Annotated in this window: 53 protein-coding genes, 1 tRNA gene and 1 pseudogene (1 of these 55 running past the window's edge); 37 read left to right on the forward strand and 18 right to left on the reverse strand. The window is 69.2% G+C overall.

Going from position 1 to position 55,604, the window contains the following annotated elements:
• Positions 1-512, forward strand: partial view of a DUF3750 domain-containing protein gene (locus MSPGM_RS19935; protein WP_004446317.1) — the 3' portion only. Its footprint begins 334 nt before the window's first position; 512 of the gene's 846 nt are visible here — the last part of the coding sequence; the start codon falls outside the window, past its left edge; it ends in the stop codon at positions 510-512.
• 16 nt (positions 513-528) lie between these two features.
• Here the strand turns inward: MSPGM_RS19935 and MSPGM_RS19940 are convergent, their stop codons facing one another.
• The gene (locus tag MSPGM_RS19940; protein ID WP_015824121.1) at positions 529-1,038 is read right to left on the reverse strand and encodes a hypothetical protein; all 510 of its coding nucleotides are present in this window, start codon (positions 1,036-1,038) and stop codon (positions 529-531) included.
• Positions 1,039-1,388: 350 nt separating this feature from the next.
• Between MSPGM_RS19940 and MSPGM_RS19945 the strand changes: the two genes are divergently transcribed.
• From MSPGM_RS19945 to MSPGM_RS19960, 4 genes are all read left to right on the forward strand, one after another.
• A complete protein-coding gene (locus MSPGM_RS19945; protein WP_004446322.1) occupies positions 1,389-1,880 on the forward strand; it encodes a GNAT family N-acetyltransferase in 492 nt (163 codons plus the stop codon).
• A gap of 80 nt (positions 1,881-1,960) precedes the next feature.
• Positions 1,961-3,352 (forward strand): GntP family permease, encoded by a 1,392-nt coding sequence (locus tag MSPGM_RS19950; RefSeq protein ID WP_004446324.1) that lies wholly within the window; start codon positions 1,961-1,963, stop codon positions 3,350-3,352.
• A gap of 160 nt (positions 3,353-3,512) precedes the next feature.
• Entirely contained in the window at positions 3,513-4,829 is a 1,317-nt protein-coding gene (locus MSPGM_RS19955; RefSeq protein ID WP_004446327.1) for a dicarboxylate/amino acid:cation symporter, read from the forward strand.
• Between the two features lie 116 nt (positions 4,830-4,945).
• A complete protein-coding gene (locus MSPGM_RS19960; RefSeq protein WP_004446332.1) occupies positions 4,946-6,007 on the forward strand; it encodes an SDR family oxidoreductase in 1,062 nt (353 codons plus the stop codon).
• A gap of 26 nt (positions 6,008-6,033) precedes the next feature.
• On the opposite strand, the gene MSPGM_RS19965 is transcribed toward MSPGM_RS19960, so the two are convergent.
• Together MSPGM_RS19965 and MSPGM_RS19970 are read right to left on the reverse strand one after the other, a co-directional pair.
• On the reverse strand, positions 6,034-7,755 hold the full coding sequence (locus tag MSPGM_RS19965; RefSeq protein WP_004446334.1) for an aspartate ammonia-lyase: 1,722 nt from the start codon (positions 7,753-7,755) through the stop codon (positions 6,034-6,036).
• A gap of 179 nt (positions 7,756-7,934) precedes the next feature.
• Positions 7,935-9,476, reverse strand: coding sequence for an alginate export family protein (locus MSPGM_RS19970; RefSeq protein ID WP_004446336.1), 1,542 nt, complete (start codon positions 9,474-9,476; stop codon positions 7,935-7,937).
• Between the two features lie 717 nt (positions 9,477-10,193).
• On the opposite strand from MSPGM_RS19970, the pseudogene MSPGM_RS19975 reads away from it, so the two are divergent.
• The 5 genes and pseudogenes from MSPGM_RS19975 to MSPGM_RS19995 all read left to right on the forward strand — a co-directional run bounded on the left by MSPGM_RS19975 (position 10,194) and on the right by MSPGM_RS19995 (position 15,223).
• Positions 10,194-11,858 (forward strand): annotated as a pseudogene (locus tag MSPGM_RS19975) (porin).
• 201 nt (positions 11,859-12,059) lie between these two features.
• Positions 12,060-12,971 carry an amino acid ABC transporter substrate-binding protein gene (locus MSPGM_RS19980; protein WP_004446340.1) on the forward strand — a complete coding sequence of 304 codons (912 nt, stop codon included), beginning with the start codon at positions 12,060-12,062 and terminating at the stop codon, positions 12,969-12,971.
• A gap of 34 nt (positions 12,972-13,005) precedes the next feature.
• Positions 13,006-13,728, forward strand: a complete 723-nt coding sequence (locus MSPGM_RS19985; protein WP_004446342.1) for an amino acid ABC transporter permease — start codon at positions 13,006-13,008, stop codon at positions 13,726-13,728.
• A complete protein-coding gene (locus MSPGM_RS19990) occupies positions 13,728-14,420 on the forward strand; it encodes an amino acid ABC transporter permease (RefSeq protein ID WP_004446344.1) in 693 nt (230 codons plus the stop codon). The genes MSPGM_RS19985 and MSPGM_RS19990 overlap by 1 nt, the downstream gene beginning before the upstream one ends.
• A gap of 74 nt (positions 14,421-14,494) precedes the next feature.
• Positions 14,495-15,223, forward strand: coding sequence for an amino acid ABC transporter ATP-binding protein (locus MSPGM_RS19995; protein WP_042509255.1), 729 nt, complete (start codon positions 14,495-14,497; stop codon positions 15,221-15,223).
• Between the two features lie 89 nt (positions 15,224-15,312).
• Here MSPGM_RS19995 and MSPGM_RS20000 read toward each other — a convergent pair whose 3' ends face one another.
• On the reverse strand, positions 15,313-16,266 hold the full coding sequence (locus tag MSPGM_RS20000; RefSeq protein WP_004446346.1) for a DMT family transporter: 954 nt from the start codon (positions 16,264-16,266) through the stop codon (positions 15,313-15,315).
• A gap of 35 nt (positions 16,267-16,301) precedes the next feature.
• Positions 16,302-17,570 carry an arsenic transporter gene (locus MSPGM_RS20005; protein ID WP_004446347.1) on the reverse strand — a complete coding sequence of 423 codons (1,269 nt, stop codon included), beginning with the start codon at positions 17,568-17,570 and terminating at the stop codon, positions 16,302-16,304.
• 388 nt (positions 17,571-17,958) lie between these two features.
• Between MSPGM_RS20005 and MSPGM_RS20010 the strand changes: the two genes are divergently transcribed.
• On the forward strand, positions 17,959-18,234 hold the full coding sequence (locus tag MSPGM_RS20010) for a hypothetical protein (RefSeq protein ID WP_004446348.1): 276 nt from the start codon (positions 17,959-17,961) through the stop codon (positions 18,232-18,234).
• A gap of 329 nt (positions 18,235-18,563) precedes the next feature.
• Here MSPGM_RS20010 and MSPGM_RS20015 read toward each other — a convergent pair whose 3' ends face one another.
• A complete protein-coding gene (locus MSPGM_RS20015) occupies positions 18,564-19,181 on the reverse strand; it encodes a PepSY domain-containing protein (RefSeq protein WP_004446349.1) in 618 nt (205 codons plus the stop codon).
• 260 nt (positions 19,182-19,441) lie between these two features.
• On the opposite strand from MSPGM_RS20015, the gene MSPGM_RS20020 reads away from it, so the two are divergent.
• The 4 genes from MSPGM_RS20020 to MSPGM_RS20035 all read left to right on the forward strand — a co-directional run bounded on the left by MSPGM_RS20020 (position 19,442) and on the right by MSPGM_RS20035 (position 26,437).
• Positions 19,442-20,221 (forward strand): NUDIX hydrolase, encoded by a 780-nt coding sequence (locus tag MSPGM_RS20020; protein ID WP_004446350.1) that lies wholly within the window; start codon positions 19,442-19,444, stop codon positions 20,219-20,221.
• 1 nt (position 20,222) lies between these two features.
• Positions 20,223-21,203: an SPFH domain-containing protein gene (locus MSPGM_RS20025; RefSeq protein WP_004446351.1), complete on the forward strand. Its 981-nt coding sequence runs from the start codon at positions 20,223-20,225 to the stop codon at positions 21,201-21,203.
• An 11-nt stretch (positions 21,204-21,214) separates the two neighbouring features.
• Positions 21,215-22,108: an NAD(+)/NADH kinase gene (locus tag MSPGM_RS20030; protein WP_004446352.1), complete on the forward strand. Its 894-nt coding sequence runs from the start codon at positions 21,215-21,217 to the stop codon at positions 22,106-22,108.
• Between the two features lie 246 nt (positions 22,109-22,354).
• Entirely contained in the window at positions 22,355-26,437 is a 4,083-nt protein-coding gene (locus MSPGM_RS20035; RefSeq protein ID WP_004446354.1) for a Pls/PosA family non-ribosomal peptide synthetase, read from the forward strand.
• A 276-nt stretch (positions 26,438-26,713) separates the two neighbouring features.
• Here the strand turns inward: MSPGM_RS20035 and MSPGM_RS20040 are convergent, their stop codons facing one another.
• Positions 26,714-27,370 (reverse strand): alpha/beta hydrolase, encoded by a 657-nt coding sequence (locus MSPGM_RS20040; RefSeq protein ID WP_004446355.1) that lies wholly within the window; start codon positions 27,368-27,370, stop codon positions 26,714-26,716.
• Between the two features lie 260 nt (positions 27,371-27,630).
• On the opposite strand from MSPGM_RS20040, the gene MSPGM_RS20045 reads away from it, so the two are divergent.
• From MSPGM_RS20045 to MSPGM_RS20075, 7 genes are all read left to right on the forward strand, one after another.
• Positions 27,631-28,803: a cysteine desulfurase family protein gene (locus tag MSPGM_RS20045; RefSeq protein WP_004446357.1), complete on the forward strand. Its 1,173-nt coding sequence runs from the start codon at positions 27,631-27,633 to the stop codon at positions 28,801-28,803.
• 93 nt (positions 28,804-28,896) lie between these two features.
• A complete protein-coding gene (sufB, locus tag MSPGM_RS20050; protein ID WP_012255147.1) occupies positions 28,897-30,366 on the forward strand; it encodes a Fe-S cluster assembly protein SufB in 1,470 nt (489 codons plus the stop codon).
• Between the two features lie 17 nt (positions 30,367-30,383).
• The gene (locus MSPGM_RS20055; protein WP_015857347.1) at positions 30,384-30,623 is read left to right on the forward strand and encodes a hypothetical protein; all 240 of its coding nucleotides are present in this window, start codon (positions 30,384-30,386) and stop codon (positions 30,621-30,623) included.
• Between the two features lie 15 nt (positions 30,624-30,638).
• Positions 30,639-31,391: a Fe-S cluster assembly ATPase SufC gene (gene sufC, locus MSPGM_RS20060; RefSeq protein ID WP_004446364.1), complete on the forward strand. Its 753-nt coding sequence runs from the start codon at positions 30,639-30,641 to the stop codon at positions 31,389-31,391.
• Positions 31,391-32,713, forward strand: a complete 1,323-nt coding sequence (locus MSPGM_RS20065; protein WP_004446366.1) for a SufB/SufD family protein — start codon at positions 31,391-31,393, stop codon at positions 32,711-32,713. Before sufC ends, MSPGM_RS20065 begins: the two co-directional genes overlap by 1 nt.
• 255 nt (positions 32,714-32,968) lie before the next feature.
• Positions 32,969-34,225 (forward strand): cysteine desulfurase, encoded by a 1,257-nt coding sequence (locus MSPGM_RS20070; protein ID WP_004446367.1) that lies wholly within the window; start codon positions 32,969-32,971, stop codon positions 34,223-34,225.
• Positions 34,226-34,275: 50 nt separating this feature from the next.
• Positions 34,276-34,659: an SUF system Fe-S cluster assembly protein gene (locus MSPGM_RS20075; RefSeq protein ID WP_004446369.1), complete on the forward strand. Its 384-nt coding sequence runs from the start codon at positions 34,276-34,278 to the stop codon at positions 34,657-34,659.
• Between the two features lie 7 nt (positions 34,660-34,666).
• Here the strand turns inward: MSPGM_RS20075 and MSPGM_RS20080 are convergent, their stop codons facing one another.
• On the reverse strand, positions 34,667-34,798 hold the full coding sequence (locus MSPGM_RS20080) for a hypothetical protein (protein ID WP_004446371.1): 132 nt from the start codon (positions 34,796-34,798) through the stop codon (positions 34,667-34,669).
• A 131-nt stretch (positions 34,799-34,929) separates the two neighbouring features.
• On the opposite strand from MSPGM_RS20080, the gene MSPGM_RS20085 reads away from it, so the two are divergent.
• Entirely contained in the window at positions 34,930-35,310 is a 381-nt protein-coding gene (locus MSPGM_RS20085) for a HesB/IscA family protein (protein WP_004446373.1), read from the forward strand.
• Between the two features lie 96 nt (positions 35,311-35,406).
• Here the strand turns inward: MSPGM_RS20085 and MSPGM_RS20090 are convergent, their stop codons facing one another.
• The 3 genes from MSPGM_RS20090 to MSPGM_RS20100 form a co-directional block, all read right to left on the reverse strand.
• Positions 35,407-36,516, reverse strand: coding sequence for a GGDEF domain-containing protein (locus MSPGM_RS20090; protein WP_082222815.1), 1,110 nt, complete (start codon positions 36,514-36,516; stop codon positions 35,407-35,409).
• A 194-nt stretch (positions 36,517-36,710) separates the two neighbouring features.
• Positions 36,711-38,270 (reverse strand): DEAD/DEAH box helicase, encoded by a 1,560-nt coding sequence (locus tag MSPGM_RS20095; RefSeq protein ID WP_015857349.1) that lies wholly within the window; start codon positions 38,268-38,270, stop codon positions 36,711-36,713.
• A 304-nt stretch (positions 38,271-38,574) separates the two neighbouring features.
• Positions 38,575-38,814 (reverse strand): hypothetical protein, encoded by a 240-nt coding sequence (locus tag MSPGM_RS20100; RefSeq protein ID WP_003606598.1) that lies wholly within the window; start codon positions 38,812-38,814, stop codon positions 38,575-38,577.
• A gap of 353 nt (positions 38,815-39,167) precedes the next feature.
• Between MSPGM_RS20100 and MSPGM_RS20105 the strand changes: the two genes are divergently transcribed.
• From MSPGM_RS20105 to MSPGM_RS20135, 7 genes are all read left to right on the forward strand, one after another.
• Complete coding sequence (locus tag MSPGM_RS20105) at positions 39,168-40,034, forward strand: outer membrane protein (RefSeq protein ID WP_003606597.1); 867 nt, start codon at positions 39,168-39,170, stop codon at positions 40,032-40,034.
• A gap of 664 nt (positions 40,035-40,698) precedes the next feature.
• Positions 40,699-41,103, forward strand: coding sequence for a hypothetical protein (locus tag MSPGM_RS20110; protein ID WP_003605903.1), 405 nt, complete (start codon positions 40,699-40,701; stop codon positions 41,101-41,103).
• A gap of 157 nt (positions 41,104-41,260) precedes the next feature.
• Entirely contained in the window at positions 41,261-41,533 is a 273-nt protein-coding gene (locus tag MSPGM_RS20115) for a hypothetical protein (protein ID WP_003605901.1), read from the forward strand.
• A gap of 62 nt (positions 41,534-41,595) precedes the next feature.
• Complete coding sequence (locus MSPGM_RS20120; RefSeq protein ID WP_003605899.1) at positions 41,596-41,997, forward strand: DUF2934 domain-containing protein; 402 nt, start codon at positions 41,596-41,598, stop codon at positions 41,995-41,997.
• Between the two features lie 199 nt (positions 41,998-42,196).
• On the forward strand, positions 42,197-42,487 hold the full coding sequence (locus MSPGM_RS20125) for a hypothetical protein (protein WP_003605898.1): 291 nt from the start codon (positions 42,197-42,199) through the stop codon (positions 42,485-42,487).
• Between the two features lie 14 nt (positions 42,488-42,501).
• Entirely contained in the window at positions 42,502-43,173 is a 672-nt protein-coding gene (locus MSPGM_RS20130) for an HAD family hydrolase (RefSeq protein WP_003605895.1), read from the forward strand.
• 147 nt (positions 43,174-43,320) lie between these two features.
• Positions 43,321-43,518: a hypothetical protein gene (locus tag MSPGM_RS20135; protein WP_003605893.1), complete on the forward strand. Its 198-nt coding sequence runs from the start codon at positions 43,321-43,323 to the stop codon at positions 43,516-43,518.
• 122 nt (positions 43,519-43,640) lie between these two features.
• On the opposite strand, the gene MSPGM_RS20140 is transcribed toward MSPGM_RS20135, so the two are convergent.
• Positions 43,641-44,333 (reverse strand): ABC transporter ATP-binding protein, encoded by a 693-nt coding sequence (locus tag MSPGM_RS20140; RefSeq protein ID WP_003605891.1) that lies wholly within the window; start codon positions 44,331-44,333, stop codon positions 43,641-43,643.
• A 214-nt stretch (positions 44,334-44,547) separates the two neighbouring features.
• On the opposite strand from MSPGM_RS20140, the gene MSPGM_RS20145 reads away from it, so the two are divergent.
• From MSPGM_RS20145 to rplA, 7 genes are all read left to right on the forward strand, one after another.
• Complete coding sequence (locus MSPGM_RS20145) at positions 44,548-45,198, forward strand: arylesterase (protein ID WP_043767029.1); 651 nt, start codon at positions 44,548-44,550, stop codon at positions 45,196-45,198.
• Positions 45,199-45,204: 6 nt separating this feature from the next.
• Positions 45,205-45,771 (forward strand): RNA 2',3'-cyclic phosphodiesterase, encoded by a 567-nt coding sequence (gene thpR / locus MSPGM_RS20150; RefSeq protein WP_015857353.1) that lies wholly within the window; start codon positions 45,205-45,207, stop codon positions 45,769-45,771.
• 81 nt (positions 45,772-45,852) lie between these two features.
• Positions 45,853-45,929 (forward strand) — tRNA-Trp (locus MSPGM_RS20155).
• Between the two features lie 197 nt (positions 45,930-46,126).
• On the forward strand, positions 46,127-46,429 hold the full coding sequence (gene secE, locus MSPGM_RS20160) for a preprotein translocase subunit SecE (RefSeq protein WP_015824155.1): 303 nt from the start codon (positions 46,127-46,129) through the stop codon (positions 46,427-46,429).
• A gap of 43 nt (positions 46,430-46,472) precedes the next feature.
• Complete coding sequence (nusG, locus tag MSPGM_RS20165) at positions 46,473-47,006, forward strand: transcription termination/antitermination protein NusG (RefSeq protein ID WP_003597503.1); 534 nt, start codon at positions 46,473-46,475, stop codon at positions 47,004-47,006.
• Between the two features lie 232 nt (positions 47,007-47,238).
• Positions 47,239-47,688 carry a 50S ribosomal protein L11 gene (rplK, locus tag MSPGM_RS20170; RefSeq protein ID WP_003597508.1) on the forward strand — a complete coding sequence of 150 codons (450 nt, stop codon included), beginning with the start codon at positions 47,239-47,241 and terminating at the stop codon, positions 47,686-47,688.
• A gap of 11 nt (positions 47,689-47,699) precedes the next feature.
• Positions 47,700-48,398 (forward strand): 50S ribosomal protein L1, encoded by a 699-nt coding sequence (gene rplA / locus MSPGM_RS20175; RefSeq protein ID WP_003597509.1) that lies wholly within the window; start codon positions 47,700-47,702, stop codon positions 48,396-48,398.
• A 326-nt stretch (positions 48,399-48,724) separates the two neighbouring features.
• Here the strand turns inward: rplA and MSPGM_RS20180 are convergent, their stop codons facing one another.
• The 6 genes from MSPGM_RS20180 to aspS form a co-directional block, all read right to left on the reverse strand.
• Complete coding sequence (locus tag MSPGM_RS20180) at positions 48,725-49,963, reverse strand: cytochrome P450 (RefSeq protein WP_003597511.1); 1,239 nt, start codon at positions 49,961-49,963, stop codon at positions 48,725-48,727.
• Positions 49,964-49,967: 4 nt separating this feature from the next.
• The gene (locus MSPGM_RS20185) at positions 49,968-51,230 is read right to left on the reverse strand and encodes an NAD(P)/FAD-dependent oxidoreductase (protein ID WP_003597513.1); all 1,263 of its coding nucleotides are present in this window, start codon (positions 51,228-51,230) and stop codon (positions 49,968-49,970) included.
• Complete coding sequence (locus tag MSPGM_RS20190; protein ID WP_003597514.1) at positions 51,227-51,448, reverse strand: ferredoxin; 222 nt, start codon at positions 51,446-51,448, stop codon at positions 51,227-51,229. The genes MSPGM_RS20185 and MSPGM_RS20190 overlap by 4 nt, the downstream gene beginning before the upstream one ends.
• Before the next feature lie 154 nt (positions 51,449-51,602).
• Positions 51,603-52,688: an acyltransferase family protein gene (locus MSPGM_RS20195; RefSeq protein WP_003597516.1), complete on the reverse strand. Its 1,086-nt coding sequence runs from the start codon at positions 52,686-52,688 to the stop codon at positions 51,603-51,605.
• Positions 52,685-53,569 (reverse strand): glycosyltransferase family 2 protein, encoded by an 885-nt coding sequence (locus tag MSPGM_RS20200; RefSeq protein WP_003597518.1) that lies wholly within the window; start codon positions 53,567-53,569, stop codon positions 52,685-52,687. Before MSPGM_RS20200 ends, MSPGM_RS20195 begins: the two co-directional genes overlap by 4 nt.
• A gap of 148 nt (positions 53,570-53,717) precedes the next feature.
• Positions 53,718-55,532 (reverse strand): aspartate--tRNA ligase, encoded by a 1,815-nt coding sequence (gene aspS, locus MSPGM_RS20205; protein ID WP_003597520.1) that lies wholly within the window; start codon positions 55,530-55,532, stop codon positions 53,718-53,720.
• Positions 55,533-55,604: the final 72 nt, after the last annotated feature.

The following is a 55,604-nucleotide window of genomic DNA, read 5'->3' on the forward strand; positions in this document are numbered from 1 at the left end:
ACGCCTACGCGCCGGACGGGCGCTGGTTCGGCAACGAGCCGGAAATCGTGCTCGGGCTCGACGGCGAGGCGGCGGCGCGGGCGATCCCCGGCATCCGCGCGGCGGTGGCGGACTATCCCCACCGCAGCCAGGGCTCGTACCAGGCGTGGCCGGGGCCGAACTCGAACACCTTCGCCGCCCACGTCGTCGCGCGCATCCCCGACAACGACGTGCCGCTGCCGCCCACCGCGCTCGGCAAGGACTGGACGCCGCCGGGCCGCATCGCCGAAATCACCCCGAGCGGCACGGGCCTGCGCCTGACCTGGCGCGGCTATGTCGGCTTCACCATCGGCTGGGTCGACGGGCTGGAACTCAACCTGCTCGGCGCGGTGGCCGGCCTCGACTGGCGCCGCCCGGCCCTGAAGCTGCCGGGCTGGGGCCGGATCGCGCTGATCCCCGGCGGCGACGCGGACAAGGCGGTGCCGGCGACGGAACCGGAGCGCCGCCCGGCGACCGATTCCGTCTCGGGCTGAGGCGCCCCGTCGCGTTTCAGCGCTTCGACGAGGTTTGGCCCGGCAGCGTCACCTCGCCCTGCCACTGGCCGGCGAACTCGGTCTTCGACGTGTAGGCGAGGGAGAAGCTGCCCTTGCCCTTCGTGCCGGCGAACTCGCCGGTCGCCGCGCTGTCCTGATAGGTGCCCGTCGCCGTGACGCGGCCCTGAGCGTCGGTCGTGACCGTGCCCCGGTAGAGGCTCGAGGTCGAGCCGCCGGGCGTCGTGAAGGTGATAGTGCCCTGCACCGGCCCCTGGCCGTTCTTGAGCGTGAGGGTCTCCACCCACTGCACCCGGGCGCCGTCGAGCGGGGTGCCGGGGCCGGTATTGATCCCGGAGGCGGTCTGCTGGAGCTTGACCTCGTTCGGGCCCAGAACCTGCGGTGCCTGGCTCTCAACCCGGCCGGTGAAGCTTCCGCCCATCGGCATCGCGAGGGCGGCCGCCGGAAGGACCGGGGTCAGCGACAGTGCGGCGGCAAAGGCGGCTAGGATCGTCGATCTGCGATACATCGCGTTTGCTCCCTCTGACAGGTCGTCGGGCGGCCGCGCGGTGCGACCGCCTCGAAGTCTCAATCTGGAAAAATCCTGCCGTCAACGCCGGGCACGAGCCGGGCGAGAGGGCTGTTTTTCGAGGTTTCTCCGCGTCTTGAGAGACGTTTCGTCTCCGCGCGGGCAGAGGTTCGTCCGAAAGGGTCAGGCGTCTGCGCCGAAAGATCCCACCGCTCCCAGCCGGGAGCCCGGCGGCGGTCGATTCGTGTTACCAGCGCCGTGACCGTTGCCGGTGACCGGCATCGTTGTAACGGCTCCTGCACGGATTCTCTGCACGGCCCCCCCTGCACCGGACCCTTCCGCGGCCCCCGATGACCGACCTTCTGATCCGCCCGGCGCAAAGCCATGACCGCGACGCGATCTGGTCGATCCTGGAACCGATCCTGCGCGCCGGGGATGTCTACGCCCTGCCGCGGGACTGGGACGGGGAGCGGGCGCTCGCCTACTGGTTCTCCCCGGCCCACCATGTCTTCGTCGCGGAGAGCGCGGGCGCGGTGCTGGGCAGCTACTACGTCCGCGCCAACCAGCTCGGCCCCGGCGACCACGTCGCCAACGGCACCTACGCCACGCATCCCGAGGCGCGGGGGCGGGGCATCGCCCGCGCCATGGGCCTGCATTCCTTCGAGACGGCTCGGGCGCTGGGCTTTTCCGCGATGCAGTTCAATCTGGTCGTCGCCACCAACACCCACGCCGTCGCGCTCTGGACGAGCCTCGGCCTCAGGGAGGTCGGCCGCCTGCCCGGCGTGTTCCGCCATCCCACCCTCGGGCCGGTCGATGCGCTGGTGATGCACCGCCCCCTGTAACCCCGCCTCCATTGAACACGGCCGCGCTTGGGGCAGATTGAGCCTCGCGCACCGTGAGAGGTGCGGGGAGGGCGCGTGCCTTGAGCTTCCTGATCTGCCTCGCGGCGCTCTTCTTCCTGATGGGAATCGCCTATCGCGGCTTCTCGGTGATCCTGTTCGCGCCGGTCGCCGCGATGGGCGCGGTGCTGCTGACCGATCCGGCTGCCGTGCCGACCCTGTTCTCCGGGCTGTTCATGGAGAAGCTGGTCGGCTTCCTGAAGCTGTACTTCCCCGTCTTCCTGCTCGGCGCCGTGTTCGGCAAGCTCATCGAGATCTCAGGGTTCGCCCGCTCCATCGTCGGCGCCGTTACCGGGCTCCTCGGGGAGGGAAGGGCGATCGTCGCGATCGTGCTGGTGGGCGCGATCCTCACCTATGGCGGCGTCTCGCTGTTCGTGGCGGTGTTTGCGGTCTACCCCTTCGCCGCCGAGCTGTTTCGCCGCTCGAACATCCCCAAGCGCCTGATCCCCGGCACGATCGCGCTCGGCGCCTTCACCTTCACCATGGACACCCTGCCGGGCACGCCGCAGATCCAGAACATCATCCCGGCCTCCTTCTTCAAGACCGACGCCTACGCCGCCCCGTGGCTCGGCGTCATCGGCGCGCTCTTCGTGTTCGCGGTCGGCGTCGCCTATCTCGAATGGCGCCGCCGCTCCGCCGGGGACGAGGGCTACGGCGAGGGCCACACCAACGAGCCGCAGGCGGTCGAGGACAAGGTCGTCATCCATCCCGCCGTGGCGATCCTGCCGCTCCTCATCGTCGGGATCGGCAACAAGCTCCTGCTCGCCTGGATCACCGCCGCCTACGGCGAGCAGGCGAGCGCGGCGCTCACCCCGGAGATGGCGGCCCATCCCGTCACCGTACAGGTGAAGACCGTGGCGGCGATCTGGGCGGTGCAGGGCGCGCTGCTTCTCGGCATCCTCGCCACCGTGATCCTCGGCTACCGCAACCTCGCCGAACGGTTTTCCGAGGGCTCGAAGGCGGCCGTCGCCGGCTCGCTGCTCGCCGGCATGAACACCGCCACCGAGTACGGCTTCGGCGCCGTCATCGCCGCGCTCCCCGGCTTCAAGGTGATCTCGGACGCGCTCTCGGCGATCCCCAACCCGCTGATCAACGAGGCGGTGACGGTCAACGTGCTGGCCGGCGTCACCGGCTCGGCCTCGGGCGGGCTCTCGATCGCGCTCGGCGCCCTGTCGGGCCGCTTCGTCGAGGCGGCGCAGGCGGCCGGCATCCCCCTCGAAGTGATGCACCGGGTCGCCTCCATGGCGAGCGGCGGCATGGACACCCTGCCCCATAACGGCGCGGTCATCACGCTGCTGGCCGTGACCGGGCTGACCCACCGCCAGTCCTACGGCGACATCTTCGCCATCACGATCATCAAGACCGTGGCCGTATTTTTCGTGATCGGGGTCTACTACCTGACCGGATGGGTCTAAGGATATACCCGCCCACGTTGTGCGCGGGGCGGCTGTGGGGTGCTGCGCCGCCGCTTGCACCGCCCCTTGCGCCGAAATGCTTCCCGCCGACGTGCCTCTCGCCGAAGCGGAAGCCCGTTCGGCGGCGCGCAGGTCGAAAATGCTGCGAGGAGCCCGCCCGATGAGCCATGCCGCCACCCTGCCGACCGAGCGGGCGCCGCTCCACAAGTCCCTGTTCGTGCAGGTGATCGCCGGGCTTCTGGCCGGCATCCTCGTCGGCGCTCTGGCGCCCGGCTTCGCCGCAGAGCTGAAGATCCTGAGCGACGCCTTCCTCCGGCTGATCGCGATGATCGTGGCGCCGATCGTGTTCTGCGTCGTCGTGCACGGCATCGCCGGGGCGGGCGACCTCGGGAAGGTCGGGCGGGTCGGCGTGAAGGCGCTGATCTATTTCGAGGTGATGACGAGCCTGGCCCTCCTGCTCGGGCTCGGGCTCGCCTACCTCGTCGGGCCGGGCCACGGCATGAACATCGATGTGGCAAGCCTCGATGCCGGGGCCCTCGGCGGCTACGCCGATTCCGCGCAGAAGCTGCAGGGCGGCGGCATCGCGCATTTCCTCCTCGCCATCATCCCTAAGACCGCCTTCGACGCGTTCGCCCGCAACGACGTGCTGCAGGTGCTGTTCTTCGCCGTGCTGTTCGGGGTGAGCCTCGCCCTGGTCGGCGGCGAGAAGGCCAGGGCGGTCTCGGGCCTGATCGACGCCCTCTCCACGGTGCTGTTCAAGGCCATGGGGCTGATCGTACGGGTGGCCCCGCTCGGGGTGTTCGGCGCCGTCGCCTACACGGTCGGACGCTACGGCATCGGCTCGCTGGCGCAGCTCCTCTCGCTCGTGGCCCTGTTCTACCTCGCGGTGGCTTTGTTCGTGTTCATGATCCTCGGCGCGGTGATGCGGCTCGCGGGCCTCAGCCTCGTCAAGCTCCTGATCTATCTGCGCGAGGAGCTGACCATCGTGCTCGGCACCTCCTCCTCCGACGCGGTGCTGCCGCAGATCATGCGCAAGCTCGTGCATCTCGGGGTGAAGGATTCCACCGTCGGCCTCGTGGTGCCCACGGGCTACTCCTTCAACCTCGATGCCTTCTCGATCTATCTGACGCTTGCCGTCGTCTTCATCGCGCAGGCGACCAACACGCCGCTCTCCTTCAGCGACCTGATGCTGGTGCTCGGCGTCTCGCTGGTCACCTCGAAGGGCGCCCACGGCGTGCCCGGCTCGGCCATCGTGATCCTGGCCGCAACCCTGAACGCCGTCCCCTCGATTCCCGCGATCGGCCTCGTGCTGGTGCTCTCGGTCGATTGGTTCGTCGGCATCGCCCGGTCGCTGGGCAACCTGATCGGCAATTGCGTCGCCACCGTCGTCGTCGCCGCCTGGGAGGGCGACCTCGACCGGGAGCGTGCCGTGCGGGTGCTCGACGGCCGGGAGAGCCTGGAGCCCACCGCCGTTTAGGGCGAATGCCGGACGCGGGGTCGATACGGGATCGAACGGATCGCCCCGAGACCGGTTTCCGACCAGGAGGCGCCGCACCGGACGTGACGGGGCCGAGGACGGGACCGGAGTTGGGTATGGCGGGTACGGCATTGATCGCGGGCGTCGGCGGTATCGTCGGCAACAACCTCGCCCGGCACCTCGTGGCGCAGGGCTGGCGCGTCGAGGGGCTCGCCCGGCGCCCGCCGGAGATCGCCGGGGTCACGCCGATCGCCGCCGACCTGCTCGACCCGGCCGCACTCGCCCGGGCGCTGGAGGGGCACGCGCCGAGCCACGTCTTCCTCACCACCTGGCTGCGCCAGCCGACGGAAGCCGAGAACATCCGCGTCAACGCCGCGATGGTCGCCAACCTTCTCGACGCGCTCCGCCCGGCGGCCAGCCTGCGCCACGTGGCGCTGGTGACGGGGCTCAAGCACTATCTCGGGCCGTTCGAGTCCTACGGGAAGGGCAGCCTGCCGCCGACGCCGTTTCGCGAGGACCTGCCGCGCCTGCCCGTCGAGAACTTCTACTACGCGCAGGAGGATGCGGTGTTCGAGGCCGCCGCGCGCGACGGCTTCTCGTGGAGCGTGCACCGCCCGCACACGATCGTCGGCTACGCGCTCGGCAACGCCATGAACATGGGCGTGACGCTGGCCGTCTACGCCACGCTCTGCCGCGAGACCGGGCGGCCCTTCCGCTTCCCCGGCTCGGCGGCGCAGTGGAACGGGCTCACCGACGTGACCGACGCGCGGCTGCTCGCCCGCCACCTCGAATGGGCGGCGCTGACGGAGGCCGCGCATAACGAGGCCTTCAACGTCGTCAACGGCGACGTCTTCCGCTGGCAATGGATGTGGGGCCGGCTCGCCCAATGGTTCGGCATCGAGCCCGCGCCCTTCGACGGCGCGGTGAACCCGCTGGAAGCACAGATGGCGGGCGCCGCCCCGCTCTGGGCCGAGTTGGCCGAGCGCCACGGCCTGATCGAGCCCGACCTGAACCGCCTGGCCTCGGCGTGGCACACCGATGCCGATCTCGGCCGGCCGATCGAGGTCGTGACCGACATGAGCAAGAGCCGGCGCCTGGGCTTCCTCGATTACCAGCCCTCGGACGACGCGTTCTTCGACCTGTTCGCGCGGCTGCGGGCGGAGCGGGTCATCCCCTGACCGCCGCAAGGCTCACCCCCAGAGACTCACACGACCGTCCCGGCCTTCTGCCGCCGGGTCGGGTGGGTCATGGCTTCCAGTTCGAGCAGTCCGTTGAGCTGGGCCTCGGTGAGGAGGCCTTCCTCCAGCACCAGATCCGCCACCGCGCGGTTCTCCTTCAGCGCGCGGCGGGCGATGCGGGAACTGGCCTCGTAGCCGAGCGTCGGCGCGAGCGCCGTGACGAGGCCGATCGAGCCCTGGACGAGGCTGCGGCAGCGCTCGCGGTCGGCCTCGATGCCGTCGATGCAGCGCTTGGTCAGGGTGTCGATGGCGGCCGTCAGCATCCGTAAGGAGCTCAGCACGCAGTAGCCGATGGTCGGCTCGAAGGCATTGAGCTGGAGCTGGCCGCCCTCGGCGCAGAGCGTCACCGTGAGGTCGTGGCCGATCACCATGTAGGCGACTTGGTTGACCACTTCCGGGATCACCGGGTTGACCTTGCCCGGCATGATCGAGGAGCCCGCCTGCACCGCCGGAAGCCGGATCTCGCCAAAACCGGTGCGGGGACCGGACGAGAGCAGGCGCAGATCGTTGCAGATCTTGGACAGCTTGACCGCGACGCGCTTCAGGACGCCGGAGAACAGCACGAAGGCGCCGAGATCCGAGGTCGCCTCGATGAGGTTCGAGGCCAGCACCATCGGCTGGCCCGAGAGCCGCGACAGCTCCTCCACGGCCAGTGCGGCGTAGCGCGGGTCGGCGTTGATCCCGGTGCCGATCGCGGTGGCGCCGAGATTCACCTCGCGGAACAGGCCGACGATCTCGGTCAATCGCGCCACGTCCTCCTTGATCGTGGCGTGGAAGCCGTCGAACTCCTGGCCGAGCGTCATCGGCACCGCGTCCTGGAGCTGGGTGCGGCCCATCTTGAGCACGTCGGCGAACTCCACCGCCTTGCTCTTGAAGGCGTAGGCGAGGTCGTCGAGCGCCTTGACCAGCGGCTGGGTGGCGAAGATCACCGCGAGCCGCAGGGCCGTCGGGTAGGCGTCGTTGGTCGATTGCGCCATGTTGACGTCGTCGTTGGGATGCAGCGCGGCGTAGTCGCCCGGCGCCTTGCCCATCAGCCTCAGGCCGACATTGGCGATGACCTCGTTGGCGTTCATGTTGGTCGAGGTGCCGGCCCCGCCCTGGATCGCATCGACCACGAAGGATTCGGCGTAAGTCGGATCGGTCGCGACGAGGGTGCAGGCCTCCTCGATGATCTTCGCCTTCCCCTTCGGCAGGTAGCCGAGCCGGTGGTTGGACCGCGCCGCGGCCTGTTTCACCAGGGCGAGCGCCCGCACCAGCTCCGGATAATGGCCCACCGACACGCCGGTGATCGGGAAGTTCGCCACCGCCCGCTTGGTGTGGATGCCCCACAGCGCATCGGCCGGCACCTCGCCGTCCCCGAGCAGGTCGTGTTCCGAACGGGTCTTCGCCCCTTCCATCGCCACCTTGCGCACGGTGGCGACGGCGAGATCCTCCTCCTGGGGCGGATTCTCCGCGGTGGTCCTTGCCACCGTGGCACTTGCCGCCGTCCCGAGCACGTCCGGGCGGGCGGCCTTCTCGGCCGCCGCGATGGCCGCGGCCTTCATTTCGGCCTTGGCTGCCTTCTTTCCCGAGCCGCCTTTGCCGCCCGTGCCCTTGCTGCCCGTGCTCCTGCCGCCCGTGCCCTTGGCCTTCCCTGCCGCATCCTTGGCGGAGCGCTTGGCCTTGGTGTCGGATGCCGTCTTCGCCACGGAAGTCTCCCCCGATGCGTCGGACGATCCGGCCGAATCCACGATGTCAGCGGCCGGTGACCGTCGGGTCGGTGTTCAGGTCTCCGCGTGCCGGGCTGTCAACCGTTCGCTGTCTGGTTGACGTGTCAGCATCCCCGCATCGTCAGCTTATGCGCGGGTGCAGCGAGGCCGGCAGAGGATCAAAAGAACAGCGTCGTGTTGAGATAACCGTAGAAGGTGTCGCCGGTATCGGGCGCGTTGGGCGCGTTGCGTAGGAAGTCGCCCTTGGCGAGATAGGCGAGGCCGGTATCGAGGATCATCTCGTTGGGGATGATCCAGTAGCGCAGGCGCCCCTCGATCTGGTGGCCGGCGAAGGTGCCGGAGCGGCCGGTGCGGTCGCGGATCAGGGTCGCGGCGAAGGTGTCGGTGGCGCTCTCCAGCCAGAGCGGGCGGTAGGCGATGAAGGCGTCCCAGACCGGGCTCGGGGTGATCTCGGCGCGGATCGAGGGCGAGATCAGGTTGGCGCGCTGCACCGGGCCGTAAAGGCCGGTCGGGCCGTACTCGAAGCGCCGGGCACCGAACAGGGTGTCGAAGCGGCTGAACTTGCCGTCATTGGCCCGGTCGCCGCTGGCGTGATCGTAGTGCAGCGACAGCCTCGGTTTCCACTCGTGGTCGAGGGTGTAGCCGACCTCGGCGTGGACGAAATAGGCCGAGACGGTGAGGTCGCGCTGGTCGGCGGCCGCGGGGGTCTCGCGGGCGAGGCCGGTCTGGTAGATCCCCTCGAAATCGTAGTCGAATTCGCCGACCCGCGGCGCGCGGGCGAGCCGCAGGCCGGGGGTGAACAGGCGTCGGTCGCGGGTCTGGACCGAGCGCAGGCCGGTGCCCGAATCCTGCTCGTAGAGGCCGTAGCCGTAGAGCTCGAACGTGCCGCCGAAGATGTTGGCGAAGGTATAGGAGGCGCCGAAGAGCTGCAGGTTCAGGCTCTCGCGGTCGAACTCGATGCCGTTGTCGAGGATGCCGTTGACGTCGTCGGGCAGCCGCGTGTGCGGCATCACCCACAGCGCCGTGAACTTGTCCTTGCCCACGCCCTGCCAGTCGAAGCTCACGCCGGTATAGGCGTTGATGGTGTTGCGGAACTGCTGGCGCGAGACGAGGCGGCGCGAGCCGATGTTCTTGGTGAAGCGGCCCACCGTGAGGCTGCTCTTCGAGCCGTTGTCACCGAGATCGCCGGTGTCGAAGTTGAGATAGGCCTGGCCCGGTTCGAGGGCATTGATCTCCGTGGTGAAGGCGGAGGAGTTGCGCTGCTGGAAGTAGCCGCGGCTGTCGAACAGCTCGACGCCGACGCGCACCGGTCCCTTGATCCCGTACTCCACATGCAGGGTGGTGAGGTACGAGTTCAGGATGTCGTTGGCCGCGAAGGTCGGCACTGGGCGGAACTGGTTGGCGATGCCCTCCACCCGCGGCCGGAACGAGCCGCTGATGCGCCAGTTCTCCGGCTCGCCGAACCCCTTGTAGAGGAAGTTCGGCGGCTTGGACGGCTGGGCCGCGAAGTAGGGGCCGTCCTGCTTCTTGCGGGACGCGGCGATCCCCGCCTGCATCGTGGCGGTCGCGGCCTCCGTGGCCGTGACGGGCCGTGTTTCCAGGGGGGCGGCAAAGGGGCCGCTCTGGGCCAGCACCGGACCGATGAAGAGGGGAATAGAGGCGCCGGCAAGTAACGACGCGCAGAGAACCGACCGCTTCACCACACCGCTCCTGTTCTTTCGCAGAGTTCGCTCGGGGCCGGCTAGAGATCGCCTAGACTGGTATACCAGTGCAAGGACCCCCGCTTTGATCGATGCATTTTGTCGGCGGGGCCGTGAATCCGCCCCTCCCGCATCGACGGGTTTTCCACATGGCGGCACGGGGCCAAAACGGAGCGAAATCAGGGAGTTGAACTGCGTATTTCAATCGCTGGAATGCCTTCGTCCTTTGTCCCCCGCCTGCAACGGCCCGGACGAAACCTCGTGATGACCTGATTTTTTCGGGATTAAATCAAATATTCTTCTTCGCCCGTCCGGCAAGGCAGGCCTCTCAGCTCCTCCGTGCAGGGGCGCGTCTCGGCTGAGCCCGCGCGATCGCACGATCCGGCTCCCCCACGCCGGGCTGTCCCCTCGGCACGATCGGATCATCCGTTTCATCCCGACCGGCCGCGTCGAGGGGCGGGGTGCGGCTGAAAAGTCACAGGCAGGCGGCGATCCGCGGCAACGTGCGATTGTGCGTGACGGGTCAACTACAGGGTTTTAGTATTTCAGTATTGATCCCTGCTTATACAAGATCGCCTGAAGATGGGCCATGTCTGCGCAGTCTGCACAAACGTTATGCAAGTCGTGCCCTCGGCCGTCGTCATGTCTCCTCAGGGAGCGGCATGGCGGGCGACTCGGCGCCGTGAGGGGGCGGGGCTGATGGCGGAGGTCCGGTGGATGGGGCGGGCTGCAACCACAGGTCTGGCAGGAGCCGCGATCGCGGTCACGGCCGTGATGGCCGTCGACGCCGCCCGGGCGGCTGACCTGCCTGTCAGGAAGGCGCTCCCGATCGAGTTTGTCCGGGTCTGCAGCGCGAGCGGTGCAGGCTTCTTCTATATCCCCGGTACCGACACCTGCCTGCGCGTTTCGGGCCGCGCCCGCTTCGAGGCCGGGTACATCCCGGTCCAGAACCGCACCAACAGTGCGGGCGACCTGCCGCAGTACCGTGGGCTGATGCGCATGAACGTCGATGCGCGCACCCAGACCGGCTACGGGACCCTGCGCGCTTTCCTGCGCGTGGAGGCCGCGAGCCGTACCGGCGTGACCATGGCGTCGGGCACGCAGCAACGCATCGGCAACGCCTTTCCGGCGACTGGCCAGGACGCGCTCGGCCGGGTCCAGAACTATGTCGTGGCCGACAAGGCCTTCGTTCAATTCGCCGGGCTGACAGCGGGCCGCGCCTCCTCGTTCTTCGACTTCTACGCCCACGATTACGAGCTGATCGGCTCGACGGCGGGGTCGGACATGCCCTCCACCAACCTCCTGGCCTAAACGTCCAAGATGGGGGAGGGCTGGTCGGCGACGCTGTCGATGGAGGATCCGAACCTCCGCAAGAACCCGTTCTACGCCGCCTCGGCCGCCCCCACCGGGACCATCCCCGGCCAGAGCGGCGTGAACAACGTCTTCGTCACCGCGCCGAGCCCCGTCATCCTCGGCACCAATGCCAACGGTACCGCCAGCACGGCCGTCTTCGTCGACGCGGTGCAGCGCTCGCGCATGCCGGACTTCGTCGGGGCGCTGCGCTACGATGCGAGCTGGGGCTCGATCCAGCTCTCGGCCGCCGTCAAGGACGTCAATATCGGCGGCTTCATCGCCAATTCCGGCATCTCCACCCTGACCGCCGCGCCGGGTTCCGCGACGGGGCCGGTGGGCGCCGGCACCGCCGCAGCCCTGCTCGCCACCCGCGGCATCACATCGGGATCACAGACCGATCACGGTTGGGCGGTGCAGGGCGGCCTCAAGCTCAACCTGCCCTGGATCGCCACGGGTGACGGGCTCTACCTGCAGGGCGCCTACGGCGAGGGCGCGCTGATTTATACCGGCTTCTCGTACTTCACCGGCAACTATAGCGGCCAGCTCACCCCGGTGCAGGGCGGCCCCTTCGTACAGGCCCTGGCCGACGCGGTGATCAACCCGCTGACCGGCCGGATCGACCTGTCGAAGAGCTTCACGGCGACCGCCTCCCTCCTGCATTATTGGGCGCCCGAATGGCGCTCCGCCGTCTTCGGGAGCTATGGCGAGGTCGGGTTTCGGCGCGGCACCCGCGAGGCGTTCAGTCTCGTCAACAACCTCGTCGGCTCCTCCGCGCCGCCGACCGGCGCGGCCTTCGCATCCAACCCGATCCTGCGCGACAACTACCAGATCATCGCCGGCGCGAGCCTGATCTGGTCGCCGGTCAAGGATCTCGATATCGGCATCGAGGGAACCTATATCGGCACCGGCCTGCTCGGCGGGCGCGACGCCGACGCGACCCGCCCCGTCACCGTGAATGGCCTGCCGGCCTATACCGAGAAGCACTACGACACGACGCAGATCCGCATCCGTGTCCAGCGCGACTTCTGATGGTCCGCCCCGGACGCACCCGCCGGCGGGCCCTGGGGAGTGGCGCTTCGCACCGATGGTATGGGCTTTGCCTCAGCGAGCTTGTCCGGATCGGATGACAAGCGCTTCTCTCAGCATCACTATGCGTTTCAAATCGCGTGCCCGTCCCGCGGTTCGTCCCGGCTGCAACGAGGCGGTCGTCGTCAGAAAAAGGTCCGCCGTATGCACCTGAGTCATGCGCTTTTCCTCGCCGCCCTCGCGATTTCGGCGGCCACGGCACCGGTCGGCGCGCAGGAGTTGAGCGGAACCCTCAAGAAGGTGAAGGACACGGGCGCCATCACCATCGGCTATCGCGACGCCTCGGTGCCGTTCTCCTATCTCGACGGCAATCAGAAGCCGGTGGGCTACGCCTTCGAGATCTGTCTCAAGGTCGCCGACGCGGTCAAAGCGCATCTGAAGCTCGACACGCTGGAGGTGCGGCTCAACCCCGTCACCTCCGCGACCCGCATCCCGCTGATCGCCAACGGGACGATCGACCTCGAATGCGGCTCGACCACCAACAACGCCGACCGGCAGCGGCAGGCGGCCTTCACCAACACCCACTTCCTCACCGCGACGCGCTTCGTCGCCAAGCGGGACAAGGGGCTCGACAAGACCGACGACCTCAAGGGCCGCACCGTGGTCTCGACCTCGGGCACCACCAACATCCGCCAGATCAACGAGATCAACACCGCCCGTGGCCTCGGCATGCGGATCCTGCCGGCCAAGGACCATGCCGAGGCCTTCCTGATGGTCGAGACCGGCCGCGCCGACGCCTTCGTGATGGACGACGTGCTGCTCGCCGCCCTCGTCGCCGGATCGAAGACGCCCGACGCCTACGCGATCTCCTCGGAGGCGCAATCGCGCCCCGAGCCCTACGGCATCATGCTGCGCAAGGACGACCCGGCCTTCAAGGCCGTGGTCGATGCCGCCACCGCCGCGCTCTACAAGAGCCCGGAGGGGACGGCGCTCTACGAGAAGTGGTTCACGCAAGCCATCCCGCCGCGGGGCATCAACCTGAAGCTCCCGATGAGCGAGGCGATGCGGAAGGCCTTGGCCAACCCCAGCGACAGCTCTGACCCGGCGGCCTACTGACCGTGCCGGCGCGGATGCGGTTGGGCGAGCTGCGATGAACTACACCTGGAACTGGGGCATCTTCCTGGAGCCGTCCCCCGAGGGCGCCGGCACCTATGCCGACATGCTGCTCTCCGGGCTGGCCTGGACGGTGGTCACCGCCCTCTGCTCGTGGGCCATCGCCTTCACCCTCGGCTCGGTGGTCGGCGTGATGCGCACGCTGCCCTCGCGCACCGCCAACGCCATCGGCGCGGCCTATGTCGAGGGATTCCGCAACGTGCCGCTGCTGGTGCAGATGTTCCTCTGGTACTTCGTGCTGCCGGAACTCCTGCCCGCGCGTCTCAGCTCGGCCGTCAAGCAGATGCCGGATGCGCCGTTCTACACGGCGGTTCTGTGTCTGGGCTTCTTCACCGCCGCGCGGGTGGCCGAGCAGGTGCGGGCGGGCATCCGCGCCCTGCCGCGGGGGCAGGCGCAGGCGGGCCTCGCGCTGGGCCTCACCTGGGCGCAGACCTACCGCGCCGTGCTTCTGCCCAACGCCTACCGGATCATCCTGCCGCCGCTCACCTCGGAATTCCTGAACAACCTCAAGAACACCTCCGTCGCGCTGACCATCGGCCTGCTCGAACTCACGGCGCGGGCGCGCTCGATGCAGGAATTCTCGTTCCAGGTGTTCGAGGCCTTCACCGCGGCGACCCTGCTCTACGTCGCCCTCAACCTCGTGGTGATCGCGGGCGCGACCCTGCTGGAACGGCGCGTGGCCGTGCCGGGAGGGCGCTGATGTTCGGGCATTTCGACCTCTCCGTCGTCGCCAATTCGCTGCCCTACCTGTTCGGCGAGGGGATGGTGTTCACGCTGACGCTCACCGCGCTCGCGGCGAGCGGCGGCATCGTGCTCGGCACCGGGCTGGCGCTGCTGCGGCTCTCGGGCGTGCCGGGTCTGACGCATGCGGCCAAGTTCTATGTCGAGCTGATGCGGTCCCTGCCGCTCGTACTGGTGATCTTCTGGTTCTACTTCCTGGTGCCCTATCTCGGCGCCTGGGCGATCGGCGCGGACACGCCGATCCAGGTCGGGGCGTTTGCCAGCGCGCTCGTCACCTTCACCCTGTTCGAGGCGGCCTACTTCTCCGAGATCGTGCGGGCCGGCATCCAGTCGATCCCGAAGGGCCAGAGCGCGGCGGCCCGGGCGCTCGGCATGAGCTACGCGCAGGTCATGCGGCTCGTGGTGCTGCCGCAGGCGTTCCGCAACATGGTGCCGCTGCTGCTGACGCAGACGATCGTGCTCTTTCAGGACACTTCGCTCGTCTACGTGCTGTCGCTGACCGATTTCCTCGGCGCCGCCTCCAAGGTGGCGCAGCGCGACGGGCGGCTGGTGGAGATGTACCTGTTCGCGGCGCTGGTCTACTTCGCCGTGTGCTTCGCAGCCTCGCTGCTGGTGCGCCGGCTCCAGGCCCGCACGGCGATCGCCCGGTGAGGGATAATCAGGATGAGGGTGGGCCGATGACCGCGCCGCTGACATCGCCGCAGCCGCCCGCCGCGGGCGGGACGATGATCGCCATCGAGGCGGTGTCGAAGTGGTACGGCGAGGTCCGGGTCCTGTCCGGCTGTTCCACCGCGGTGACGCGCGGCGAGGTGGTGGTGGTGTGCGGCCCCTCGGGCTCGGGCAAGTCGACGCTGCTGAAATGCGTCAACGCCCTGGAGCCGTTCCAGGAGGGGCAGATCACCGTCGACGGCACGCGGGTGCGGGACAAGGCCACCAACCTGCCGCGGCTGCGCGCGCGGGTCGGCATGGTGTTCCAGCATTTCGAGCTGTTCCCGCATCTCAGCGTCCTCGACAACCTGACGCTCGCCCCGCGCAAGGTGCTCGGGCGCTCGAAGGCAGAGGCGACCCAGCGCGGCCTCGACCTGCTGGCCCGCGTCGGGCTCTCGGCGCATGCACACAAACATCCGGGCCAGCTCTCGGGCGGGCAGCAGCAGCGGGTGGCGATCGCCCGCGCGCTCGCCATGGACCCGGTGGTGATGCTGTTCGACGAGCCGACCTCGGCGCTCGATCCCGAGATGGTCGGCGAGGTGCTCGACGTGATGGTGGAGCTGGCCCGCGATGGCATGACCATGATGGTCGTGACCCACGAGATGGGCTTCGCCCGCAAGGTGGCCGACCGGGTGGTGTTCATGGATCGCGGTGAGATCGTCGAGGACGTGGCGAAGGACGCCTTCTTCGACCGGCCCCGCAGCGAGCGCGCCCAGCAGTTCCTGTCGAGGATCCTCGCGCATTGACGCCGACAGGCCGCCTCCGGCTCTGCCCGTGAGGCGCTCCGGCCGTCGGGTGGCGCCGCGTGCGGCTGCGCCGGCCTCGGGCCCGACTGTCAGAACAGCGAGATGAGGACGATGCCGGCCACCATCAGGGCGGCCCCGCCCAGCCGCGAGGCGCCGGCCCGAACCCGCTTCATGCCGACCCAGCCGAAATGGTCCAGCGCCACCGAGGTCAGCAGGTTGGCGGTGATCAGGAGGCCGTTGAAGGCGCCCGCGCCGACCTTGTCGACGAAGAGCAGGCCGGCGAACACGGCCACGGCGCCGGTGAGGCCGGCCAGCGGCATCCACCAGCGCACCCCCTCGATGTCGGCCCGCTGCGGCAGCGGCTTCGGCCGCAGCAGGAAGACCAGCACGAAGACGAACACCACCGGCAGGAACGAGACCAGGGCCGCGAGCCACGGGTTGATCAGGGCTCCGCGCAACTGCGCGTTCCAGACCACGCCGATCGCCTGCAGGGCGCCCGCGACGACGATGAAGGGATAGAGCAGCCGCGGGTTGAGGCCGTGGCCGGTATCCTTGGTCTCGTCTTCCCCGGCGCCTTGCCCGGCGCCTTTTTCGGGCGTGACGCGGGCGATGAAGATTACGCCGATCGCCATGAGCAGGCCGCCGAGCCAGGGCATCGGCTTGAACCCACCGCCTTGCAGCCCGAACAGGCCCAGCGAATCCATCGCCAGCGAGGTCAGGATGTTGGCCGTCAGCGTCAGGCCGTTGAAGGGGCCGGCGCCGACCTTGTCGACGAAGGCGAGGCCGCCGAATACCGCCACCGCGCCGGCCACGCCGCCGAGCGGCGCGTACCACGGCATCGCCGCCAGCGAGTCGAGGCTCGGCAGCGGCGTCGGCATCACGAGGAACAGCGTCGCGAAGACGAAGACGATCGGCAGGAAGGAGACCGCCGCGGCGAGGAACGGATTGACGAGGTGCCCGCGCAACTGCGCGTTCATGGAGTTGCCGAGCGCCTGGAGCGCGCCCGCCACGATGATGAAGGGATAGAGCAGGGCGGCACTCACGCGGGTCGGCCTCCGGATCGGCGAAGAGTATGGGATCAGGCGAGGATCAGAGCCGCGAGGGCCAGCGCCAGCGCCGGGGGCATGACCAGGGCGCCGAGCTTCAGGAACGCCCAGGCGGAGACGTTCTGGCCCTCGCGGCGGATCGCGGTGAGCCAGAGGATCGTGGCGAGCGAGCCCGTGACCGAGAGGTTCGGCCCGAGATCGACGCCGATCAGGATCGCCCCCGCCACCGTCTCCGGCACATGGGCGGCCTGCACCGCGGCGCCCGCCAGGAGGCCCGCCGGCAGGTTGTTCACGAGGTTCGATCCGAACGCGACGAGCGCGCCGCCGGCCCAGGCCGTCGCGGCGGGATCGCCCTGCGCGGCGCGGCCCAGGAGGTCGGCGAGTTTCGCGAGCAGGCCGGTCTTCTCCAGGGACTCGACGAGGACGAAGAGCCCGGCGACCAGCGGCAGCACGCCCCAGGACACGTCCCGAACGACCGCGACCAGCCCGCCCCGATTGATCGCGAGCACGACGAGGGTGGTGGCGAGCCCGGCGATGAAGGTCGGCAGGCCGAGTTCGATCCCGGCGGCCGAGGCGCCGATCAGGGCCGCGCCGGTGGCGACGATGCCCCCGGCCGCGATCGTGCCGCCGAGCCCGAGCCTCGGGATCGCGACGTCGGTCGCGACCGTCTCGGCCTTCAGCCGCGCGTTCTGGGTCAGGCGCAGGACGAGATAGGTCGCGACGATGGCGAGGAGGGAGGGCAGGGTGAAGGTCGCCAGCCAGCGGCCGAGCGGCGGCATGTGCTCGGCGAAGACGACGAGGTTGGCCGGGTTCGAGATCGGCAGCACGAAGCTCGCCGCGTTGGCGATGAAGGCGCAGACGAACAGGTAGGGCAGGGGCTGCTTCACCCCGGCGGCCCGCGTCGCGGCGAAGACGGCGGGCGTCAGCACCACCGCGCAGGCATCGTTCGAGAGGAAGACCGTGACCACCGTGCCGACGACGTAGACGAGCGAGAACAGCCGCGTCGGCGACCCCTTCGCGGCCCGCACCGCGTGGGCGGCGAGCCAATCGAACAAGCCCTGCTTCCGGGCGATCTCGGAGAGCAGCATCATCCCGACGAGGAAGAGATAGACGTCGGTGCCCTTGGCCGCTCCCTCCAGGGCATTCTGCCAGGGGATCAGGCCGAGGAGGACGAGGAGCACCGCGCCGAGCACCGCCCAGATCGCCTCCGGCCAGGAGAACGGGCGCAGGATCACGCCGAGCGTCGCCAGCGCGGCGATACCCCAGGTCGCCGCGTTCGGGTTCGGGATCAGCGCGCCCATCGGCGTCGGGCTTCCTTCTGTCGGGGAGGATCACGGGATTCGGAGCGGCGGGGCACCGCTGCGGGTCGCTCCGGCTTGGAGCAGGATCGCGCATGGCCTCTCCGAGACCAAGCCCCGACGGTCTGTGCATCGCCGCCGATCCGCCGCTCAAGATTTCTCGCGCGCCGCCGTTCCTGTTTCATCCATCACAAGGGCGCGATCTTGGAGGGGTCTGAGTATGCGGGGCGGGATGCGTGCTCCGGACGGCCTCGGAGGCGCATGATCCCGAGCCCTGATCGAGCGATGCGCCGCGATGCGATGAGGTGGGGCGAAGCGGGCAGGGCGGAACAGCGTCCCGGAGCGCCGGTTCTCCCACGGCCTATCACCTCAACAAACAGGGAGATCCGCCATGAAGGCTCTGACCTTCGCCCTCGCCAGCACCCTCCTGCTCGCGCCCGCTGCCTTCGCCGCCGAAGGCACGGGGGCTTCCGGCACAAGCCGCTCCGGCACGGCCGACAGCACGGGGCCGAACGATGCCGGTTCGGGGGCGTCCCCCGGAGCGGCCGGAAGCGGCCCGACTTCGGGCGACAAGAGCCGCTCCGGCACGGCCAACAGCACGGGCGCCAACGATGCCGGCTCCGGTTCCTCGCCCGGCGCCAGCGGCAAGGGCCACGAGGCCCGTTAGAGCGCATTCCGACGAAGCGGTTACCGGCTTTCGGGGCGATGCAAGAACAAGCAGGCCGCGTCGCATCCCAAACGCCGAACGGGCCGACTAGGCCGGTCATGCGCGGCTGAAGCGCGATGGCACCGTCTTTGAAAGCATTCGCCGGCACCCGTTTCCGGGTGCCGGCGGTCATGAGGGTGGGGACGCTCCACCGGAGTGGCTATCCGGGTCCTGCCCCTCCCGAGACGGCCCGTCGGCGGCGGGCCGTCCGGGTTCCGCGCGGTTCCCGGACGATTTTTCGCGATCGCCGCTCGAGCGCCTCTCCTGACAAGGGCGGCTTTTAAGCGGGATCAGTCGTTCTTCACCGTGCCGTCCGGGCTGACCTTGACCTCCTGCTCGCGGTCGGTGAGCGCCAGCTTGATCTCGTACTCGACCGCATTGCCCTCGCGCTCGACCTCAGCCTCGTAGGCCTTGCTGCCGGGGCTCTTCTGCTCGGCGAGCTTGATCGCGTCCTTCAGCGAAACCTTGGCGTTCTGGAAGTCGCTCGCCTTCAGCCGGGTGAAGTAGCGCTCGAACGGCTGGTTCTCGCTCTTGTAGAGATCGCCCGTGTCGGCGTTGACGCCGTGCTCGACGAGCTTGCCGCTCGGGTACACGACCTTAATCGAGTAGTGCGCCGGGTTCTTGCTGTCGGCCTTCTCGAAGTCGGCGTCGATCGCCTTGCCGCCCTTCTCCTCGCCTTCGGCCTTGCCCTCGGCGGTGGCGATGGCCTGGGCGAGGCCGACCTTGGCCGACTTGGCGACTTGCCACTCCTTGAGGTCGCTGTTGGACTTGGTCGCTTCCGTGGCGCTCGGGGCGCGGCCGGTATTCTCCGGGTTCTTGGTCAGGTCGGGGTTCTGGGCCGCGGCGAGGCCGGTCATCAGGGTCAGCAGGCCGGTGGCGGCGGTGAGGCGCAGGAAATTCGTCTTCATGTGGCGGGCTTTCCGTTTCTTGTGTCGGCGCCTGAGGCGCTCGAGCTTGTTGCGGACCCACAGAACGGTCCGAGCCGCCGCTTGGTTGCAGCGCGTCACTGCGTTCGAGGCATGCTGGTGCGCGCCATCGACGATCGACAGGGCCAGAGATCGACAGGGCCGGCGCCGGCGCGCCCGAATTCGCGCGCTCCGTTGACATATATTCGATGTGCGAATAACTAATATGCCAGTCAAATATAAGCTGGATCGGGCGTGATCCCATGAGCCAAGCCGAGTCCGAGGCCGCCTTCCTAGCGCGCTACGATCCCGCCGATTACGCCCGGCCCGCCGTGGCCGTCGATCTGGTGCTGCTGGGCCTTTCCGGCGGTCGCCCGACCCTCCTGCTGCTGAAGCGTGACCGGCACCCGCATGCGGGGCGCCATGCGCTGCCCGGCGGCTTCGTCGGGATCGACGAGGCGTTGGATGACGCCGCCGCGCGCGTCCTGCGCGAGAAGGCGGGCGGGGCGCGGGCGCATCTGGAGCAGCTCTACACCTTCGGCGCGGTGGAGCGCGATCCGCGCATGCGCATCATCACGGTCGCCTATCTCGCGCTCCTGACCGAGGCGGCCTTCGCCGAGGCACGGGCGCGGGCCCCGGCCCTGATTCCCGGCGCGGTCGCGGCGTCGCCCGCGGCGGAGGGATCCGTGACGGTCCATGCGGCCGATGGCGCGGCTTTGCCGCTCGCCTTCGACCACGCCGAGATCGTCGCGCTGGCGATCCGGCGTCTGCGGGGCAAGCTCGACTATTCCGAGGTCGGCTTCGCCCTGCTGCCGGAGCTGTTCACCCTGCGCCAGCTTCAGGACGTGCACGAGGCGATCCTCGGCACGGGCCTCAACAAGCCCGCCTTCCGCCGCCGGATGCTCGACCGCGGCTGGCTCGACCCCACCGGCCGGTTCGAGACGGGCACCTCCTACCGCCCCGCCGAGCTGTACCGCCTTCGCCAAACCTCTTCGCAAACCCCGTCCCAAACCTCTTGGCAGACCCCCGCTCAAGGAGACTGACATGGCCACGATCCGCCGTTTCGGCGTTCTCTCCCAGCTGCGCAGCGAGGCGAGCCACTACGTCATCCGCTACCGCAACGGCCGCCCGCGCCAGAGCGGGCGCGGCCTCGTCTTCTGGTTCCGGCCGGAGACGGCGAGCATCAGCGAGTTGCCGATGGACGACCGCGAGATGACGCTGTTCGTCCGCGGCCGCAGCGCGGATTTCCAGGCGGTCGCGGTGCAGGGCAGCATCGGCTGGCACGTCGCCGATCCCGAGCGGCTCGCCGCCCGCGTCGATTTCTCCCTCGACCTGCGCACCGGCCGGCTCCAGACCGAGCCGGTGGAGCGGATCGAGGCGCGCATCGCCGGGCTGGCCAACCAGACCGTGCTGCAATTCCTCGGAACCGCGCCGGTGCGCGCCCTGCTCGATGCCGGGCCGGAGGCCCTGCGCGGGCAGGTGCAGGCGACGCTCGCCAACGATCCGTCGCTGGCCGAGATTGGCGTCGCGGTGGTCTCGGTGCGGCTCACCAACCTCGCTCCGTCGAGCGAGTTGGAGCGCGCGCTCCAGACGCCGACCTACGAGGCGCTGCAGCAGAAGGCGGACGAGGCCACCTTCGCCCGCCGGGCGCTGGCGGTGGAGAAGGAACGCGCCATCGCCGAGAACGAACTCGCCACCAAGACCGAGCTGGCCCGGCGCGAGAGCCTGCTGATCGCCGAGGAAGCGCAGAACGCCCGCAACCGAGCGCAAGCGCGGGCGGAGGCGGAGGGGATCGAGGCCGGCGCCGAGGCTGAGCGCATCCGCATGGTCGAGGGCGCGCGGGCCGAGGCCGAGCGGGCCCGCGTCGCGATCTACCGCGACGTGGCGCCGGGCACCCTGCTCGGGCTGGCCGCCCAGGCGCTGGCGGGCAAGCTCGACACGATCGAGCACGTGAACGTCACGCCGGACCTCCTTGCCACCCTGCTCGGCGAGGTCCGCCGGCCGGCCAGCCTCCCGGCCCGCTGAGGGAGGGGCTCATGGCCGCGCTCACCCCCCGGGCGGTCTTCGTCACCCGCGAGACCGATTACGAGTTGCTGATCGCCCGGCACGCCACGCGGGGACAGGCCCGCTTCTTCCTCGAGAGCCGCGGCCAGGGGCTCGCCGCGGTCGAGGCGCGCCACGAGCGCTTCCACGCGGTGCTGGCACAGGCGCGGGCCGCGGTGCCGGGCGAGTGGCGCCAGGCCCTGGTGCGGCGGGCCGACCTCGACCGCTTCCTGTTCGCCGGGGACGACGTCGTCGTCGCCGTCGGGCAGGACGGGCTGATTGCCAACGTCGCCAAGTATCTGGGCGAACAGCCGGTGATCGGGGTGAACCCGGCGCCGGACCTCTATGACGGCGTGCTGGCGCGCAACCCCGTCGAGCGGCTCCCCCGGCTGCTGCCGGCGAGCGTGGCGGGCGATGTCGCGATCGAGCGGCGCACCATGGTCCAGGCGGTGATCGACGGGACCGAGCGCCTGTTCGCCCTCAACGAGATTTTTGTCGGCCACCGCAGCCACCAATCCGCGCGCTACCGGATCGAGGCCGGAAGCGAGGCGGAGGAGCATTCCTCCAGCGGCCTCATCGTCGCCTCCGGCACCGGGGCGACCGGCTGGGCCCGCTCGATCAGTGAGGCGACCCGGCTCGACCTGTCGCTCGGACCCGACGAGCGGGCGGTGGGCTACTGGGTGCGCGAGCCGTTCCCGAGCGTCGCCACCGCGACGCGGCTGCGCGCCGGCAAGCTCACCGACTCGGACCTCGTCGTCACCTCGCGGATGAACGAGGGCGGCGTGATCTTCGCCGACGGAATCGAGCAGGACTTTCTCGGCTTCGGCTGGGGCCGGCAGGTGCGGATCGCGCCGGCCGACCGGGCCCTGCACCTCGTCACCGGCTGAGCCGGGCGGCATCGCAGGTCCGGGCTGTTCGGGAAGACCGGTTTCCTGGCCGCCCATCCCGTATATGGAACGCGTGCGGGACATCCGGGCGGGTCTCTCGACCACAATCATCCGTATGGCGCGATCCTGTCGCAAAACCGCCAAGGGTGCCGAGCATGGGGCGCGGGATCGCGCGCCGCCAGCGTCGGCGCGGGATTCGACCGATCCGGGAATGGGCAGCACGTGGAATCGGCAGCAGAGCATCGGATGAGCGGTCTCGCCGAGGTGGGACGGCACGACGAAGGACCGGGCGAGAGCCTCGGCGGCCGCGCCGTCCTGCGGGGGGCCGCGCGGCCCGATCTGATCCGCCGGGAGACCCTGGCCGACCTGTTCCGGGCGAGCGCCGCCGCGCGCCCCGATGCGCCCTGCCTGATCGATGCCGCCGAGCCCGGCTCCGGTGGGCGCCGCCCGGTCCTGACCTATGCGGAGGTCGATGCCCGCTCCGACGCCATCGCCGCCGGGCTGTCCACCCGCGGCATCGGCCCGGGGGACGTCGTGGGGCTGTGGATGGCCCGCGGCACCGAACTGCTGATCGCGCAGATCGGCATCACGAAATCCGGCGCCGCCTGGCTGCCCTTCGACGCCGAGGCGCCCGCCGACCGGGTCGCGGTCTGCCTGAACGATGCCGAGGCCAAGGCGCTCCTCGTCTCGGAGGCCCTGCGGCCGCAGGCACCGGAGGGTACGCCCGCGCTCACGACGGCCGAGGTTCTGGCAGCGGGGCAGGGGGCATCACCGCCCGATCTCGATGCCGCCGGCCTCGGTCCGGAGCACCCGGCCTACCTGATCTACACCTCGGGCTCGACCGGCGTGCCGAAGGGCATCGTCATCAGCCACGTCAACATCTGCCACTTCCTGCGCTCGGGCAACGCGGTCTACGGCCTCTCCGCCGACGACGTAGTGTTCCAGGGCGCCTCCGTCGCCTTCGATCTCTCGATGGAGGAGATCTGGGTTCCCTATCTCGTCGGCGCCTGCCTGTTCGTGGCGAGCCCGGCCATGATGGGCGACGTCGAATCCCTGCCCGCGATCATCGCGGAGGCCGGGATCACCGTGCTCGACACGGTCCCGACCCTGCTCGCCATGATCCCCGGCGACCTGCCGAGTGTCCGCCTCGTGCTGCTCGGCGGCGAGGCCCTGCCCGAGCCGCTGGTGGCGCGCTGGGCGACTGATCGGCGGCGCCTGTTCAACACCTACGGCCCGACCGAAGCCACCGTGGTGGCGACCGCCGCCGAGATGCGGCCGGGCCGGCCGGTCACCATCGGCGGCCCGATCCCGAACTATTCGGTCTACGTCGCCGACGAGGCGCTGAACCTCCTCGCGCCGGGCGAGCAAGGCGAGCTGCTGATCGGCGGCCCCGGCGTCGCGGCGGGCTACCTCAAGCGGCCCGAGCTGACGGCGGAAAAGTTCGTCGCCAATCCCTACCCGTCCGACGGGACCGATCCGGTGCTCTACCGCTCGGGCGATGCGGTCTCGATGACGCCGGAGGGCGACATCGTCTTCCACGGCCGCATCGACGATCAGGTCAAGATCCGCGGGTTCCGCGTGGAGCTCGGCGAGATCGAGGCGCGCATCCGGGCGCAGGACGGGATCAATCAGGCGGCGGTGGTCCTGCGCCGCGACGACGAGGTCGACCGCCTCGTCGCCTTCCTCGTGCCCGAACGCGGCGCCGATCTCGACCGCGCGGCGCTGCGAAAGAATCTCGCGGCGCAGATGCCGCCCTACATGGTGCCCGGCCATTTCGAGGCGGTCGAGACCCTGCCGCGGCTCACCTCCGGCAAGGTCGATCGCAAGGCGCTGCGGATCGCGCCGCTGACCGTGGCGGTGGCCGACGGCGAGCAGGAGGCCCCCGACAACGAGACCGAGGCCGCTTTGCTGGCGGCGGCAAAAAAGGTGTTCGGCGACGGTCCGATCGGGCTCGAGGCCGACTTCTTCTCCGAACTCGGCGGCCACTCGCTGCTTGCCGCCCGCTTCGTCGGCGCGGTGCGCGAGACCCCGGCGCTCGCCGGCATCACCCTGCAGGACGTCTATAACGGCCGCACCCTGCGGGTGATGGCCGCGAGTCTGATCGAGCGCACGGGCGGGGCCGGCGCCCAGACCGCGATCCGCGACCTGAGCTTTGCTCCGCCGCCGCTGCTGCGCCGGGCGCTGTGCGGGTTGGCGCAGGCGATCACGCTGCCCTTCGTCATCGCGCTGGCCACCGCGCAATGGCTCGGCATCTTCGTCACCTACCTGCTGCTCACCGGCGGCGGGCTCGGCTTCTGGGGCGAACTCGGCGTTCTCCTGCTGGTCTATATCGGCATCAACGCGGTGACCGCGACGATCGCGATTGCCGCCAAATGGCTGATTCTCGGGCGGACGAAGCCCGGCCGCTACCCGCTCTGGGGCGTCTATTATTACCGCTGGTGGCTGGCGCAGCGCCTGACGCCGCTGGTGCACATCAAGTGGCTCCAGGGCTCGCCCGTCATCGTCACCTATCTGCGCCTGCTCGGCGCGCGGATCGGCGACGACGTGCTGATCTCCGACCTCGATGTCGGCGCACCCGATCTGCTCACCATCGGCCGCGGCGCGTCGCTCGGCGGGCGGCTGGTGATCGCCAACGCGGAGGTCGTCGGCAACGAACTCGTCATCGGCTCCGTCGAGATCGGCGAGGATGTCGCCATCGGCACCTCCTGCGTGATCGGCCCCGGCACGGTGATCGGCGACCATGCCGAGATCGCCGACCTCACCACCGTGCCGGCCGGCACCGAGGTCGGCCCGGCCGAGGCCTGGGACGGCTCGCCCGGCCGCCGGGTCGGCACCGTGGACTTCGCTGCCCTGCCCGAACCCGCCACCGCCTCGCCCGCCCGCCGGGCGGCCTTCGGCGCGGTCTACGCCTTTCTGCTCGCGGCGGTGCCGGCAGTCGGCCTGCTGCCGATCTTCCCGGCCTTCTACCTCTTCGACCAGATCTCCGATAACCTCTCGGAACTCACCGACGTCGATTACCACGTCTACCTGCCGCTGCTGACCTGGCCCACCGCCATGCTGATGACGGCGGGCACGGTGCTGCTCATCGCCGCCATCCGCTGGGCGGTGCTGCCGCGGGTCACGCACGGCACCTTCTCGATCTGGTCGGGCTTCTACCTGCGCAAATGGCTGGTGGCGCTCGCCTCCGAAGTGACGCTGGAGACGCTCTCCTCGCTGTTCGCCACCGTCTATATGCGGGCGTGGTACCGGCTGATGGGCGCGCGGATGGGAAGGGGCGCCGAGATCTCGACCAATCTCGGCTCGCGCCACGACCTCGTCGCGGTCGGCGCCAACAACTTCATCGCCGACGAGGTGGTGGTCGGCGAGGAGGAGATCCGCCGCGGCTGGATGCATCTCCATCCCGTAGAGACCGGCGCCCGCGTCTTCGTCGGCAATGACGGCGTGCTGCCGCCGGGCGCGCACATCCCCGACGACGTGCTGATCGGCATCAAGTCGAAGCCGCCAGCCAACGACAAGATGGGGCCGGGCGAGACGTGGTTCGGCTCGCCGCCGATCCGCCTGCCGGTCCGCCAGAAGGTCGATCTCGGCTCCAACGCCCAAACCTTCGAGCCGAGCGTGTGGGCCAAGCTGCGGCGCGGCCTGTTCGAGGCCTTCGCCACCTCGTTCTCGCCGATGCTCTACATCTCGCTCGCCATCTGCGCGATCGACTGGGTGTTCTACCCCGCCATCCTCGCCGAGGATTGGGGCGGGCTGGCGCTTGCCTTCGTGCTCGTGAGCCTCGCCATCGCGCTGATCCAGACGAGCAGCGTCATCGCGCTCAAATGGCTCCTGATGGGACGCTACCGCCCCGGCATGCGGCCGATGTGGTCGTGGTGGGCGATGCGGACCGAGGCGATCGCCGTCGCCTATTGGGGGCTCGCCGGCAAGGTGCTGTTGGAGCACCTGATGGGCACGCCGTTCCTGCCCTGGATGCTGCGGCTCTTCGGTGTGAAGGTGGGCAAGGGCGCCTGCCTGCTGATGACCGACATCACCGAGTTCGACTGCGTCGAGATCGGCGACTTTGCCGCGATCAACCGCTCGGCCGCGCTCCAGACCCACCTCTACGAGGACCGCATCATGAAGGTCGGCCGCGTCGTGGTCGGGCGCGGCGTCACGGTGGGCGCCTTCTCCACTGTCCTCTACGACAGCCATGTCGGCGACTACGCGCGGCTGCGCCCGCTCACCATCGTCATGAAGGGCGAGTCGATCCCGGCGCATTCGGAATGGGAGGGCGCGCCTGCCGTGCCCGTGGTGCACGCGGCAGGCGAGGCTGTGGCGCGGGCGGCCTGAGGCCGGAGCCTCTCGCCGCCGCAGGCCATTCACGCCATACGCGTCGGTGTGGCTGAGCCGAAGGCGGCGGATCGTCCGCGGATGGGAGCCTTTACGTCAACGGCGACGAGGATCGGGCGAAGCTGTTCGCAGCTTGTCACGGCACCGAAAGTCCTGCCGTGGTAAGTCGTGCCGTGGTTCTCGGCCTCGGTGCGCGACCTGCGCGCCTTCCGCGTCGAGCAATGGTCCGACTTCACGGCGACCGTCAAAGGCTGACGGCCGCCGCGCTCTTCCGCCTCACGCCGCCTCGGTCTTCGCTCCGAGACGCTTGTCGAGATAGGTGTCGACGGTCTGGGTCAGCTCGTCGACCCGGCCGTCGAAGAAGTGGTTGGCGCCCTCGACCATCTGGTGCTCGATGATGACGCCCTTCTGGGTCTTCACCTTCTCGATCACCGGGATCACCTCGCGGGCCGGCGCCACCCGATCCTCCGAGCCGTGCACGAACAGGCCGGAGGAGGGGCAGGGCGCCAGGAAGGTGAAGTCGTAGCGGTTGGCCATGGCGGCGATCGAGATGAAGCCCTCGATCTCCGGGCGGCGCATCAGGAGCTGCATCCCGATCCACGAGCCGAACGAGACGCCCGCGATCCAGCAGGATTTGGCCTCCGGGTTGACCGACTGCACCCAATCGAGGGCGGCCGCGGCGTCGGAGAGTTCACCCGAACCGTGATCGAAGGCGCCCTGGCTGCGCCCGACCCCGCGGAAATTGAAGCGCAGGGCTGCGAAGCCGCGATTGGCGAAGGTGTAGAAAAGATTGTACACGATTTGATTGTTCATCGTGCCCCCGAACTGGGGGTGCGGATGAAGCACGATCGCGATCGGCGCGCCCTTCTTCTTGGGGGCTTGGTAGCGGCCTTCCAGGCGGCCGGCGGGGCCGGAAAAGATGACTTCGGGCATGGTGTCCTCGAGATGATCCGACCCTCACCCCTGATGCCCCCGCGAAGGCAGGGAGGCTGAGCCGGTCACGGCTTGACTCGTTGCGCGCGCCACCTACAAGCGCTCTTAGAATAATTCTAGGTCATTAGAATCATTCTAAACAGTTCGTCGGGTCTCGACCTGCGAAGCACACGGCGCGTTTCGCGCGGCTTAGCACGGGGGAGGGGGGCGAAATCAAGAAAATCAGGATCTGGCAGGACGATACGGAGCGAAACGGCAGGATGACGTCCGGCGCGCGCAGCTATCTCGATCACAACGCGACTTCTCCGGTGCGTCCGGAGGTCGCGTCTGCAGTCGCGCGCGCGCTCGCATTGCCCGGCAATCCCTCCTCGATCCATCAAGAGGGCCGCGCCGCGCGCCATGCGCTGCAGACGGCGCGGGCGGGGCTCGCCGCCCTGCTCGGCGCGGCGCTTGAGCGCATCACCTTCACCAGCGGCGGCACGGAAGCCGCCAACACCGTGCTCTCCGGTGCGCTTCGGAAGGCGGGCCTCCCTGCCCCCACCCGGCTGATGATCTCAGCGACCGAGCATCCGTGTGTCGCCGCGGGCCATCGCTTCGCGCCGGAGGCGGTCGAGGTGTTGCCGGTGGATGGGGCCGGCCTGCTGCGGCTCGACGTGCTCGCGGCCCGGCTCGAAGCCTGCCGGGACGAGGCCGTGCTGATCTCGGTCCATGCGGCCAACAACGAGACCGGGGTGGTGCAGCCGCTCGCCGAGATCGTGCGGCTCGCCCGCGCCCACGGACAGGCTCTGGTCCACAGCGACGCGGTGCAAGCGGTCGGAAAGATCCCGCTCGATTTCGCGGCCCTCGGCCTCGACGCCCTGACCCTGTCGGGCCACAAATTCGCCGCGCCGAAGGGGATCGGCGCGATGGTGCTGGCCGACGGCGTGAGCCTGGAGACTCCCTTCCTGCGCGGGGGCGGCCAGGAGGCGCGCCTGCGCGGCGGCACCGAGAACCTTTCGGGCATTGTCGGCATGGGCGAGGCGGCGGCGATCGCCCGATCCAGCCTGGAAGCCGAGGTGGTGCGGCTCGCGGGCTTGCGCGACGCGCTTGAAGGGCGGCTCCGGGCCATCGCTCCGGACATGGTGGTGTTCGGGGAGGGCGCGCCGCGCCTGCCCAACACCCTGAGCTTCGCTGTGCCGGGCCTCGCGGCCTCCACGGCGCTGATCGCCCTCGATCTCGCCGGCCTGTCCGTGTCGTCGGGCTCGGCCTGCGCCTCGGGCAAGGTGGCCCGTTCCCCCGTGCTCGCGGCGATGGGCGTGAGCCCTGCGCTCGCCGCGGGGGCGTTGCGCGTGAGTTTCGGCTGGAATTCGCGCCCGGAAGACCTCGAACGCTTCGCGGCGGGGTTCGAACGGGTCGTGTCGTCCCTATATCAGAGGCGAGGGCAGGCAGCCTGAGCGCCGCCCGCCCAAGCCATTCTTTCGGCGGCAAACCCGCCGTGTCGTTGGAAACCCCCGGTCCTTGACGCCGGAGTCGGTAGGAGACGCTGAATGCCTGCAGTGCAGGAGACCATTGATCGGGTCCGCTCGATCGACCTCGACCAGTACAAGTACGGTTTCGAGACCGTGATCGAGATGGAGAAGTCCGAAAAGGGCCTCTCCGAGGACGTCGTTCGCTTCATCTCGGCCAAGAAGAACGAGCCGGAATGGATGCTCGAATGGCGCCTCGACGCTTATAAGCGCTGGCTCACGATGAAGGAGCCGGAATGGGCCCGGGTCGAGTACGACCGGGTCGATTACAACAACATCTACTACTACGCCGCGCCGAAGCGTAAGGGCCCGGAATCGCTCGACGAGATCGATCCCGAGATCCTGAAGACCTACGAGAAGCTCGGTATCCCGCTGCGTGAGGTCGAGGTGCTGGAAGGCATCGCGCCCGAGCGCCGCGTCGCGGTCGATGCGGTGTTCGACTCGGTCTCGGTGGCGACCACCTTCCGGAAGGAGCTCGAGAAGGCCGGCGTGATCTTCATGCCGATCTCCGAGGCCATCCGCGAGTACCCGGACCTCGTGAAGAAGTACCTCGGCTCGGTCGTGCCGGTGACCGACAACTTCTTCGCCACGCTGAACTCGGCCGTCTTCTCCGACGGCTCGTTCGTCTACATCCCGCCGGGCGTGCGCTGCCCGATGGAGCTGTCGACCTATTTCCGCATCAACGAGCGCGACACCGGCCAGTTCGAGCGCACGCTCATCATCGCCGACAAGGGCTCCTACGTCTCGTATCTGGAGGGCTGCACCGCCCCGAAGCGCGACGACAACCAGCTCCACGCCGCGGTGGTCGAGTTGGTCGCCCTGGAGGATGCCGAGATCAAGTACTCGACCGTCCAGAACTGGTACCCCGGCGACAACGAGGGCAAGGGCGGCATCTACAACTTCGTGACCAAGCGCGGCGATTGCCGCGGCGCCCGCTCGAAGATCTCGTGGACGCAGGTCGAGACCGGCTCGGCGATCACCTGGAAGTATCCGTCCTGCATCCTGCGCGGTGACGATTCCCGTGGCGAGTTCTACTCGATCGCGGTGTCGAACGGCATGCAGCAGGTCGATTCCGGCACCAAGATGATCCATCTCGGCAAGAACACGACCAGCCGGATCATCTCGAAGGGCATCTCGGCGGGCCGTTCGCAGAACACCTACCGGGGTCTCGTCTCGGCCCACAAGAAGGCCAAGGGCGCGCGCAACTTCACCAACTGCGACAGCTTGCTGATCGGCGACCAGTGCGGGGCGCACACCGTGCCCTACATCGAGTCGAAGAACGCGTCGGCCGTCTTCGAGCACGAGGCCACCACCTCGAAGATCTCCGAGGACCAGAAGTTCTACTGCCTGCAGCGCGGCCTCTCCGAGGAGGAGGCGACCGCGCTCATCGTCAACGGCTTCGTCCGCGACGTGCTGCAGCAGCTGCCGATGGAGTTCGCGGTGGAGGCCCAGAAGCTGATCTCGATCAGCCTCGAAGGCTCGGTGGGCTGACGCGCTTCGATGCGGACGTGCTGCGCGCGGCCCACCGGCACAGCGCGCGGCACGCCGACGAGGTGAAGAGCAGCCCGCTCTGCGGGTGCTTCTATTGCCTGGAGATCTTCGCGCCGGACGAGATCGCGGAGTGGGTCGACGAGGACGCGACCGCTCTGTGCCCCCGGTGCGGCGTCGACGCGGTGATCGGTGAGATGTCCGGCTATCCGGTTCAGAACACCGCCTTCCTGCGGGCGATGCATCAGGAATGGTTTTGAAGGACTTGGACGAACATGCTTGAGATCAAAAACCTCGTCGTGCAGATCGAGGACAACCGCATCCTGAACGGCCTGAACCTCACCGTGAACGATGGCGAGGTCGCCGCGATCATGGGCCCGAACGGGTCGGGCAAGTCGACGCTCTCCTACGTCATCGCCGGCAAGGAGGACTACGAGGTCCTCGACGGCGAGATCCTGCTCGACGGGCAGAACGTGCTGGAAATGGCGGCCGACGAGCGCGCCGCCGCCGGCATCTTCCTCGCCTTCCAGTACCCGCTGGAGATCCCGGGTGTGGGGACGATGACCTTCCTCAAGGCCTGCCTCAACGCGCAGCGCAAGGCGCGCGGCGAGGCCGAGCTCTCGACCCCCGACTTCATCCGTGCGGTGAACGCGGCCGCCGACAAGCTCGAGATCAACAAGGAGATGCTCAAGCGCGCTCTCAATGTCGGCTTCTCCGGCGGCGAGAAGAAGCGCATGGAGATCCTCCAGATGGCGCTGCTGCAGCCGAAGTTCTGCGTGCTCGACGAGACCGATTCCGGCCTCGACATCGACGCGTTGCGCATCGTCTCCGAGGGCGTGAACGCGCTGCGCGCGCAAGGCCGCTCGTTCCTCGTCATCACCCACTACCAGCGGCTCCTGAACCACATCGTGCCCGACACCGTGCACGTCATGTCGAAGGGCCAGATCGTGAAGACCGGCGGCAAGGAGCTGGCGCTGGAACTCGAGGCCTCCGGCTACGCCGAGTACCGCACGAGCGAGGCTGCGTGATGGCCGACGTCACCAATCTCCGCTCCCCCGCCGAGGCCGGCCTCTCCAAGCTGTTCGAGGCCGCGCGCAAAGGCTTCGCCAGCGAGCTGGCGATCAGCCGCGAGGAGGCGTTCCGCTTCTTCGAGGCGACCGGCCTGCCGAGCCGCCGGGTCGAGGCGTTCAAGTATACCGACCTGCGCGCCGCCATCACCGAGGCCGCCCCGCCCGCCGAGGCGCCGAGCGAGGACGCGGCCCGGGCCGCCGTCGCCGGAACCGCGGGCTTCAACGAGGTCGAGGCTGTCCGCCTCACCTTCGTCAACGGCCATCTCGTCGCGTCCCTGTCGGATCTCGACCGGGTGCCCGAGGGCGTGACGGTCACGCCGCTCAACGAGGCGATGGGCAAGGGCGACGCCCGCCTGAAGCTCCTCGCCCCCGTCGAGCAGGTGCGCGAGAACCCGATCTATCAGCTCAACACCGCCTTCCTGGCGGATGGCGCGCTGATCTCGGTCGCCCCCGGCGCCAAGCCGGCGACGCCGATCCACCTGCGCTTCGTCGGCACGGGTGAGACCGCCTTCTCGACCGCGACCCGCGTTCTGGTCGATGTCGGCGCCGAGGCGGAGTTCTTCCTGCTGGAGAGCCACGAGGGGCCGGCCGGGCTGACCTACCAGCCCAACGACGCGCTCGACGTGCATATCGGCGCCGAGGCCGCCTTCCGCCACACCCGGCTCAACCGGGAAGGGGATGCGGCCGTCGCCCTCTCGACGCTCTCGGTGCGCCTCGACGCGCGGGCGCAGCTCGAGACCGTCAACCTCGTCACCGGCGCCAAGCTCTCGCGTCACCAGATCTACCTGCACGTCGCGGGCGAGGACGCCAACGCCGTGGTCAACGGTGCGACGCTGCTCGGCCACGGCCAGCTCGCGGACTCGACCCTGCTCGCCGACCATGCGGCGACCGGGGGCGTCGGCCGCGAGATGTTCAAGACGGTGATCGACGGCGATTCCACCGGCGTGTTCCAGGGCAAGATCATCGTCCGCCAGGTCGCGCAGCAGACCGACGGCAAGATGAAGTCCGACTGCCTGCTCCTGACCGACGACGGTCAGATGATGAACAAGCCGGAGCTGGAAATCTTCGCCGACGACGTCGCCTGCGGCCACGGCGCCACCTGCGGCGCGCCGGACGAGGATCTGCTGTTCTACCTCATGGCCCGCGGCCTGCCGCGCGCCACCGCCGAGAGCCTGCTGGTCCAGGCCTTCGTCGGCGAGGCGGTGGAGACGGTCACGCATGAGGGCGCCCGCGCGGTGCTGATCGGCGGGATCGAGGCGTGGCTGGCGTCGAGAGGGTAGGGCACCGCCCACAACCCGACCCGCGGATCGCCGGCCTGCCGGGGATCCGCGGGTCCCTGCCCAGGTCGGGCACCCCCACCCTGAGCCTCATCCCTAGGGGGCCGCGTCAGCGGGCCTTGAAAGGACGGCTCAGAGGATGCCGACGAAATCGGGAGGTCTCCTTCGAGGCCTCCGCTTCGCTCCAGCACCTCAGGATGAGGGGAGTGAAGGGAAAGACGGCTCCATGACGGGCCGCGCCGCTTCGAGGTCGAGAAGATGAACGCACCCGTCCGTACCACTGCCCAGGACTCGTCTTACGACGTCGAAGCGATCCGGAAGGAATTCCCGATCCTGTCGGAAAAGGTCTACGGCAAACCGCTCGTCTATCTCGACAACGCCGCCTCGACGCAGAAGCCGCGGGCCGTGATTGACGCGATGGTCTCCTGCATGGAGACCGGCTACGCCAACGTGCACCGGGGCCTGCACTACATGGCCAATGCCGCGACCGAGGGGTTCGAGGGCGCGCGCGAGACCACGCGCCAGTTCCTCAACGCGGCCTCGACCGACGAGATCATCTTCACCCGCAACGCGACCGAGGCCTACAACCTCGTGGCCTCCTCCATGGGCTGGGCCGGACTGATCGGGGAGGGGGACGAGATCATCCTCTCGATCATGGAGCACCACTCCAACATCGTGCCCTGGCACTTCCTGCGCGAGCGGCGCGGCGCCGTCATCAAGTGGGCGCCGGTCGATGACGACGGCAACTTCCTGGTCGAGGAATACGAGAAGCTCTTCACGCCGCGCACCAAGATGGTGGCGATCACCCACATGTCGAACGTGCTCGGCACGGTGACGCCGGCCGAAGAGATCGTACGCATCGCCCACGCCCACGGCGTGCCGGTGCTGCTCGACGGGGCGCAGAGCGCGGTGCACCGCCCGGTCGATGTGCGCGCGCTCGATTGCGATTTCTTCGTCTTCACCGGCCACAAGGTCTACGGGCCGACCGGCATCGGCGTGCTCTACGGCAAGAAGGAGTGGCTCGACCGTCTGCCGCCCTACCAGGGCGGCGGCGAGATGATCCGCACGGTGAGCCAGGACGCGATCACCTACAACGATCCGCCCCACCGCTTCGAGGCGGGCACGCCGGCGATCATCGAGGCGGTCGGCCTCGGCGCGGCGCTGGAATTCATGATGAAGCTCGGCCGCGACAAGATCGCCGCGCACGAGGCGATGCTGACCGCCTACGCGCAGGAGCGGCTCGGCGCGATGAATTCGATCCGCCAGATCGGCAATTCCCGCGACAAGGGCGGCGTCATCGCCTTCGAGGTGAAGGGCGCGCACGCCCACGACATCGCTACCGTGATCGACCACCAGGGCGTCGCGGTGCGGGCCGGCACCCACTGCGCGATGCCGCTGCTGACGCGCTTCGGTGTCACCTCGACCTGTCGCGCCTCGTTCGGTCTGTATAATACGACGCAGGAAATCGATGTCCTGGCCGCGGCTCTGGCCAAGGCCGAGATGCTGTTCGCCTGATTCTTTTGGGAATTTCGGCCGTCGCCCGCGGCGGCCGAGGGAGAGACCCGATGAGCACCGACGCCACCATCACCGGCGGCACCAACACCCCCGCCCTCGCGGCCGCCTCCGCGATCCCGGCCGAGGAAATCGATCGCCTGACCGACGACATCGTCGTGGCGCTCAAGAGCGTCTACGATCCGGAGATCCCCGCCGACATCTACGAGCTCGGCCTGATCTACCGGGTGCAGATCGAGGACGACCGGCGCGTGCTGATCGACATGACGCTGACCGCCCCCGGCTGCCCGGTGGCCGGCGAGATGCCGGGCTGGGTCGAGAACGCGGTCTCTGCGGTTCAGGGCGTCCAGTCCTGCTCCGTCACGATGGTGTTCGACCCGCCGTGGGACCAGAGCCGGATGTCCGACGAGGCCCGCGTCGCGCTGGACATGTGGTAGCGGCGCCTCAGCAGCGGACCGACCGGCCCGGCTCGAAGGCCACGTCCTCGTAAATGTCGGCGAGCGCGAGCCGCGCTCCGATGGCGGGCAGGCCGATCACGGCGTCGAACGTCTCGAAGCTCTCCCACCGATTCAGCATAGCACGGCTGTAATCGTCCGGTGTGCCGGGTCTCCTGGTGGACCGGCGCCGGGGGAGTGCTTATCTTTGCAGATGTACGAAAACCCCTCACCCGCCCGGGCCTTGAACCCGGCCGCAGGAGAGAGACCCCAATGTCCAGTTTCAAGGTGATCACGCTGACCGACCGCGCCGCGGACCGGCTCAAGGCGATCATGGCCGATGCGGAGACGCCGATCGCCGGTTTGCGCGTCGGCGTGAAGAACGGCGGCTGCGCCGGCATGTCCTACACGATGGAATATGCCGAGGAGCGGAAAGCCGGCGAGGACGTGATCGAGGACCGGGGCGTAACCGTGTTCATCGATCCCAAGGCGGTGCTGTTCCTGCTCGGCACCGAGATGGATTTCCAGACGACCAAGCTGTCGTCCCAGTTCGTGTTCAACAACCCGAACCAGACGTCGGCCTGCGGCTGCGGCGAATCCGTGGCGATCACGCCGGTCAATCCCGAGCGGCTCACGGCCGGCGCTACGGCCTGATCGGCGCTGCCTCGTCTCGCAGACCGGACGAGGCTTGAGCGCATGGCTCTCGCCTCGTCCCGGAGGCCGCCTTTCGGGACGAGGCTCTTATCCGTCTCAGGCGACGTCGCGCAGGTTCTCGACTTCGGTCTCGTCGAGGGTGCGGTTGCGGCCGGCGCGCTTGGCGGCGAACAGGCAGGCGTCGGCCCGTTCCAGCAGGGAGACCGCGTTGTCGTCCTCGCGCTGGGTCGCGACGCCGAGTGAGACCGTGACCTTGCCGAGCGATTCGCCGGTGGAGCGCTTCACCAGTTCGCGGCCGGTGACGCCAATGCGCACCCGCTCGGCGATGGCGCGCGCCTCGACCCGGTCGGTTTCCGGCAGGACGATGCCGAATTCCTCGCCGCCGAACCGGGCGAGCGTCGCGTTTTTCTGACCGATATGCTCGCGCATCACGATGGCGACGAGGCGCAGTACCTGATCCCCGGTCAGGTGGCCGTAGAGGTCGTTGAAGCGCTTGAACGAATCGATGTCGATCACGATCAGGCTCGCCGGCTTGCCCTGCTGCGCCGAGGCAGACTGCAGATCGACGCTCTTGCGGAGCGACTCCTCGAAACTCTTGCGGTTGCCCAGCCCCGTCAGGGCGTCGGTCAGGCTCTCCAGACGGGTCGCCTCCAGCGTCTCGCGCAAGGCCTCGATCTCGCTGCGGCTCTCGCGCATCCGCGCTTCGAGGGTGCGGTTGTTGGCGGTCACGTCGCGGGTGTTAGCGATGATCGTCGTGACGACCTCGCGCAGACGCGTCCGGCTCGTGGCCGTGTTGGCGATGTCGTGGGACAGGGCCTGAAGCGACTCGCCGTACTGGGCGGTGGAGCGGATCGACACCTCGATCATCTCCATGATGCCTTCGACCTCGGCGATGAGGCTCGAATTCATCCGGTCCACCTCCACGGCCATGCGGCGGCCGTCGATGTAGGTGTCGTGAAGCCCCTCGATGTCGGCGCTGGTCAGCGTGCCGTTCTGCGTCGTGAGCCGTTTGACCGCATCGTTCATCAGCGGCTGCGTGCCGGAGACGTAGAGATACCACACGGCGTAGGCCCGCGGCGTCGCGCAGGCACAGTAGTCGCGCATCAGCTCGAAGCTGCGCTGCGCGAGCACGAAACTGCGATCACGATCGGGATCGGGGCTCATCCGGTGACGTAGGCTCCTGCGGACGGGGCACGCCGCCCACATCGTCCGCTCCGCCGAAGTGTCGTCTCAGAATCTCGCCAGGACGTTAAGAGCGTCTCACAAAGCGCCCGAGCGCCGACCCTTCGCCGCGCGGGCGCTTTGATCGAAGCAGGGACCGGATCGCCCCACCCGTGCGGCGCTCGAGGAGGGCACCCATCGCGCCGGCGCGATGGGATCAGCGGGATTTGGTCGGGGAGCTACTTGCTCTTCCCGAACCCGGTCGGCTTCAGCAGGAAGGCCGGGACGTGCGAGCCGAGGCCGACCGGCGTCTCGCCGTCCTCGTCGCGACGCGGGGGACGGCGCTCGCCGCGCGCGCGTTCGGGGGCGCTCCGGACGGGCTCGCGGGCCAACTCGCGGGGAGGGGCAGGGGGTGCGGAAGGGGCAACTGCAACCGGTTCCGGCTCACGCACCGGGTCTCGCCGGGGTGCGTCGGCGCGGCTGCGCTCGGCGGCCGGACGGCGCCCTCCGCGGGAGCGGTTCTCGCTGCGGGGGCTTTCGCTCGCCGGGGCGGCACTCCGCTCGGTGCTGCGCCCGCCGCTCTTGGTTTCCTCGCCCCCCTTGGTTTCCTTGGCCCGGCGGCTGCCGCGGCGGCGGCGCGGCTCGTCGCCCTCCACCTCGTCGGAGACGCTGGCAAGATCGCCGTCGAGCCAGGCGATCGGCTGACCGATCAGGCTCTCGATCGCCGAGAGCGAGCGCTCGTCGCTTCGGCTCGCGAGGGTGAAGGCTTGGCCCGAGCGGCCGGCCCGGCCGGTGCGTCCGATCCGGTGGACGTAGTCCTCCGGGTGATGCGGCACGTCGAAGTTGAAGACATGGCTGACGGCGGGGATATCGAGGCCACGCGCGGCGACGTCCGAGGCCACCAGCAGCGGAACCTCGCCGCTGCGGAAGCCATCGAGGGCGGCCATGCGGGCGCGCTGGTCCATGTCGCCGTGGAGTGCTGCCGCGTTGAAGCCGTGGCTGGTCAGCGAGCGCTGAAGCTGGGCGACGTCGCGCTTGCGGTTGCAGAAGATGATGCCGTTCTGCAACTCGCTCGCCGAGCGGATGAGATGGCGCAGCACCTTGCGCTTCTCGTGGCCCTCCGCGCCCGTCGCCACGAGGCGCTGCTCGATGGTCGTGGCGGTGGAGGCGGGACGCGCCACCTCGACCCGCTGCGGGTTGTGCAGGAACATGTCGGCCAGCCGCTCGATCTCCGGCGGCATCGTCGCGGAGAAGAACAGCGTCTGGCGCGTGAAGGGCACCATCTTCACGATGCGCTCGATGTCGGGAATGAACCCCATGTCGAGCATACGGTCGGCCTCGTCGATGACGAGAAGCTCGACGCCGGTCAGCAGCAGCTTGCCGCGCTCGAAATGGTCGAGCAGGCGCCCCGGCGTCGCGATCAGCACGTCGGTGCCGCGGGTGAGCTTGGCATCCTGGTCGGCGAAGGAGACGCCGCCGATGATGAGCGCCACGTTGAGCTTGTGGTTGGTGCCGTAGCGCTCGAAATTCTCCTCGACCTGCGCCGCGAGTTCGCGGGTCGGCTCCAGGATGAGCGTGCGCGGCATGCGAGCCCGGGCGCGGCCGGTCTCCAGCATGGTCAGCATCGGCAGGGTGAAGGCGGCGGTCTTGCCGGTGCCGGTCTGGGCGATGCCGAGCACGTCGCGCCGGGCGAGCACATGCGGGATCGCCTGGGCCTGGATCGGCGTCGGCTCGGTGTAGCCGGCCGTGGTGACGGCTTGGAGTACCTTGTCGCTCAGTCCAAGATCGGCGAAAGACATCGGGTAGGGAAAACCATTGTGCGCGTGAAGTGGGCCGATCAGGGGCTCGAAAGCTCGCGCCGGCGGCGGATCGCGAGAGCCGTGCGCGGTACGCCATCACGCGTCCGAACGCGCGCGACACTTAGACCCCTGTGCCTGCTTGTCAATCGACCGAGACAGCGCAGCCTCCTCCCGCGCGGGCGGGGGACGGTTGCGTCGCCGGCATCCCGAGACCGTCTCAAACCCGTGCTCGCGTAAGGCCGACGTCTCCGGCCTCGCCTTGCCAGGCTTTCCTGGGCGGTCGTCTCGAGCCCCGCCGCGAAGGTCAGTCGCGCGCGCTCGTGCCGAGGGCGCCGCGGAGCGCGCAGGGGTCGAGCCGCAGCGACTGCGCCTTGACGCCGATCGAGCCCGTCACCTCCGGGTCGCCTCCCCGGTGAACCGACTTGCCGACCGGTTGGGCGATGTGGTGGGCGAGGGCGGTGGCGCCGAGGCCGACGATCAGCGCGGTCTTGATCGACCATGCGAGGGGGCCGCGCGGTCTGGGCGAGCCGGAATCGAAGGACATGGGCAGCGCAATCCATCGGGCCGGCCGGATCCGGGATCGGGCGCCGGCGCGGGGGATGATCGCCCAGGCGTGGTTAACGCGGCCTTGCGCGGCGGGAGACACCGACCGTTAACCGTATTGTCTTCAGGCTGTGCTGAATGGTTTGACTGTTGCCGGTTTTCGACAAGACGAGGCAACGATGTGCGCAAAGACACGTCGGGCCTGATCGAGCGCTTACGGCTGGGTAAGCTTCACCTTTCGTTGACGGATTCAGGTGCATTGATCGCTTCATCGCTGGAGGGCGACGGATACCGGGGAGCTCCCCGGGCCACTTCACACCAACACCGGCTCCCGCCAAATCAGGACACGACACGATGAAAATCCTGCTTCTTGCTTCGAGCGCGCTCGTTGCCGCCACCGTCGCCGCCTCGGCCGCCGACCTCCCGCGCCGCGCGGCTCCGCCGCCGGTGTTCCAGCCGGTGCCGGTGTTCACCTGGACGGGCTTCTACGCCGGTTTCAACGCCGGTTACGGCTTCGGCACCCAGGACGACCGCGTCCCGACCGTGATCGGCGTCGGCCCGGCCTCCCTGCTCGTGCCCCCGGGCACCACCGCCGTGGTCGCCTTCAGCAACCGTGAGTCCAACGAAGGCTTCGTCGGCGGCGGTCAGATCGGCTACAACTACCAGTTCACCCCGGGCTCCGGTGTCGTGATCGGTGTCGAGGCCGACGCCCAGTACGCCGATTTCGGCCGTGACCGGAACCGCTTCCTCTCGACCAGCCCGCTGGCCGCTCAGCAGGTGTTCAACCCGGGTGGTCTGTCCGGCCTCGACTTCTTCGGCACCGTCCGCGGTCGCCTCGGCTACGCCTTCGACCGCACCCTCGTGTACGGCACCGGCGGCTTCGCCTACGGCTCCGGCGGCGGTCGTGAGTTCGGCACCGGCGTGTCGAGCAACGACTTCCAGACCGGCTGGGCCGCCGGTGGTGGTATCGAGTACGCTCTTCCGACCGACTCGTTCCTGAACTTCTTCAAGTCTTCGGCCGTGACGCTGAAGGTCGAAGGTCTGTACGTGAACCTCGATCGCGGCACCGGCGGCCGTGGCGCCTTCGCGACCGACAACCAGGGCCGCACGGTCTCCATCGGCAGCCCGGGCACCGTGCTCGTCAGCGGTGGCCAGCAGGTCCGCGACACCGAGTTCGCCGTCGTCCGCGCCGGCCTGAACTACAAGTTCGGCTCGTACTAGGACCCGGATCTCCGGCGGTCCCTCACCGGACCGCCGGACCTCCCCCAGAAGAGCCCGGCTTCGTGCCGGGCTTTTTCGCGTGGGGTGGCTCGCCTCGCATGGATGCCGCGGTTAAGGTCTTGTTGACCATCCCGGCCGATCCTGTTCGGCCCGGAAGCCCGCGATGCGGGAACCGGCGCCCGCAACCGCCATGGCGAGACCCGCGCATCCGCATGACAACCGGCATGACATCGGGCTGCACGGCACGAGGCGCCGCGCGGCGCAAGGCATCGGCACGTCCGGGCCGGCTCGCGCTCCTCGGCGCGGCCGTGTACGGGATGGCCCTGTGTGGGTTCCCGTGCGGTCCGATCTCCGCTGCCCGGGCGGAGGAGCCGCTCTACCTGCGGATCCGCGCGAACCCGGACGCCCGGCTCGCCGGGACTTCGACCTCTGGAACTGCGGCCTCCGGGCCGGCCGCCGCAGCGACGGCGCGCGAATCCGTCTGGGAGCGCAGCGACCGGCGCGCCCGGATCGCGATCGCTTCGGTTTGCACCGGATGCCTTCCCGCGCGTTCCGACCCGATTGCAGTCAGGCCGTCCCCCGTGGCGGAGGCTGCGACCGCCGACATGCCTTCGCCGCTTTCGTCACCCTCTCCATCGCCCTTTGCACCGACAGCAGGTGATCCATGACCCAGGCCCATCCGACCACCGGCGCGACCGTCGATCCGGAATGCCCGGTCTCCCTCGAACGACTCGGCGAGGTCTACCGCGCCGACGACTATGATCTCCCCTACATCCTCGAGGAGATTCCGGCGCTGACCCGCGCCAAGCTCGCCGCCTATCTCTACGGCAAGAGCCACATGCACCAGCTCGGCCTGAAGGTGGCCCGCGCCTGCGAGCGCGACGACCTGGTCCAGGCGGTGGGCGAAATCGGCTCGGTGATCTACGGCCAGTCCCGGTTGAAGCCCGCTCAGGCGGCGCCGGAGGTCGAGGTGCCGGCCGGGCGCGGCAAGGGGGGGCAGGCCGCCCCGCCGAAGAAGGTCAAGATCAGCCTGGGCGGTTCGGCCGCCAAGGGCCGCAGCTTCGATTGAGCCGCGATGCCGTTCCCGGCCGCCCAACCACGGGAGGCGGCCGGAAACGGCGCTCGAACCTGTGTCTCTGCGCCGTTCCCGAGCCCGGCCCTGCGCCGTTGCGGGCCGTCGTGACCTGATCAGATCGATGCCGTATGACGACGAGAGGGCAGGTTCGATGTACGCGACGTGGTGGAAGCTCGGCCTCGACACGACCCTGCTCGCCTTCGAGGCGCAGTCGGTGATCGCCCTGCGGATGGCCAAACTCGCGGCCGGAGGCAGCGGTGCGCAGGTGGAGGCGCAGCGCATGGTAAGCGAGAAGCTGCTCGCGGCCAGCGAGGCGGCGATGCAGCTCGCGACGGGCGCCTCGCACGGCGCGGTCGTGGCCGGCTATCGCCGCAAGGTGCGCGCGAACCACCGCCGTCTTTCCCGCGCTGCGGAACGCGGTTAACCGCCCCTTAACCATGCGCTTCCATCGTTCGAACTCACGTCGGACGATTTCGGGAGAGCGTTATGGTGCTGTGCGAGAAAAGCGTGCGCGAGCGCGCCTACTACATCTGGGAAGGTGAAGGCCGGGTTTTCGGCCGGGCCGAGGCCCATTGGCTTCAGGCCGAATCCGAGCTGCTTCAGGCCCCGGCTGCGGCGCTGATCGAAGCCGAGGCGTCCGCTGCGCCGGCCAAGGTCGCCAAGCCCCGCACCGCCCGCGCCAAGGCAGCAGTGCAGGCCCCCGCCGAGGCTCTGGCGAGCGTCGCCAAGGCTGCCAAGGCCAAGGCACCGGCCAAGACGCCTGCTAAGACGCCTGCCAAGACCTCCGCGAAGGCCGCTGAGAAGCCCGCCGCCAAGGCGGTGAAGGCGGCACCCAGGGCCAAATCGGCAGCCAGCCGCGCCGGAGCCGAAGCGGTCGTCCTCCACTGAGCCGCCACTGAACGAGACGCGGTTCGAGAGCCCGCCGCCCTCCGGGGCCGGCGGGCTTCGCTTTTTGAGGCCCATTCGGGGAAAGTCGGGGCAAAAGTCGGGGCGAGCGAGCCCAAGGCCCCGGAACGCGGACCAGGCTCGGCCGTTTCCCTTCGCGCTCTGCGGGCGGAGCGCGGCCACGATTGGGGGATGACAAGCGATGCGCACGTTGATCGGACGAGGTGCTGCCGCCGTCTTCCTCGGCACGATGCTGGCGGCCGGCGCCGCTGCGGCGGGGCCCGTGCGGCCAGGCGACTCGTTCTACACCGGCCCCGCCGTGCCGGCGGTGAGCGGCCGGGCGCCCTGGAACGCGCCCTGGGAATACGATTCCGGCAGCGGCAACGACCGTCGTCCCGAACTGCCCTACTACCAGCAGGGTCGCGGCCAGCAGACCGGCGGGCCCGCCCGCAATCTCCTTCCCGATGACGGCCTCCAGCTGTTTCCGCGCTGAGATGGCCTGATTCGATGTCCGCTCGCATCAAAGCTGTCGTCTTCGACATCGACGGCACGCTGCTCGACAGCGTCGATCTGCACGCCCGCGCCTGGGTCGAGGCCTTTGCGCATTTCGGGATCGAGACGAAGGAGGCCGAGGTCCGCCGCCAGATCGGGAAGGGCGGCGACCAGCTCCTGCCCGTCTTCGTCGACGCGGACCGGCTCGCCCGCGAGGGCGAAGCGATCGAGGCTTACCGCTCCGATCTGTTCAAGCGATCCTATCTCGCGCAGGCCAAGCCGTTTCCCGCGGTGAAGGCCCTGCTCAGCCATGTTCGCAATGCAGGCCAGACCGTCGCGCTCGCGTCCTCCGGCAAGGCCGACGAGGTGGAAAACTACCAGAAAATCCTGGGTATCACCGACCTCGTCGACGTGGTCACGACCTCCGACGACGCCGACCGATCCAAGCCGCATCCCGACATCTTCGAGGCGGTGCTGAAGAAGCTTCCCGGCCTCCCCAAAGACGCGGTGATGGTGATCGGGGATACTCCCTACGATGCGCAAGCCGCTGCCGGCGCTGGCCTTTCCACAATCGGCGTCCTGTGCGGCGGATTCCCTGAGGCCGAGCTGTCGGCGGCGGGATGCATCGCGATCTACCGCGATCCGCAGGATCTGCTCGACGGCTACGCGCGCTCGCCGCTCGCCTGACGACGCGCCGGCTTCACAAAGCTGTGAAGCGCGGCGCGGGCGCTCGAAGGAACCGCTAACTGCAAGCCGGCAAACCTATGGCCTTGCGATTTGGAACCGTTTAAGAGCCCGCCCCGCGGGGGGCGAGCCCGTTTCCGGATGCGACTCATGCAGACCACGGCCGAGACGTTCATGGCGACCTCGAAATCGATCCAGCAGCAGGTTGCCGAGGCCATTGAGGACCGGGCTCTGCCGATCAGCCGGCTCCTGCGCCTGATGTGGGCCCTCGACGCCGACCGCAGCGCGGCCAACCAGAACCTGCGGGCTCAGCTCCGCGCCCGGATCGGCGCCCCGCTGAGCGCCTGATCTTTCTGTTTGCCGCGTCGCCTGACACGACGCGCGAGCAGACGGCTTCAACACCCGACACGTGCTTGCCTTTCGGCGCCCGACCGGCACCGGAAGGCATCGTTTTTCCAGGCCCTGTTTACTTAGGCTTCTTGCGCCTCGGCCGGCGCTTCGATCCGGCCGGCGCGCAGGCGCACGGTGCGGTCGCACAGCCGGGCGAGGCCGGGATCGTGCGTCACCAGCACCAGGGTCGCGCCGCGGTCGCGCTTGAGCCCGAACAACAGGTCTACGATCTGCCGTCCCGTAGCCTCGTCGAGGTTTCCCGTCGGCTCGTCGGCGACCAAGATCGCCGGATCGGGCGCGAGCGCACGGGCGATCGCCACCCGCTGCTGCTCGCCGCCGGAGAGCTGCGCCGGGTAGTGCCGCAGCCGGTGGCCGAGCCCCACTGCGTCGAGTTCCGCCGCCGCCCGTCCGTGCGGATCGGATGCGTTGGCGAGTTCGAGCGGCAGCGCCACGTTCTCCAGCGCCGTCATGGTCGGCACGAGGTGGAAGGCCTGGAACACGATGCCGATGTTGCGGCCGCGGAAGCGCGCGAGCCCGTCCTCATCGAGCCCGCCGAGATCCGTGCCGGCGATGGTGACGCGGCCGGTATCGGGCCGCTCCAGCCCGGCCATGACGGTGAGCAAGGTCGATTTTCCCGAACCCGAGGGGCCGACGAGTCCGACCGCCTCGCCGCGCTCGACATCGAGCGAGATGCCGCGCAGGACATGCACCCGCGCGGGGCCGCGGCCGAGGCTCAGCTCGATCTGCGACAGAGAGACGGCCTTGTTCGACATCAGGCACCGACCGATCTTGGCGGGGAATCTTGGCAGGGAAGTTGGCGAGCAGCTTGGCAACCACCCGGACATGTCCGAGCGAAAGGATACGGTCTTGCACCATGCGAACGAAGCGGAAGCCGGACCCGGCAGGCTTGTGTCATGCTTGGGCGCCCGGCGCGAGGCGGCCGCACCCGATGTGGGGCCGCGCCGCCTCCGGCGCAGGGCCGCGCTGATGCTCCTCTTCGCCGCAGCCACGCTCGTTGGCGCCGCGGGCCTGCTGCCCGGCTCGGCCCGTGCCGAGCCGTCGCCGCTCAAGCTCGTGGCCTTCGGCGACAGCCTCACCGCCGGCTACCGCCTGCCGGCCGACGCCGCCTTTCCCGCGGTGCTGGAGCAGGCGCTGAAGGCCAAGGGGTACCGGGTCGAGATCGCCAATGCCGGCGTGTCGGGCGACACCAGCACCGGCGGGCTCGACCGGCTCGACTGGTCGGTGCCGGACGGCACGCAGGGCGTGATCCTCGAACTCGGCGCCAACGATATGCTGCGCGGCACCGATCCGGCGGTGACCCGTAAGGCGCTCGAGACGATCATCGCGCGGCTGAAGGAGCGCAACATTCCGGTGCTGCTCGCCGGCATGCTGGCCGCGCCGAACCTCGGCACGGAGTACCGCGCCCGGTTCGACGCGATCTATCCCGACTTGGCCAAGGCGCACGGCCTCGTGCTCTACCCGTTCTTTCTCGACGGCGTGACGGGCCAGCGCGCCAACACCATGGATGACGGGCTGCACCCGACCGCCAAGGGCGTCGAGCGGATCGTCGAGGGCATCCTGCCGAGCGTCGAGACCTTCCTGGGCCGCCTGGGCCAGAATCCGGAGAAGAAGGGGTAGCGAACCATGCCGCGCCTGTTCACCGGCATCGAGATCCCGCCGGACATCACCGAACGGCTGTCGTTCTTCCGCGGCGGCCTGCCCGGCGCGCGCTGGATCGAGCCGAGCGACTACCACGTCACCCTGCGCTTCCTCGGCGAGATCGACGACATGATCGCCGCCGATGTCGATGCCGGCCTGCGGGAGGCGCGGGTGCGCGCGCCGCTCACCGTGACGCTGGACGGGCTCGCGAGCTTCGGCGGCGACCGGCCGCGGGCGCTCTACGCCTCGGTCGTCCCCACGCCGGAACTCGTCGATTTGCAGGAGGAGCACGAGCGCATCGCCCGCCGGGCCGGGGCCGCGCCGGAGCGGCGCAAGTTCACGCCGCATGTGACGCTGGCCCGCCTCAACCGCGAGGCCTCCCCGGAGGCCGTGGCGCGAAGGCTGACGGAGGCGGGGGTGTTTCCCCGCCTGACCTTCACGGCACGCCGCGCCGCCCTGTTCTCCGCCCGCACCTCGCGCGGCGGCGGGCCCTACCTCGTCGAGGCGGCCTATCCCTTCGCGGATGCGGATTTCGAGCTGGACGACGAATAGCGATGACTCTGCTTGCTGACGTCCTGCCCTTGCTTTGGGCCGCAGGTTGCGGCATGACGCGAGCCGCGCCGCGCGCGCCGTAGGAGTGTAGCTCAACTGGTCAGAGCACCGGTCTCCAAAACCGGGGGTTGGGGGTTCGAGTCCCTCCACTCCTGCCACGGCGCCCACCGAGCCCGACGCCGAGACCGACTTGGCATCCGACCGGCGGCACCCCTTCCCGAACCCATCGACAAGCCGGATCACTTGCGCTAGAGCGGGCGCATTCCGAGATCCTCAGATGCTGTCGGTGTGGGACGCGATTGTCCCCGCACCGCGATCGGTGGTTCCCGGAGCCCTGTCCGGTTTCAGTTGCGCCATGGCATCGAACGAAGCGACCAAGAAAGCCGACGCGGCCCGCGGACCCAAACGCGGCACGGCCCCCGTCGCGCCCCAGCGCCCGACCCCGCCCGCGCGCCCCGCGCCGAAGCGGGTGGGCCCGGTGGAGTTCCTGGGCGAGGTGCGCGACGAGGGCCGCAAGGTCACGTGGCCGACCCGCAAGGAAACCACCGTGACCACCATCATGGTGTTCATCATGGTCGTCGTTGCGAGCCTGTTCTTCGTCGCCGTCGATCAGGTGATGCGCTTCGCCGTCAGCCTGGTCCTCGGGATCGGCGCCTGAGTCATCGCAGGCGTCTTACGGACGCCGAGGAGTTGAGAGACCCGTGTCGAAGCGCTGGTACATCGTCCACGCCTACTCGAACTTCGAGAATAAGGTCGCCCAGTCCATCAAGGATCAGGCGGCCCAGCGTGGGCTGACCGAACTGTTCGACGAGGTCATGGTGCCGACCGAGAAGGTCACCGAGGTGCGCCGCGGCCGCAAGGTCGATGCCGAGCGCAAGTTCTTCCCGGGCTACGTGCTCGTGAAGTGCGACCTGACCGACGAGGTCTACCACCTCATCAAGAACACCCCGAAGGTGACCGGCTTCCTGGGCGCCGACAAGGCCAAGCCCGTGCCGATCCCGGACGCCGAGGCCGAGCGCATCAAGGGGCAGGTGCAGGAGGGCGTGGATCGCCCGAAGCACACCGTCTCCTTCGAGATCGGCGAGACCGTGCGCGTCTCCGACGGTCCCTTCGCCTCCTTCAACGGCACAGTCGAGGAAATCGACGATGCCCGCTCGCGCCTCAAGGTGGCGGTGTCGATCTTCGGCCGCGCCACCCCGGTCGAGCTGGAATACGGTCAGGTCGAGAAGGTCTGATTGTTTCGCATTTTGCGATCAGTCGGCACTGACTGACTGATCTCCGATTTTCCCGGCCGGCGGCTCTGCCGCGGCCCGGAAACGGCGATGCTTTCATGAGAGCACCGCCACAACCCCGCGGGAGATCCGCCCGGCTTCGCCTCCGGGATCCACGGATCGCACCGCGACCTGCAACCGCCCGTCCGTCCGTGCCTCGGCAGCCCGGCGACGCGCAATTCTTGGGAGCAGTCCCATGGCGAAGAAGATCACGGGCTACGTGAAGCTTCAAGTCCCGGCCGGCGCCGCCAACCCGTCGCCGCCGATCGGTCCCGCGCTCGGTCAGCGCGGCCTCAACATCATGGAATTCTGCAAGGCCTTCAACGCGAAGACCGCGCAGATGGAGAAGGGCACCCCGATCCCGGTGATCATCACCGCGTATCAGGACCGCTCCTTCACCTTCGAGATGAAGCAGCCCCCGGTCACCTTCTTCCTGAAGAAGGCGGTTGGCCTGAAGATCGGCAAGAAGCCGGCTTCCGGCTCCAAGACCCCGGGCAAGGGCCCGACCGTCGGCAAGATCACCGAAGCCCAGCTTCGCGAGATCGCCGAGAAGAAGATGCCCGACCTGAACTGCGACTCCGTCGATGCGGCGGTCGCGATGATCCGTGGCTCCGCGCGAGCCATGGGCCTCGAAGTCGTCGCGTAAGGGAGGGCGATATGGCACGCGAAGGAAAGCGCATCCGCGCCGCCCGCGAGGGTCTGGAGCCGATGAAGCTCTACGCCATCGACGAGGCGATCAAGCTGGTGAAGTCGAAGGCTTCGGCCAAGTTCGACGAAACCGTCGAGATCTCGATGAATCTCGGCGTCGATCCGCGCCACGCCGACCAGATGGTCCGCGGCGTCTGCAACCTGCCGAACGGCTCCGGCCGGACGGTTCGCGTGGCGGTGTTCGCCCGTGGCGCCAAGGCGGACGACGCCCGCGCAGCGGGTGCCGACATCGTCGGCGCCGAGGATCTCCTTGAGATCGTCCAGGGCGGCAAGATCGAGTTCGATCGCTGCATCGCGACCCCGGACCTGATGCCGCTCGTCGGCCGTCTCGGTAAGGTGCTGGGCCCGCGCGGCCTGATGCCGAACCCGAAGGTCGGCACCGTCACCATGGACGTGAAGGGCGCCGTTGCCGCCGCCAAGGGCGGCGCGGTCGAGTTCCGCGTCGAGAAGGCCGGCATCATCCACGCCGGCGTCGGCAAGGTGTCCTTCGACGAGCAGAAGCTCGTCGAGAACATCAAGGCCTTCGCCGACGCGGTCGCCAAGGCGAAGCCCACGGGCGCCAAGGGCACCTACATCCAGCGCATCGCCGTCACCTCGACGATGGGCCCGGGCGTGAAGGTCGAGCCGTCCACGGTTCTCACCGCGTAAGACGCGTCCGCAGGGACGTTTGGGAGAGCGCCCGGCCGAAAGGTCGGGCGCTTTTCTTTTGGTCGCTATATCTTTTCCGGTGATCCGGTGCGGTGCGTGCGCATCCCCTCTCCCCGCCTGCGGGGAGAGGGCTTCGGCGACCTCGTCGTCGCCGAAGCGAGGCGGCAGCCGAAGGTGAGGGGGCGGTTCGGGACGAGCCTCTTCCGGCATCGCCCCCTCACCCTCGCCCTCCGGGCTCACCGCGCCGACGACAGGGTCGTCGCGGTCCTCTCCCCGCGTGCGGGGAGAGGGGGAATCCGGCGTCCGATCGCCTAATCCGAGAGGGATCAAGCCTCAGCCACACCCTCCAGCGCCAACCTCAGGTGCCGCGGCCCCCGCAGCGAGGCGCCGGGCCGGTAGGGTGGTGGGTCCTCGATCAGGGACACGCCCTTCAGCCGCCGCACGAGGCTGACCAGGGCCACTTCCGCCTCGATCCGCGCGAGCGGGGCGCCGACGCAGTAATGCAGCCCGCCGCCGAAGCCGAGATGGCGGTTGTCGGGCCGGTCGGGATCGAAGCGGTCAGGGTCGGGAAAGCGGATCGGGTCGCGGTTGGCGGCGGCGAGCAGGAAAATCACCGGCGCATCCTTCGGGATGGTGATCCCGGCCACCGGGATGTCGGTGAGCGCTACGCGCGTGCGGTAATGGACCGGCGGCTCGTAGCGCAGCAATTCCTCGATCAGGCGCGGGGCGAGGTCCGGCTCGGCGCGCAGGCGCTCCCCATGCTCGGGGAAGCGCAGCAGCGTCAGCATCCCGTTGGTGATCAGGTTCACCGTGGTCTCGTGGCCCGCCACCAGCAGCAGCACCGCGGTGGCGATCAGGTCGAAATCGTTCATCCCCTCCTTATCGGTCGCAAGGTCGGAGAGGATGTCCTGCTGCGGGTCCTTGCGCTTCTCCTTGATCAGTCCCTGGAGGTAGTCGGCGATCTCGTTGAAGCAGACCTCGTTCTTGGCTTGCGTCTCCGCGTCGCCGCGCTGGTTCGGCTCCAGCGCGGTCGCGAGCTGCGTCGCCCAGCCGTGGAACTGCGCCTCGTCCTCCGGCGGCACGCCGAGCAACTCGCAGATCACGGTGACGGGCAGGGGATAGGAGAAGTCGTCGACGAGATCGATCTGGGTCTTGCCGCGCATCTTGCCGATCAGGTCGTCCGTGATCTCCTGCGTCTTCGCACGCATGCCGCGCACCCGCTCGGGCGTGAAGCAGCGCATCACCTGCCCCCGCAGGCGGTCGTGATCGGGGGGATCGCGGAAGATAAAGGGGCGGTGCCGCTTGCGGATCTCGGCCCGTACCGGCCGCACCAGCAGGTCGGTGACGGGGTGCCCGGTCCAACGGAATTTCTGCGGGTCGGGCAGGTCGTCCGAGCTGATGCGGGGATCGGAGATCAGCCGCGCCAGCTCGGCATGGCCGCTGACGACGTAGGTGCCGTCCTCCTGCCGCGCGACGGGGACTTTGCGCAGCTCGGCGTAGAGCGGGTAGGGGTTCGCCCGGTTGGCGGGATCGAGGATCTGGTCGAACAGCGTGCTTCCGCTCACGGGACTAGGGCTCCTGCACACGGATGCGGGGCTGATCGACGGCGTTCTCGATCGGCGGGAATGGGGCGCGCTCGCGGATCGCGGCCTTGTAGGCGGGCAGCCAGCGGGCGCTGTCGATGGCGGCGGCGGCGACGGTGCGGCCCGCCTTGCCGAAGGCGGCCACGAGGCGGCGCTCCTCGAACGAGCCGTGCACCACCGCGAGGGCGTCGGCGCCCTCGGTCAGGCCGACGAGCTTGATCGTCAGGCCGAATTGCTGCGACCAGAAATCCGGCAGGTGGTCGTGGCGGCGCATCGCCGAGGCATCGCCCGCCAGCATGTTGGCGGCGGCGGTCTCGGCTTGCGCCCGGGCGTTGCCCCAATGCTCGACCGCCACGAGGGCGTCGTCGTCGTGCGGGTTCGGCCAGCGCGCCACGTCGCCCGCGCAAAAAACGCCCTCGGCGACGCGGCCGTCATGGAGCAAGGCGCGGCAGAAGGCGTCGCAGCGCAGGCCCCCCGCGTCGGCTTCCAGTCCCGAGCCGTCGAGCCACTCGACATTGCGCAGCGTGCCGATCGCCGCGACGAGACAGTCGGTCTCGATCCGCGTGCCGTCCTTCAGGATCACGGCGGCGAGGTTCCCGGCGGCCCCCTCCATCCGCTCGATCTCGGATTCGAGGCGCAGATCGACGCCCTTTTCGCGGGCGACCTCGCCGATCAGGCCGCCGAGGCGGGGGCCGAGCGCGGCCGCCAGCGGCACGGCATCGCGCACCAGCAGGGTGACGGGGATGTCGAGATCGCGGCAGGTCGAGGCGACCTCGAAGCCGATGAAGCCGCCGCCGACGAGGACGACGCGTTGCGGCTTGGTCCGCAGATGCGCGCCGAGCCGCTCGGCGTCGTCGCGGTCGCGCAGGGTGAAGACACCGGCGAGGGCGGCCTCCTCCGGGTTGGGCCAGGGCCGCGCCCGGGTGCCCGTGGCGATCAGCAGGCGATCGTAGGGCAGGCGGCTGCCGTCTTCGCATTCGACGACGCGCCCGCTCAGGTCGAGCCGGGTCGCCGGCTGCCCGAGGCGGAACTCCGCGCGCAGATCGGGACGGCAGGGCAGGGTGGTGTCGGCGGAGTAGAGCCCGCGCAGCACCTGTTTGGAGAGCGGCGGCCGGTCGTAGGGCCGGTGGGGCTCGGCGCCGACCAGGGTCAGGCGGCCGGCATAGCCTCGTTCACACAGGGCATGGGCGGCGGCAAGGCCCGCCAGCGAGGCGCCGACGACGACGATGCGTTCAGGGTGTGTCGTCACCGCGCCTCTCCGGCCGCCGCGTCGGCGGCATCGGGGTAGGCCGTGATCGCCCGCACCGGGCAGGCATGGATGGCCCGCTCGATCTCGCCCCGTGCGGTCTCGTCCGGGGAGGGGTCGTAGACCAGCGCCTCCCGGCCGTGCAGGGCGAAATGCCCCGGCGCCGCGTAGATGCACTGCGCGTAGGCTTGGCAGCGGTTGAGATCCACGACGACCTTCATGGTGGGCAGTGATCCAGGCGTCCGGGAAAAGAATGGGCCGGGGATACGGACCCGGCACCGTAGCTAGGGCGGGCAGGGCGCCCCATCACGGCGGCGCGTCGACACGCCCTGCGGATCTCAAACGCGCGGGCGGTGCGAGAGGATCAAATTCGCTTTAAGGACCGGCCGGTTCGATGGTGCCCAGCGTGCGCCGCCCAAGCGCCCGCGCCTTGAGGCGCAGGGCCGGCTTCTCGACCGCGTACCAGGAGGCGGCGGCGACGAGCCCGGCGAGCAGAAGGGCCGGCACCAGCAGGGCCAGGGCGGAGGCCGTGGGCCAGAGCGCGTGCAGGCTCTGCTGGATCGGCCAGCCGTAGAGATAGACCCCGTAGGAGAGATCGGCGGGCGGATCGAGGGCAGGGCGGGCCAGTGCCGGCAGGAGGCCGAGCCAGATCGCCGCGTAGCTCTCCCCGAGGAAGAGCAGCGTCCGCGCGGGGGCGTGGCCCTGCAGCAGGAGGCCCGCGGCCAGGACGAGCAGCGGCCACGGCGTGAGGCGGATGGAATCGCGCCACAGGTAGAGGCAGGCCCCGGCGGCGAAGATCAGCGGCAGGCGCAGGGCCGTCTCGGTGCCCTTGGACATCTCGGGCCGGACCGCTTCGAGAAGGCCCAGGCTCAGCGCCAGGGCGGCGGTGAGCGCCGGCACCGCCCAGCGCCGCCGCAGCAGCCCGAGAAGCCCGATGGCGAGGACGCCGGCGTAGCAGATCGTCTCGTATTTCAGGGTCCAGACCGTGCCGAGCGGGCTGCGGAACGGGTTGGCCTCGAACAGGCCGGGCAGGCTGGCGTTGCTCTTGAAGGACAGGAGCGTGCCGCGCACGAAGCGCCACAGCTCCGGTGAGGCGTAGTACTCGGCGAGCGGCAGCCGGGTGAGGGCGCCGCCGAGCAGCAGCGAGACCGCCAGGGTCGCGGCGACGAGGCCCGGTCCGATGCGCAAGCTCCGGGCGATGACGTAGTCGCGCCAGCCGCGCCGGTCGTAGCTCATGGTGACGAGGAAGCCCGAGACGGCGAAGAAGCCGTTCACGGCGTGCTCGCCCAGCGAGAAGCCGGTGGTGCGGGCCAGCGGCTCGTCCGGCACGTGGCCGGAGACGACGCTGAAGGCGTGGCTGACCACCACCATCAGGGCGAGCGCCAGCCGTAAGGAGGAGAAGGCGTTGTGCGGGCGCGCCAGCGCCTCCGCGATGGTGGGGCCGGACAGGACGCCGCTCACGGTGCCAGCCCCTCGCGGGCCAGCGCGCTCTGCCCGCGCAGGGCGGCGAGTGCGCCCGCCGCCGAGCCGCCGTAGCGTTCGAGGCTCGCGCGGCGGAAGGCGAGGGCGGCCAGCGCCGCCTTCGGGGCGTTGGTGGCGAGCATTCCCGGGCTCGGATCGGGCAGGCCGTATTTCCGCGAGACGTAGGCCCGCGACCACGCCTGATGCCAGCGCGTCCGAAACACCCGGCCCGGCGCCGGAGCCGAGGAGCGCCCTCGCCCGTGCAGGGCCACCGCGCCGTGGACGTGGACCAGCGCACGCCCCGCATCCGCCACCCGGCGGCAGAGGTCGTCGTCCTCGTAGAACAGGAAGATGTTCTCGTCGAAGCCGCCGAGGTCGAGGAAGAGGGCGCGCTCGATCATCAGGCAGGCGCCCGACAGGAACGGCGCGCAGGCGTCGCCCTCGGGGAGATCACGCCGGCCCAGCGGATTGGTGAGGTAGGGCGCGAGCAGCGAGCGCGGCTGGTAGAAGAAGCGCCCGTCCGGCTCGTGGATGCGCGGCGCCAGGAGGCCGGCGTCAGACCAGGCCCGCGCCGCAGCCAGCAGAGCGGCGGCGGCGCCCGGCTGCAGCACGAGATCGGGATTGAGGATAAGGACGTGCCGGGCCCCCTCGGCGGCGCGCACGCCGATATTGTTGGCCCGGCCATAGCCCTCGTTGCGGGGATGGGCGATCACCCGTGCGCCGTGGGCTTCCGCCACCGCCACCGAGCCGTCGCGGCTGGCATTGTCGACCACGATCGCCGGAACGCCTTCGCGCGCCAGCGCCGCGAGGCAGGCGGGCAGGGCGTCCGCGCTGTCGTGGCTGACGACGATGGCGGTGAGGGGAGTGGGATGGGGCGGCATCAGGTCCTGCGCGGCTTCCCTCCCCTTCGGTGGCGGGTGGCCCCGAAGGGGGCGGGCGAGGGGAGCGCCGTTTCCGACAAAGCGGAACCGGCCCCTCACCCGCCTGCTCCGCAGGCACCCTCCCCCGCGGTGGGAGAGGGTTTAGGCGCTACGCCTTCTTCTCGGGCAGGTTGAGCCGGATGTGCAGCTCGCGCAGCTGCTTCGGGGTCGCCTCGGCGGGCGCGCCCATCATCAGATCCTCGGCGCGCTGGTTCATCGGGAACAGCACGACCTCGCGGATGTTCGGCTCCTCGCAGAGCAGCATGACGATGCGGTCGACACCCGGCGCGATGCCGCCGTGCGGCGGGGCGCCGAGGCGCAGGGCGTTCAGCATGCCGCCGAACTTCTCCTCCAGCACGTCTCGGCCGTAGCCGGCGATGGCAAACGCCTTCTCCATCACGTCGGGGCGGTGGTTCCGGATCGCGCCCGAGGACAGCTCGATGCCGTTGCAGACGATGTCGTACTGGAACGCCTTGATCCCAAGGATCCTTTCGGAATCCGCCTCGCCCAGGGCGAGGAACTCGTCCCGGTCGAAGTTCGGCATCGAGAACGGGTTGTGGGAGAAGTCGATTTTCTTGTCTTCTTCGTTCCACTCGTACATCGGGAAATCGACGACCCAGCAGAAGGCGAACTGGTCCGTGTCGGAGAGCTTCAGCTCGTCGCCGATGCGGATGCGCGCCTTGCCGGCGAGCCCAGCCGCCTTCGCCTCGGTGCCGGCGGCGAAGAACACCGCGTCACCCGCCTTGGCGCCGGCCTTCTCGGCAATCCGCGCCTGGATCGCGGCGGGGATGAACTTGGCGATCGGCCCCTTGCCGGTGAGCGCCCCACCCTCTTCCTCGAACACGATGTAGCCGAGCCCCGGCGCGCCTTCCGAACGGGCCCAGTCGTTGAGCTTGTCGAAGAACGAGCGCGGCTGGCCGGCGGCGCCGGTGGCGGGGATGGCGCGCACCACGCCGCCCGACTTGATGACGCCCTTGAACGCCTTGAACTCCACCGCGTCGTCGGCGAACTCGTCCGTGACGTCGGCGATGATCAGCGGGTTGCGCAGGTCCGGCTTGTCGACGCCGTATTTCAGCATCGCGTCGGCGTAGGTGATGCGCGGGAATTCCTTGGTCACGCGCTTGCCGCCGGCGAATTCCTCGAACACGCCGCGCAGCACCGGCTCCACCGCCTGGAACACGTCCTCCTGCGTGACGAAGCTCATCTCGATGTCGAGCTGATAGAACTCGCCCGGTGAGCGGTCGGCGCGGGCATCCTCATCGCGGAAGCAGGGCGCGATCTGGAAGTAGCGATCGAAGCCCGCGATCATCGTGAGCTGCTTGAACTGCTGCGGCGCCTGCGGCAGCGCGTAGAACTTGCCCGGATGCACGCGGGACGGCACGAGATAGTCGCGCGCACCCTCCGGCGAGGAGGCGGTCAGGATCGGCGTCTGGAACTCAAAGAACCCGCCCTCGCGCATGCGGCGGCGGAGCGAATCCACGATCGCGCCGCGCTTCATGATGTTGGCGTGCAGCTTCTCCCGGCGCAGATCGAGGAAGCGGTACTTGAGCCGGGTCTCTTCCGGGTATTCCTGGTCGCCGAAGACGGGCAGCGGCAGCTCGCCCGCGGGCCCGAGCACTTCGAGGTCGTCGATATAGACCTCGACGCTACCGGTCGGCAGCTCTGCGTTCTCGGTGCCGGCGGGCCGCGTGCGCACGCGGCCATCGATGCGGATCACCCACTCGGAGCGGGCGGTCTCGGCCGCCTTGAAGGCCTTCGAGTCGGAATCGATCACGCACTGCGTCAGGCCGTAATGGTCGCGCAGGTCGATGAAGAGCACGCCGCCATGGTCGCGGATGCGGTGGCACCAGCCGGATAGGCGGACGGTCTGCCCGACATCGGACGGGCGGATCGCCCCGCAGGTATGGGTACGGTAACGGTGCATGGCGGGCTCTTGAGAATGAGCCGGCACCATTCACGGGAGGCGTTTCAAGTCAAGGTGAGGGCCGGCTTGCCG

The organism is Methylorubrum sp. GM97, assembly GCF_024347855.1.
GTDB classification, from domain to species: domain Bacteria; phylum Pseudomonadota; class Alphaproteobacteria; order Rhizobiales; family Beijerinckiaceae; genus Methylobacterium; species Methylobacterium extorquens.

Bases quoted from the DNA above. Each gene is read 5' to 3' on its own strand.
- MSPGM_RS20030 (WP_004446352.1), top strand. From the start codon at position 21,215: ATGGCCGCGCTCACCCCCCGGGCGGTCTTCGTCACCCGCGAGACCGAT.
- MSPGM_RS20020 (WP_004446350.1), top strand. From the start codon at position 19,442: ATGAGCCAAGCCGAGTCCGAGGCCGCCTTCCTAGCGCGCTACGATCCC.
- rplA (WP_003597509.1), top strand. From the start codon at position 47,700: ATGGCACGCGAAGGAAAGCGCATCCGCGCCGCCCGCGAGGGTCTGGAG.
- MSPGM_RS19940 (WP_015824121.1), bottom strand. From the start codon at position 1,038: ATGTATCGCAGATCGACGATCCTAGCCGCCTTTGCCGCCGCACTGTCG.
- MSPGM_RS19985 (WP_004446342.1), top strand. From the start codon at position 13,006: ATGAACTACACCTGGAACTGGGGCATCTTCCTGGAGCCGTCCCCCGAG.
- MSPGM_RS20070 (WP_004446367.1), top strand. From the start codon at position 32,969: ATGAACGCACCCGTCCGTACCACTGCCCAGGACTCGTCTTACGACGTC.
- MSPGM_RS20025 (WP_004446351.1), top strand. From the start codon at position 20,223: ATGGCCACGATCCGCCGTTTCGGCGTTCTCTCCCAGCTGCGCAGCGAG.
- MSPGM_RS20095 (WP_015857349.1), bottom strand. From the start codon at position 38,270: ATGTCTTTCGCCGATCTTGGACTGAGCGACAAGGTACTCCAAGCCGTC.
- MSPGM_RS20135 (WP_003605893.1), top strand. From the start codon at position 43,321: ATGCAGACCACGGCCGAGACGTTCATGGCGACCTCGAAATCGATCCAG.
- MSPGM_RS20015 (WP_004446349.1), bottom strand. From the start codon at position 19,181: ATGAAGACGAATTTCCTGCGCCTCACCGCCGCCACCGGCCTGCTGACC.
- MSPGM_RS19995 (WP_042509255.1), top strand. From the start codon at position 14,495: ATGATCGCCATCGAGGCGGTGTCGAAGTGGTACGGCGAGGTCCGGGTC.
- MSPGM_RS20090 (WP_082222815.1), bottom strand. From the start codon at position 36,516: ATGTGGGCGGCGTGCCCCGTCCGCAGGAGCCTACGTCACCGGATGAGC.
- secE (WP_015824155.1), top strand. From the start codon at position 46,127: ATGGCATCGAACGAAGCGACCAAGAAAGCCGACGCGGCCCGCGGACCC.
- thpR (WP_015857353.1), top strand. From the start codon at position 45,205: ATGCCGCGCCTGTTCACCGGCATCGAGATCCCGCCGGACATCACCGAA.
- MSPGM_RS20190 (WP_003597514.1), bottom strand. From the start codon at position 51,448: ATGAAGGTCGTCGTGGATCTCAACCGCTGCCAAGCCTACGCGCAGTGC.
- MSPGM_RS19960 (WP_004446332.1), top strand. From the start codon at position 4,946: ATGGCGGGTACGGCATTGATCGCGGGCGTCGGCGGTATCGTCGGCAAC.
- MSPGM_RS20105 (WP_003606597.1), top strand. From the start codon at position 39,168: ATGAAAATCCTGCTTCTTGCTTCGAGCGCGCTCGTTGCCGCCACCGTC.
- MSPGM_RS20040 (WP_004446355.1), bottom strand. From the start codon at position 27,370: ATGCCCGAAGTCATCTTTTCCGGCCCCGCCGGCCGCCTGGAAGGCCGC.
- MSPGM_RS20110 (WP_003605903.1), top strand. From the start codon at position 40,699: ATGACCCAGGCCCATCCGACCACCGGCGCGACCGTCGATCCGGAATGC.
- MSPGM_RS20130 (WP_003605895.1), top strand. From the start codon at position 42,502: ATGTCCGCTCGCATCAAAGCTGTCGTCTTCGACATCGACGGCACGCTG.
- MSPGM_RS20045 (WP_004446357.1), top strand. From the start codon at position 27,631: ATGACGTCCGGCGCGCGCAGCTATCTCGATCACAACGCGACTTCTCCG.
- MSPGM_RS20115 (WP_003605901.1), top strand. From the start codon at position 41,261: ATGTACGCGACGTGGTGGAAGCTCGGCCTCGACACGACCCTGCTCGCC.
- sufB (WP_012255147.1), top strand. From the start codon at position 28,897: ATGCCTGCAGTGCAGGAGACCATTGATCGGGTCCGCTCGATCGACCTC.
- MSPGM_RS20010 (WP_004446348.1), top strand. From the start codon at position 17,959: ATGAAGGCTCTGACCTTCGCCCTCGCCAGCACCCTCCTGCTCGCGCCC.
- rplK (WP_003597508.1), top strand. From the start codon at position 47,239: ATGGCGAAGAAGATCACGGGCTACGTGAAGCTTCAAGTCCCGGCCGGC.
- MSPGM_RS20080 (WP_004446371.1), bottom strand. From the start codon at position 34,798: ATGCTGAATCGGTGGGAGAGCTTCGAGACGTTCGACGCCGTGATCGGC.
- MSPGM_RS20005 (WP_004446347.1), bottom strand. From the start codon at position 17,570: ATGGGCGCGCTGATCCCGAACCCGAACGCGGCGACCTGGGGTATCGCC.
- aspS (WP_003597520.1), bottom strand. From the start codon at position 55,532: ATGCACCGTTACCGTACCCATACCTGCGGGGCGATCCGCCCGTCCGAT.
- MSPGM_RS20145 (WP_043767029.1), top strand. From the start codon at position 44,548: ATGCTCCTCTTCGCCGCAGCCACGCTCGTTGGCGCCGCGGGCCTGCTG.
- sufC (WP_004446364.1), top strand. From the start codon at position 30,639: ATGCTTGAGATCAAAAACCTCGTCGTGCAGATCGAGGACAACCGCATC.
- MSPGM_RS20100 (WP_003606598.1), bottom strand. From the start codon at position 38,814: ATGTCCTTCGATTCCGGCTCGCCCAGACCGCGCGGCCCCCTCGCATGG.
- MSPGM_RS19990 (WP_004446344.1), top strand. From the start codon at position 13,728: ATGTTCGGGCATTTCGACCTCTCCGTCGTCGCCAATTCGCTGCCCTAC.
- MSPGM_RS20140 (WP_003605891.1), bottom strand. From the start codon at position 44,333: ATGTCGAACAAGGCCGTCTCTCTGTCGCAGATCGAGCTGAGCCTCGGC.
- MSPGM_RS20085 (WP_004446373.1), top strand. From the start codon at position 34,930: ATGTCCAGTTTCAAGGTGATCACGCTGACCGACCGCGCCGCGGACCGG.
- MSPGM_RS20065 (WP_004446366.1), top strand. From the start codon at position 31,391: ATGGCCGACGTCACCAATCTCCGCTCCCCCGCCGAGGCCGGCCTCTCC.
- MSPGM_RS19980 (WP_004446340.1), top strand. From the start codon at position 12,060: ATGCACCTGAGTCATGCGCTTTTCCTCGCCGCCCTCGCGATTTCGGCG.
- MSPGM_RS20035 (WP_004446354.1), top strand. From the start codon at position 22,355: ATGAGCGGTCTCGCCGAGGTGGGACGGCACGACGAAGGACCGGGCGAG.
- MSPGM_RS19955 (WP_004446327.1), top strand. From the start codon at position 3,513: ATGAGCCATGCCGCCACCCTGCCGACCGAGCGGGCGCCGCTCCACAAG.
- MSPGM_RS19945 (WP_004446322.1), top strand. From the start codon at position 1,389: ATGACCGACCTTCTGATCCGCCCGGCGCAAAGCCATGACCGCGACGCG.
- MSPGM_RS20120 (WP_003605899.1), top strand. From the start codon at position 41,596: ATGGTGCTGTGCGAGAAAAGCGTGCGCGAGCGCGCCTACTACATCTGG.
- MSPGM_RS20125 (WP_003605898.1), top strand. From the start codon at position 42,197: ATGCGCACGTTGATCGGACGAGGTGCTGCCGCCGTCTTCCTCGGCACG.
- MSPGM_RS20200 (WP_003597518.1), bottom strand. From the start codon at position 53,569: ATGCCGCCCCATCCCACTCCCCTCACCGCCATCGTCGTCAGCCACGAC.
- MSPGM_RS20075 (WP_004446369.1), top strand. From the start codon at position 34,276: ATGAGCACCGACGCCACCATCACCGGCGGCACCAACACCCCCGCCCTC.